Raw genomic sequence first — 42,495 nt, forward strand, 5'->3', positions numbered from 1 at the left:
AAAGGCAAGGGAATAGTCACGTTGGGTACGCTTAGTGTTTGAAGTCATTACTTTTTCCTTTTAAGGGCGGAAAAAGTGTCAACGCTATTTAGGACAGGTCAAACTCAAACTAAAAAGCCGGCATTGTGCCGGCTTTTGACCTAATAAGTTAAGCCATTATTACATCAAGTCGAAAGACTTAGTGATGCTTAGTACAAGATAATCAGCTGAATCACCACCGTCTGGATCAGAATAGATGTAATTCACACCACCATCTAGGCCTTCAGCTAATGAGAATGAGTAACCAACATCAACATAAGTCAACTCATCGTCTTTAGTATCCATATCGCCATCAAGTTGGCCTACGGTTGCAGAAAAATCTCCAAGACCAATAGAAGCGTACATATGATCATAATCTAACTTATTACCGTAGTTATCATACTCCCCACGGTCATAACCAACAGTTACAGGACCATAGCCCACAGAAAGATTTAATTCTTGATAAGTGTCATCAAATGCGTCATCAGTGTAGTAATATCCAGCAAAACCAGCTCCTACAGAAAAACCTTCGATTTCTCCACTCCATCCAGCGTAAATATCATATTCTAGCCCGTCTTCAACATCAGCAACCCAAGTACCAACATAGATGCCTGACTCATGTTCATAATCCAAGCCTGCAGATGCCGAAGCTGATTCAGTCTGTTCCACCCCACGGAAAATGTAATTCGAAACCATACCAACATTAGCGGAAACCCCAGCTTGCGTGGTTGCTGGTGCAATCGCTGCCATTGAAGAACCTGCAACAGCTAGTGAAAGTAGTAGAGGTTTAAGTTGTAGTGATTTTTTCATTATCTAATCTCCAAGACTAATTGAGTTGTTTGTTAAAAATTTAAAGCATTTAACTTTGCTGAGTTAATAGCCTGCTAAGTGCCAAAAACTGATTAAACATTTACTTTCAATAACTTACAAAAACAAACTCATTTTTACCGTTTTTTTACAATTTACTTTAGCACCAATTAAATACAAAAAATAAACCAACTTGGTGCAAAGAAAATCGCAAGGTAATTTCATCTAAGGAGTGATCTGAAAAAATAGTGAATGGAGATGAAATAATCTTGAAATAATAAACGCCCAATAAAAAATGGGCGCTTATAGACTATAGAAAAGACAATTGATAAATCGGAAGTTACATCACTTCCGGAATCGGCGGCCATGAATAATCGGTTTGGCAAACCACCAAAAAGAAAGGATTGAGCAACGTTGGTGTCTGCACATATTCCAACGGATGACCGGCAGCATTAAGCACAGCACCTCCTGCCATTTCGACAATAATCTGTGAAGCCGCAGTATCCCACAAGGAAGTCGGCCCAAATCGAGGATAGACATGCGCTGCACCTTCAGCAACAAGGCAGCTTTTCAGAGCAGAACCCATTTTTACCGTTTCATGAGCGCCCAACTCGGACATAAAGTATTGCGTTCGCCCGCCATGTCGACGACTGACTGCAACCTTAGTGATTTCCTCTTGAGCAAGATTCGCCGTACGAATTGCGCGCGCCTGCTGTAATAGTGCTTTTATATCTAACGTATCAACATCGTTAGACTGCACGCCTACATCGACCTTATAAGAAGTATTCCCTTGAATCGCATAATAAAGGTGATTCACTTCCGGCCCAAAGACCACACCAAGTACCGGTTTATGATGATGAATTAACGCGATATTGACGCTGAATTCGCCGGTTCCTTCTATAAACTCTTTGGTGCCGTCCAAAGGATCTACCAACCAATAAGTCGACCAGTGCTGACGTTCATCAAACGAAAACTTCGCCACGCTCTCCTCGGTTACTAGAGGAATATCCGGCGTCATGGATTGCAATGCTGTAAAGATTAAACCGTCTGCATAACGATCTGCCTCGGTAACCGGCGTGCCGTCTTTTTTCTTATCGACATCGATAAACTCATTCGCTTGATTTTCACGATACATGCGAGAAATACAACGCCCGGCTTGCAAGGCAATCTTACAAACCTGCGGTAGCCATTGCTGCAACTGCTGCTGGTCAATTTGTTCCATTAAATTTTTCCTAGATGTTTTAAAACCAATAACAAAGCAGCATAGGCGCGTCCTTCGCTAAAATCCTGATGATGCAGTAGCTTTTGCCAGTCGTCGATATGCCACGGCACGATTTCCAACGGCTCAGGTTCATCACCCAACGCTGTAGCCGGTTCCAAACCGGTCGCCAAGACAATATGGGTTTGATGAGTCATATACCCTGCCGCCAAAGAGACACTATCCAATAGTTCAACGGTTTGCGGCAAATGCTCAATCTCTTCCTTGCTCTCTCGCAAGGTCGCCTCCAACCAAGTTTCTCCAGGGTCAATTTTACCTTTCGGAAACCCTAACTCGTAACGGCCAACGCCGGCGCCGAACTCGCGAATTAACAACATGGTGCCATCTTCCAGCATTGGAATAATCAACACTGCACCACCTTGGCTCCCTAAAAGACGCTCGTAGTGTACTTCCACGCCATTGGTAAACTGCAAGTGTTGCGACTGTACGGTAAAAATCCGCGACTTAGCGGCGATATTTTCCGCTAAAATGGTGGGCAGTTTTTGACTCATAAAAATCTCATTTGGCAAACGATAATGACTGCCAAACATCATACGCTAAGGGAAAACACTTGCCAATGTGAGGGGCTGTTTAGGGTTCATTTGTCTATTCTGCTTTTGCAGTTTTTCTTTCATCAAGGCAGAATGAACGCGATATAGTTACTCTATATATAAGTGAGTTCTAACGTAGAAGAAAGGTAAACTGCTATAAGCCCTTTAGGGTTGTGGCTAAAACCCCATCAACTTTTGTTGCCCTTCGCTTATTTAGAATGACCGCGCTCAATGCGCCTCAGTTGATAAAATTTTAGACACAACAGAAAACACACAAATGAACCCTAAACAACTCCTAGACTGGAATCAAATCGACACCGTATTATTAGACATGGACGGAACGCTACTGGATCTGCATTTCGACCACCATTTCTGGATGCATACGGTACCGGAAGCCTACGCTTATAAAAAGCATATTTCGATTCGCTCGGCGATGGCAAAGATTCATAAAGAAATTAATTCCCATGCCGGCACCTTAAATTGGTACTGTTTGGATTTCTGGAGTGAAAAACTCGGATTGAATATTGCCGAGCTAAAACGCGGTTTCAAGGATGACATTGCGGTACATCCGGAAGTTTTGGAGTTTTTGGCAGCACTGCGTGCGCACGACAAAAAAGTGGTGATGGTGACTAACGCGCATCGCGACAGCCTTGCCCTAAAGTTAGAAATGACGGAAATCGGCCGCTATTTCCATACGATGATCTCTGCGCATGACTTAGGCATCCCAAAAGAGGACATCCGTATTTGGTCGGAAATCCAGCATATCGAGCCTTATGACCCAAGCCGAACTATGTTGATTGATGACAATCTAAAAGCTTTAACAACTGCGCAGCAATATGGCATTGCTATTCCAATGTGTGCAACCTACGTTAGCCCAAAGTTAAGCAAAATTGACCCGCAAGGCTTTCCATTTTTTGAAAATTATTTGGAAATCATGCCTCGCTAAATTCTGCCGATTATCTACGGGCGTAATAGTAATACCTTCTCTGTCACTGCATTACCTTTGCGCTCAAATCGCTCTTCATCGACCACTTCAATCGACGCAAATTCCGCAAACAGCTCACGCACTTCCGACTCCAGAACCGAGAACGGCGGGCCATTCATAGTACTTTGATCGTACTCCATAATCACCATTAAAAACGGTGTCCCCTTTGGTAAAACCTTCTGCAAGTGTCGCGCGTAGTCGTGACGCATTTTCGGTGGCAAAGCGACAATCGATGCACGGTCATATACCGCTTGTACTTGCATGCAATCTTCAGCCGTCAACTGAAAAAAATCACCGCACAATAATGTCATCTGCTCCAGTTCATAGCCACAATAATTATCATGCTGAACCGGTTCGGCGTTTAATTGATTCTCAGATAAAAACTCATCCAACGCTTTTTGCGATAGCTCAATCCCAAGCACTTCATGCCCAAGTTTACGCAACCACAGCATATCCAGAGACTTGCCGCATAGAGGTACTAAAACCCGTCCTTGCCCCTCCAGTTCCAGCTTAGGCCAGAAATCCCGTAAAAAACGATTAATCTCCTGCTGGTGAAAACCAACCACACCGCTGGCCCACATGTCATGCCAAAAGTCTGCCTGCATAAATATTTATCCTTTCAAATTGCTGTGAATCTTTGCCCAGTCAAATGGTTTATAATCTGCGCAAAATTTCTGCTTATTGTAGAGCATTCAAAAGAGAAACCGTGCGCCATGAAAGATGACCAAACCATGAAAAAGCCAGAACAGCCACCGTCAATTTGGCAAAAAAGTTGGATGAAAAACCTACTGACCGTTTTGCTTTTTGTCGCCATCTTTATGGCGCTACGCCCATTGATGCAAGGCGATGTCATTGAAGGTCAAGCCCCCAAATTACAACTGCAAAGCTTGAATGGGGAAACCTTGGATTTGCAAGCGATGAATGCACAAGGAGAGCCAGTGTTGATCCATATCTGGGCGACGTGGTGCCCAGTTTGCACCTTTAGCCGGGACGGCATCGAAAATATCGCTGCCGATCACAAGGTCATCAGTATTGCCACGCAATCCGGCGATGATCAACAGCTTCTCGATTACGCCGCAGAACACAAGATGAATACGTCATTGATCGTCAATGACTTAGACGGCGCTATCGCCAAACAGTTTGGCGCCAAAGGCGTACCAGCCGATTTTGTGATTGCCCCGAACGGCAATATCGAATTTGTCGAAGTCGGCGTCACTAGCTCGATTGGCTTGCGTCTGCGCCTGTGGTGGGCCGGTTTACAAGGAGAGGATAAATAGATGAAGTTCGGTGGCACAGTTATTCATAAAGCCCGCGACGAATACGGCATTATCGAAGTCATCGAAAACCGTACCGTGCGTAAACTGCATTTCGATTCTCCGGTCGAACAGAGTTGCATCTTCCGCAATGCGCCGATGACGCTGAATTTTGAATATCAGCAGAAAATGGTTGCCCAAGTCAATGAACACTTTCAACAAGTTAATCAACCAAAAGATTACCGTATTTTAATGCTCGGCATGGGCGGTGGCACTATGGCACACCACCTTTATCACAGTCTGCCGGACGTGCAACTCACCATTGTTGAACTGCGCCAGATCGTGATTGATGTCGCCTATCGATTTTTCCAACTGCCGGATGTACCGGAAGTAGAGAGCGTTCAAGCGGATGCCATCGCTTATATTGAAGAACTGGCAAGTTTCTGTCAAAAAGACCCGCGGCATAAATTCGACTGCATCATCGTCGATATCTTCGATGCCCATGGCATTCCAAGCGAACTGTGCGATTACGGATTCCATCAACAAATTCAGAACTGCATTAATCCACGCGGCCGCTTGATTTACAACCTCTGGAATCGCATGGCGCAAAATCGCCAAAAAGAGCCGACTGAAGAGACCGGGATTATCCTCAATATTCTAGAAGATATTAGTGAACCTGTGAAACATCGCCAAGATGCATTGATGCGTTCTACCAGCAACCTAATCGTAAGTCTGGATTTTTAGGCTCGCATACCACTTGCGCACAAAATTCCTCTTGCAAACGCTGATAGCTGAAATGCCAACCTAACATCTGGCAAATACGCTCGACAATCTCCAACCCATAGCCATAGCTGCGGTTTGCCTGTAACAGATTCTCACTGTTTGGCTGATAAGGATTGTAGATACAAAGCCCCGATTCCGTAATGGTAATGCGCACCGTACCGCTACTATAACCGCACGCGTTCCTAAGCAAATTGCGAATCAACACCAGAACAAATGCCGGCGGCGCTTGCACTAATAGCTGTGCTTCTTCATGTAGACTATAAGGTTTATTCTCACTTGGGAACAGTTCTCTAACCACATTCAGCTGCGAATTGACCACCACATTGACATTCACTTCCTCAAAACGCTCTACTTCAATTTCCTGCTTGCCAAGCAATAAGAAAGTATCCGTCAACAAGGCAATTTCATCGCAACTCTGCTCAATTCTATCGAGCGCCTTCTGAGCACGAAAATCCGGATTTTTAAAACGCTGCAAAATCTGCGACGAACCTTGCAGTACCATTAACGGCGTGCGGATTTCATGGGCGCTAAACCGACTAAATTCCTGTTCGCGGCGAATAAAATCGGCCATTTTCTGTTTACTATCCAAGAGTGCTTGCTCAATGACTCGCAGCTCTTGGTATTCAGCATCGACGTTAAAATCCGGGAAATCCGGCGGCATCTGATTAATTTTCTCGACTACATGCTGCAACGGTTTTGCCACTTTATTGAGCGCATATTTCATATACACAAACAATATCGCCAAGCCCAACAAACCAAGCAGTGAAGCAAAAAGATGTAGATTATTTTCAAAGCTATCCAGATAATCATCCGCGGTATCTTTAAAGACAATATAGAACAGACCTTGTCCGGACGGGTTCTCACGCACCAGCAGATGCTTATCTTCATTGCCAATATGGTGTTCGTAAAATCCGACCTGTTGGTAAGCGGTTAACCACTGCGGATTTTGCCCGTCACTGGAATCACTCCAATAAATGTCGAATTGATTGCTATTCGGCAAAGAAGCCAAACGCCCTTGCTTAGCAAAGTCCTGCTCATACTGCTCTGCTTCAGCAGTTAACCAATGTTGTAAACTGGCTCTTTCCGACTGGCTTTCGGTAAACTCAACCATCGCTAAAAACAACACCATAAATAAGGCAATCAAACCAAGATTGATCCAGAAAAAATGGCGCACGATTTGCGGTGCATCGCTCGTTAATAGCGGCGTTTTAGACTTATTCATGCTCAACCGTAATATCGTCTAACAAACGATAACCTTGCCCATGAATGGTTTTCAGCATCGACTGCTGACCGTTATTTAAAGCTTGCCGCAGCGCATAAATATGACTCCGTAGTGCATCACTTTGCGGTTCATCCTCACCCCAAACTTGGCGAACCAGAGTTTTCCTCGAAACCAGCTGCGGATGTTTCTGCATCAAACATTTCAGAATCGCTTGCTGTTTAGGTGCCAACTTAATGGTTTTCGCGCCCCAAACAATCTGATTGTTGGAGAGATCAAAGCGTAAAGCTCCGACCGTCAATAACGACATATCTTTACGCCCGCCGCGTTTACTTAAAGCAGTCAAACGCAGCTCCAACTCTTCCATCGAAAAGGGCTTGATCAGATAATCATCTCCACCGGCATTAAACGCCATTTTCTTATCTTCCAAAGAATCCTTAGCGGTCAAGAACAGAATCGGCGTCGACAAATGCATCTCTTGACGAAGAACTTGCACTGTCTGCAAACCGTCTAATTTCGGCATCATAATATCCATTACTATCACATCATAAGTCGACTTTTGGCATAACTCCAAAGCCGCCTGACCATCGTAAGCGCAATCCACTTCAAACCCTCCAAGCTCAAGGTAATCGAGCATGGTTTCCATGACCTGATGATTATCTTCAACGATTAAAATCTGTATCGCACCGGACATATTCTTTTCCAAGTAAAAATGATTAGAGAAATGATAATGCTTGTGCGCCATGATTGCTGCTAAAGAAGTTGAAGTAATCATGGCGTTTTAGGAAGCGCAGAACAAGTCCAAATGACTTCAGGCAAAGTAAAATTTAGGCTAAGTAAAGCGTCTGTTTGCGGTAATTTCACATTTTCTTCACGCCTACTTCACTATGATTGACTCATGAGAGTATTCTCATAGCTCAAGCATCGTACCTTGAGCGTCCATTGTTCAAAAACCAATGATTGTATTTTGCGCCGCTCATAACCCGCGGCGCTTTTTTTATCGATCACGACATCTTCGTAAACCTATCCTAAAGTTGCGATAACACAAAAAGCTTTACAAGAATATCCGCTATGCTAAGCAGAGTTATTTCTTCTTGAAGCTCAGGCCGCTACTATGTCGCTCCCAAATCTTGAAATTTTCCCGGAACCTTGTCTGATTACCGACTTAGACCACGCCATTGTCGGTATCAACAATAAGGCTGCTCGACTTATAGACGATAAAGCGACGCCAAATGAAATACTTGGGCGAAGCTGGCAAGCACTGACCAACACCGACCTTGAGCAAATTGTCTTACGACTAAACGACGAATGTTCTAATTCAGAACCGAAACTGCAATGTAGCCTAAATGAACATCGGCAATTGGAAGTCGAACTTATCGCCAAAAAAATAGACATCGATGGCCAACCTTATCTTATTTACTCAATTCGCGATTTAAGTGCGCAGATTAAATTTGAAAACGCTTTAAAGGCACAGCAAACTTTACTCAGAACGGTAATCGACGAAAGTCCTGACGTCATTATTATGAAAGATTGGGATGGCAATTTTATCCTCTGCAACCGCACCGTTGCTCATCTCTATAATTCAACACCAAATGAAATGATCGGTCATGACGACGCTCACTTTACCGGCAATGAAGAACAAAACCGCTTTTTCCGTGAAAACGTCCAGCAAATCATGCGCAATATGCAAACCGAAGTCGTTTACGAAGATTCCATGAATGCCGAAACCGGTGAAATTCGACACTTTCAATCGATTAAAAAACCGTTAATGAACGAGTATGGCGAAAAGCAAATTTTAGTAATTGCGCATGACATTACCGACGTGGTTCGCGCTCGACAAAACATTGAAGAGAGTGAAAAGCGTCTCTCCTATGTTATGGATGCCACTTTAGAAGGGATTTGGGATTGGGATATTCGCACCGGCGAACTGCGCCACAATGACCGTTGGTACAGTATTCTCGGCTTAAATGAAGGCGACAAAATCGCCACCGTCGATAATTTTATTGCGCATATTCATCCCGAATACCGTGAAACAGTCATGCAGCTTGTTCAAGATTGTTTGCAAGGCAAACGGGAATACTATTATTCGGAACACCGTATGCTTAAAAACGATGGTGTTGCTACGTGGGTGCAAGATCGCGGTAAGGTCGTCGAGCGCGACGAAAACGGCGAACCTTTAAGAATGGTCGGTTCATTTACTGAAATTAATCGTCGTAAACGAGATGAACAACATTTACAGGAGGCTAAGCGCCAAGCGGAAACCGCCAACCGTGCCAAGAGTGAATTTCTTGCCAATATGTCGCACGAAATTCGCACGCCCTTAAATGGTATTCTCGGTTTAGTGGAACAGCTTCTCGACGACAAGCTAACAGACGAAAAGCGTCAGAAATTAAGCATGGTGCATAACAGCGGAGAATTGCTGCTAAACATCCTCAATGATATTCTCGATTTTTCCAAGATCGAAGCCGGCAAGGTCGATTTGGAGCAGCACAACTTTTCAATCAACAAAATCATCGCCGATGCTATCGGACTGATGCAAGCCCCCGCTCAAGCGAAAGGTCTAAATCTGTATGCTGAACTGGATTCGCAGATTAACTGGCTGCAAGGTGACTCACATAAAATCAAACAGATTCTTATCAACCTAGTCGGCAATGCAATTAAATTCACCGAACAGGGCGAAATCAAAATTGAGCTGCAAAAACTCGGCGACCGTTACCGAATCTGGGTGAAAGATAGCGGTTGCGGCATCGCTCCGGATGAAATAGGCAAACTCTTCAATGCTTTCCAGCAACTCGATGCCTCGACCACAAGACGTTTTGGCGGAACCGGCCTTGGACTCTCTATCAGCAAAAATTTATCCGAACTGATGCACGGCAATATGGGCGTTGAATCCACACTCAATCAAGGCTCTTCTTTCTGGTTGGAATTGCCTTTAATTGCCGGACAAGCCGAAGTTGAACAAGACAAACCGAATAGCCAACCTAACCAATCTGTCTCGGAATTAGAAGGCATGAAAGTCCTTGTGGTAGAAGACAACCTAGTCAACCAAAAAGTCGCGGAGGCTTTCCTCAAAAAATTGGCAATGAAAGTTTCTCTGGCGGAAAACGGCGCCGAAGCGCTGCAAAAAATGAAGATTCAGAAGTTTGATTTAGTCTTTATGGACTGCCAAATGCCGGTCATGGACGGCTTTGTTGCCAGTGAAGCGATTCGTCAAGGCAAGGCCGGCGAGAACAATCGTCAAGTGCCGATAATCGCCCTCACGGCCAATGTGATGCAAGAAGACAAAAAACGTTGTCTTGCCGCAGGCATGAACGGATTTATCGGCAAGCCGATAAAATTGCAACAACTGACCGACGAAATTCATAAAGCCTTGAATTGAGAGAAGCCCTAGAGAGCATACAGATGCTTTGCCCAAAAAATCGTACAGGGTTTATAATCAGCGCCAATATTACATTTTCAAGGATTTCTCATGGCTCTGCTGTTTCTGCGCGACATTCAACTAAGCTTCGGCTCAGCGCCGCTACTCAATAAAATAAACCTGCAAATCGAAGCAAATGACCGCTTGTGTATCGTCGGTCGCAACGGTGAAGGCAAATCCACTTTATTGAAAGTAATCGAAGGCTTGATCACAGCGGACGACGGCAGTCGAATCGTACAAGACGGCGTGCAAATCGCCAAACTGCAACAGGAAGTCCCGCACGACACTCATGGTTCGGTATTTCATATCATCGCACAAGGCTTAGGCAATATTGCCCCGCTACTGGATCAATTCCATAAGCTGAGTGTCAAAATGCAAAATGACTATTCAGACGAAGTACTTGAACATTTCACCCAAGTTCAGCAGGAAATTGAAGCCAAAAACGGCTGGGAATTAAATCAGCGCGTCGACACGGTTATTTCCAAACTTGGGCTACCCGCTGACATCGAATTCTCAACCCTTTCCGGCGGGATGAAACGTCGCGTATTATTAGCTAAAGCTCTGGTTCAAGAGCCGGACATTCTGCTTCTTGACGAGCCGACTAACCACTTGGATATTCCGTCAATTCAGTGGATGGAAAACTTTATTGCAGGGATGCGTTGCGCACTGGTATTTATCACCCACGACCGTTCATTTCTTCAAGCCATCGCCAACCGTATCGTCGATTTAGATCGTGGTCGCCTGAGTAACTGGGAATGCGACTACCACACTTACTTACAACGGAAAGCAAATTGGCTAGAAGCCGAAGCCAAACAAAACGCCGAGTTCGATAAGAAGCTAGCACAAGAAGAAACCTGGATTCGTCAAGGCATTAAAGCGCGTCGTACCCGTAATGAAGGCCGTGTTCGTGCCTTGGAAAAACTGCGTTCCGAGCATAAGGCGCGCCGCAGCCAGCAAGGTAAAGCGAACCTCCAAACCAATAGTGCCGGCTATTCCGGTAAGCAGGTTATCGAAATCAAAGATCTAACCTTTAACTTCGACAACAAGCCCATTGTCAACGGCCTAAACAGCGTGGTCATTCGCGGCGATAAAATCGGCATTATCGGCGAAAACGGCTGTGGTAAATCGACGCTACTCAACCTATTGCTCGGCAAGCTTGAACCGCAATCAGGTTCAATTAAACTGGGCACCAATCTAAAAATCGCTTATTTTGACCAGCACCGTGCCCAGCTAAACGAGGAGCTTCCGGTAGTAGAAAGCGTTTTAGAAGAGAGTGATCACGTCGAAATCAACGGCCAGCGTAAACACGTTATGGGTTATTTAGGCGACTTCCTATTCACCCCGGATCGTGCTCGCCAACCGGTTAAAGCGCTATCTGGCGGGGAACGCAACCGCCTACTGCTAGCGCGTGTTTTCGCTAAACCGTCTAACCTATTGATTCTTGATGAACCGACTAACGATCTTGATGTCGAAACTCTCGAACTGCTTGAAGAACTGCTAATGAATTACGAAGGCACCGTACTGATTGTCAGCCACGACCGTGCTTTCTTGAATAATGTCTGTACCAGTTCATTAGTTTTCGACGCGCCGGGTGATGTTAATGAATATGTCGGTGGCTATGACGATTGGTTGCGCCAACGTCCAGCACATTATCTAGAAGAAGCCAAAGCCGAGAAAAAATCTTCCGTTAAAGAAGAAACAAAAACTGAGACCGCGCCGGAAAAACAGGTCAATAAGCCGGTACAGAAGAAAAAGCTGACCTATAAAGACCAACGCGAATACGATTTGCTGCCGGAAAAACTGGAAACATTGGAAGCGGAAATCGAAGCCATTAGCGCAGTCATGGCCGAACCGGATTTCTATTCACAAGACCAAGCAACCGTGCAAGCGAAACTCGCCGAACTGCAAACCAAAGAAGGCGAACTCGAAGCCGCTTTTGAACGTTGGGAAGAGTTAGAAGGAATGATTTCTTAATTCAAAATCATACGAACTCTATTCGTTAAAATTTTACGCCTACCTCTATTGCGTAAATTTTCAACGACCCGATTAAAAACAAAAAAGCGGAGTCTCCTCCGCTTTCCAATACAACAAAACTTTTAAACTAAGGATACACAGAATAAATCTCCATTGACTTCAAACGAAGAACTCGACGCCCGAAGGGGTAAGTCGAGACAGGGGCTTGGTAAAATTTGTCTAAGCGGTGCTGTCTGTTTTTGTCAGGTCTAGACATGACAGCAAACAGACGCCTTGCTTAGCCTAAATTTTACTTTGCCTGAAGTCATTTGGACTTGTTCTGTGTTTGCTAAGATTTCTTTTGAGCTATTTCGTCTCGGCAGGTCTTAGTAAAGAGAATAATATTATTTAATAAAGAATCAAAATCACTCAGGTGAACATCCAGCTCATCAATTGCTTGGTGCTGTTCAACTTTCTCAACTTCGTTAAGTTTATTTTTGAGCACTGAAAGCTGTGCTTCTAACTCGCCAATCTGCGTCTGCAAGTTTTCTTTTTTTTGACTAATATCCATAAAGAGATTCCTTAAAAGACCCACTCACTAAACCCGATTAAGATCAGCGGGATGATGATAAACAATAATAACATATACGCAGCAACATACAGCTTGTTGCGCTCAGCTAAACTAGCCAAGGTTACCGCAAGATTTAATGGAATTTCGCGCAGGAACGGCACACCATAAATGACGATTACACCAATCAAATTATAGAAGAAATGCACTAACGCAATTTGCAGTGCGAAGATTGCATTATCACCGGAAACCGCCGTTGCAGCTAATAATGCGGTAATCGTCGTACCAATATTCGCGCCCAAGGTGAAAGGATACACCTGACGTAGGCTAAATACTCCGCTCCCTGCCAGCGGCACAATCAAACTCGTGGTCGTTGACGATGACTGCACAAGAACGGTGATTCCTGTTCCCGAGGCAATACCTGAAACAGGACCGCGTCCGACCGCAGAATGCAGAATACGTTTAGCGCGCCCTACCATCACAAGTTTCAAAATCTTACCAATCGCAGTAATGACTACGAAAATCAACGTAATTCCAAGCAAAATCAACACGGAGCCAGATAAAACATCCGAGAATCCCCAAGAGTCGAACGTGTTTTGCAGAAATTTAACGGGAGGTTTGACGATCGGTTTTAAGAAATTAAACTCTTTTACCGACAAGGACTGTCCACCGAGCATCATATTGGCAAAGAAAGCGCCAATTTTTTCAAGAATACCGAACATGATTTCGAGCGGAAGGAAAATGACCACACTTAAAACGTTAAAAAAGTCGTGAACCGTCGCGGCCTGAAAAGCTCGCTTAAAATCTTCGCCTTTTTTAACGAAGCCCATCGAGACAATAGTATTGGTGATTGTCGTACCGATATTCGCGCCCATTACCATAGGAATTGCAACTTCGACGGGCATACCGCCGGCAACAAGACCCACAATAATAGAGGTAACCGTACTGGAGGATTGAATCAGTGCAGTAGCGATAATACCGATAACTAGTGCCGTAATCGGATTACTTGCAAATTCAAATAATTCTTTGGCTTGTCCCCCTGCTGCTTCTTTGAAGCCACTGCCAATCATTCCAACGGCAATAAGCAATAAATAAACGAGCAAAGCGATTGTCAGCCACTGTCGCCAATTCGCAGCGCTATTTAGCTCCTGCTCTTTTGGTGTTTCTAAAACGTTCTCGGTCATCTTTAATGTCTCTGTATTTATTTAGGGAAACACAGAATAAGTCCCCATTGACCTCAGCGAGGAGTTTGGACTTGTTCTGAGTTTCCTAGAGGTACTCTTTTTCAAAAGAAATCTAGCTATTTATCTGCATTAACGTGAAGACGAGCAAGATTTTAAAAAAGAGTCTAAAGATTAGCCGCACCCGCAAGGTGACAGTTTTTTTAAGAAGTATTGTAAAAAGATGAAAGAAATTTTAGGGGTTGTTAATAAGTAAAATTCGACAATCAAAGCGTTTTCTCGATATCCGCTTCATGCATTGAGCTCTTCGTTTGAGTTCAGTTTACAATACACATCCCGAAGAGCCTTAGTCATTGTTACTATTCGCACTGCAATTATGACACCGGATTGAAACTAACGACAAAATTCACTGACAGCTGTTCGTTGGCAACATCCACAATGACAGGCTCAATTGAGACGACCAATAACTGACCTCCTGCAACCTTTGCCGCCAATAGTTCTAAATTGACCACTTTGCTACTGCCCGACATTTGTAGAGTGGCCGGCACTTTAAGGCGTTGCATCGTTGGCATTTGCCATAGCTTAGCTAGATCAATCTTAGTTTTCAAAAGCGCTTGACTGGCGTCATAATCTTGTAAGCCAACAATGACATTCACATCACCCTGTTTAGAAATAGCACCGCTGATATTTTTTAAGGTTTCAGCCTTTACCGCCGATGTTTGAACGGCATTATAGCTAATCGCAGAATGTGCACTATCAATGATAAATCCCGAAGCGTTCGCCAAACCAGCCATACTGAACATCAAGGCACTCAATAAAATTTTAGCTAACATTGTCATTTTCCTCTCCTTCATCCAAACGGTAAAAATGCTTACCCAAAATACCATTTTTACGGATTACACAATCAATAACTTCGATTGATTTTTCAGCCTCTAAGAAAAAAATAATTAATGAAATAAAACGTGTTTAATTTTCAAATAACCATTTACTCATTCCTATAGATCTCCAAGTTAACATTACCCTTTTCTATAGACCCTTGAAAATATCCCTCGATTTGTTATGGTAAGCAGCAATTTTAAGCAACCCAAGACTTAAATTATCTTTTTTACTACTGCAATTACATTGCTGTCTTCTGCGTTTAGGCGCTGTTTTCTAGGCCGTGAAAACCGGTCAAGTCTAATCCCTAGGGCAAAACCCTCAGGATCAATCGTAAGGCATATGCATGCAGCTATTTCTGTGCATATTCATTTAGCACTTAGCCATGTCCAAAATGTGTCCTTAACGTCTTTTGTGTTTCTCAAATTCATTTTTGTTTCAACGCGATTGGTCAAAGATTCATCTTTAACCGAAGTACCTCATTATGGAGCCTGCTACCAATAATTCATCGATAATTTACCGACGTCCAAATTTAGAAGATGGACTCAACATTCACCAATTAATAGCCGATTCTCCTCCGTTGGATGTGAACTCAAGCTATCTATATTTTCTGCAAAGTTCGCACTTCACACAGACCTGTGTGTTGGCCGAACAAAACGGCGAGCTGCTTGGCTTTGTCTCCGGCTATTTGCGCCCAGACAAACCGACTGAACTGTTTGTCTGGCAAATGGTGGTCGCCGAAGCCGGTCGCGGCAAAGGTATCGCCAAACAACTGGTACGCCAGCAACTAAAACAAGCGTTGCAGTTGCAACCCAATCTGCAAAGTTTGAGTTGTACCATCAGCCCAAGCAATCAAGCATCGCAAGGCGTGTTTATAAGCCTAGCCAACCACTTTGGCTTACAACTCAGTAAAGAGACGTTCTTGACCGAGGCGCATTTCGCCGGCCAAGAGCATGAAGCCGAAGATTACTACTGCCTACAGCCCCCTGCCGGTCAGAGCATTCAATCGCGCCTTGAACAGCGATAACAGGCACTGAAGTAAATAAACAATTTTCAAAATTTAAATAAGAGAGACCAATTGATGTCAGCTTTAGAAATTTTTAATACTTATGAATCCGAAGTTCGCGGATACATTCGTTCTTTCCCAACCATTTTCGATACCTCTAAAGGCGCGGAAATTTGGGATACCGAAGGCAAACGTTATATCGACTTCTTCGCCGGTGCCGGTGCTTTGAACTACGGTCACAACAATCCGAAAGTGAATGCCGCGATTATTGATTACTTGCAACGCAACGGTATCGGCCACGCATTGGATATGGGGACCGTTGCAAAGAAAGAGTTTATCGAAGCTTTTGTGACCAAAATCCTGCAACCGCGTCACCTTAACTACAAGTTACAATTTGTCGGCCCGACAGGGACTAACGCCATTGAAACCGCGCTGAAAATTGCGCGTAAAGTGAAAGGCCGTAAACAGGTGATGAGTTTCACCAACGGCTTCCACGGCATGTCGATGGGGTCATTGAGTATCACCGGTAACCAGTATTACCACGACGACAGTTACGGCGTTCCGGGTTATACCTACCAAGTGCCTTTCCATAACTATCTTGGCGATAAGGTCGATACCATCGCCTATTTACGTAAGATTCTGGAAGACGCCTCTTCAGGTACCGAACTGCCGGCGGCAATCGTTTTGGAAACCATTCAGGCTGAAGGCGGCATTAACGTTGCCGGCCCGCAATGGCTAAAAGACCTGCGTAAGATCTGTGATGACTTCGATATCCTGATGATTGTTGATGACATTCAGGTCGGTAATGGCCGTACCGGCGACTTCTTCAGTTTTGAACGCGCCAATATCCAACCGGATATCGTTACCCTGTCGAAATCCATCGGTACCGGTCAACCAATGTCTTTAGTATTAATGAAGCCGGAACTGGATAAATGGTCTCCTGGCGAACACTCAGGGACTTTCCGAGGTAACAACCTGGCATTTATTGCGGCCGCTACCGCCATCAACGAATACTGGGCGGACGATACCTTCGCCAACGAGAATAAAGAAAAAGCCAAACTGATTGAAGAGCGCATGCAAGATTTAGCGCTTTCTTTCCCACACCTGACCAAAGATGTTCGCGGCCACGGCTTTATCTGGGGCATCGAATTCCGTGATGCCGATTTATGCGGCAAAGTCTGTAGTGAATGTTTCGACAAAGGTCTCGTCATTGAAACCGCCGGCTCGGAAAGTAATGTCATCAAATTTTTAGGGCCATTAGTTATCACAGAAGCGCTGATTAACGAAGGTTTCGACATTTTGAAAGACGCGATCAAAACCTGTTCAGCCGACTACTAACCAATAAACTAATAAGGCTCACGAGTGGTGAGCCAAAAACAAGGATTTTCCATGATTGTAAAAAACCTCTATGACGATGTGATCGGCACAGACGCCGATGTAGACTCTAAACAATGGACTAGTCGCCGTTTACTGCTAGCCAAAGACGGCATGGGCTTTTCGCTACACGACACTCTAATCAAAGAAGGCGAAGACCTGCATCTTTGGTATAAAAATCACTTAGAAGCAGTGTATTGCATCGAGGGCGAAGGCGAAATCTACGACAAGGCGACCGGCATTACCTATCCGATTCGCGAAGGCACCGTCTATGCACTGGATCAGCATGACCAACATATTCTTAGCGCCAATAAAGGCTCGCAGATGCGCATGGTTTGTGTATTCAATCCGCCGGTAACCGGTCGCGAAACTCACGATAAAGACGGTTCTTACAATCTGCCGGAATAATCGGTATCGGGCTGCAATAAAGGATTCATCCACACTTGTAGCGTAAAAGGTAAAATCGGGCGTAAGTAAAAATAAATAGGTATGTCCGATGTTTTCATCGCCCGCTTCCAACCTTAGTAAAAGCTTACAAGTGCTATGGCATTTTTTCTGGCTTGGCTGTGTCAGTTTTGGCGGGCCGGCTGCGCATCTCGGTTATTTCCGGCAGCATTTTGTCGAGCGCATGAAATGGCTGAATGACAATGACTACGGCCAATTAATTGCACTTAGCCAGTTCTTACCGGGCCCCGGTTCCAGTCAGGTCGGATTTGCCATCGGCTATCGATATGCCGGATTACTCGGCGCTTGGGCGGCCTTTATCGGTTTTACCCTGCCATCGTTTTTATTATTGCTATGGGTCGCACTCTATCAGCCGCCAAGCGACCAGCCGATTTATGCACTAGTCATTAGCGGTTTAAAACTACTGGCAGTAGTGGTAGTCGCCGATGCGGTACTGAAAATGTTTCGGCAGTTCTGCCAACGGATCGAGACACGTGTCGTCGCAGTCGTTAGTGCGTTATTACTTTTAGGCTTTGCTGGCAATTTAATGCAAATCGCGGTTTTGGTATTGGCCTTCGCAATTGGCTGGCGCTTTTTTGCTTGCAAGCAAATCGTAAATTCGACGACACCGCCAAACATAAATAAACCTTTGTTAAGCTGGCTGTTTCTTGGTTTTATCGGTGCGCTGATTGCCGTTTACCTGTTATTGCCAAATCAGTTCATATCGCAATACCTTTGGCTAAACCTGTTTGCGCCGTTTGCACAAGCCGGCAGTTTGGTCTTCGGCGGCGGACATGTCGTATTACCGCTACTGCAAAATTCGATTGGCGAGCAGGTTAGTAGCGAACAATTTTTGACCGGCTATGCATTAGCGCAAGCAGTGCCGGGTCCTATGTTTACCATTGCCGCGTATTTAGGAGCCATTCTAATGCCACAGACTCCGATTATCGGAGCGGTTATCGCCACGCTTGGCGTCTTTTTACCAGGGCTATTACTGATTTTAGCACTGCTGAATTCATGGCAAAAATGGGCGCACCACCCTCAATTACAAGGCGGCATTAAATTGCTCAATGCGGCAGTAGTCGGATTGTTATTGGCGAGCTTAATCAATCCAATCGCAAGCAGTGCAATTGTTGATCTGGCAAGTGCCCTAGCCGCTTTATTCGGCTTTATTTTGCTACGACGTTACCAGCTGAAAATCGGCTGGCTTTTGCTGATTTACGCGCTGATCTGGCCGTGCATTCTTTGGATTTGGGGATAAGGCGATTTAGCTCGCAATTTTCCATTCACAAAACGGCAATACGACTGTAAAATAGCGCGCATTTTTTCGGGAACTGTAAAACCCAGAACCCTAGGGGTTGTTGACAATTCATAATCCTTATTAAACAACGACTTAAGAGACGTAAAATTCCATGTCTAACTCAGAAAACTTGTCTGCATCACGTTCGTTAAGTGTAGAAAAAATTGGCGGTACTTCAATGAGCGCCTACGAAGCGGTACGCGACAATATCATTCTGTACCCAGAAAACCGTTATAACCGTGTTTTTGTCGTCTCCGCATATGGCGGCATCACCAACTATCTGCTTGAGCACAAAAAAACCGGCGAACCTGGTGTTTACGGCCTGTTTGCGCGCGGCGATGATATGCACGCTTGGCAGGAATCTTTAGAAACGCTACGTGCCGAATTGCTGAAAATCAACGCCGAATTATTCTCCGACGGCGAACAGCTAAAACACGCGAATGCCTTTATCGACGAACGTATTACCGACACTCGAGAAGTTTTGATCAATCTGCACGAAATCTGTAGCCACGGTCACTTTGAACTGCGTGAACACCTACTGACCGTTCGTGAACTTTTGGCTTCCATCGGTGAAGCCCACTCGGCTTACAATCTGGCCGAGTTGCTGAAAAACCATGGTGTAAACAGTGTCTTGGTTGACCTATCCGGTTGGGACGTCAAAGAAAAAATGCCGCTGGACGAGCACATCACCACAGCGTTTGCTGACATTGATTTCACCACCACTTTACCGATTGTCACCGGGTACGCGCACTGCTCGGAAAACCTGATCAGCACTTTCGACCGTGGTTACTCTGAAATGACTTTCAGTCGTATCGCGGTAATGTTAAAAGCAACTGAAGCCGTTATTCATAAAGAATTCCACTTATCTTCTGCTGACCCGCGTCTGGTCGGAGAAGACAATGCCGTGCCAATCGGGAAAACCAGTTACGACATCGCTGACCAGTTGGCAAACCTAGGCATGGAAGCAATTCATCCGCGAGCAGGAAAAGGTCTACGTCAGGCAGAAATCCCATTGCGAATTATGAATACGTTCGAGCCGGATCATCACGGCACCTTGATTACCGCCGATTACAAAGCGGCAGAACCACGCGTTGAAATCATCGCCGGTATGGAAAGCCTATTAGCGGTAGAAATCTTTGACCAAGAAATGATGAATCAGCAAGCGGACTACGAAACGCAAATTCTGAAAATCACTAAGCGCCTAAATTGCCAAGTGGTCAGTAAAGATTTCAATGCCAACACCATCACCCTATATATCGACGGTTCTTTAAAGAAAATCTCTAGAGCGACTGTGCAGTTTGAAGAGTTGTTCCCGTCGGCGCAAATCACCACCAGCAAACTTTGCATGGTCTCGGCGATGGGTTCCAATATGCGTGTTAAAGGCCTATTGGCAAAAGCAATTCAAAGTCTTGCTGACCAAGACATCAATATCGAAGCGATGCACCAAAACACTCGTCAGGTTGAGATGCAGATTTTCGTTGATGCCGAGCACTACCCAACGGCGGTAAAAGCCCTGCACCAAAAACTGATTGAAGTGCATAACCACGGCAATGCGATTGCCAAGCACTAACGGTCTAGGGAAGCGATGCTGGAATTTTCCTGCATCGCTTTTTTTGTATCAAAATTTTCACTTCTCCTCCTAATCTCGTGTGCTTTACAGCGAAAATTTAGTCTATGGCAATCGCCAAGTGGCTCTGTTCTGGCATAATGCAAAGAAACCTTTACGCTTTCTCGATACCTTTATATGCCCTATTCCAACAACTTAAAAAGCCTAAAAATCAGCTACGGCCTAATTGATTACATCAAAAAAGAGGGCTATAACCGCCAAGCGTTCGGCAAAGATTTATTAGCCGGTTTTACCGTCGGTATTCTTGCTATTCCAATTTCAATGGTATTGGCGACCGGTATCGGGATTTCGCCCATCTACGGGCTTTATACTGCGATTGTCGCCGGATTTTTTACTGCCCTATTCGGCGGTTCACGCTTTAGTATCGCCGGGCCAACCGCTTCTTTCGTTATCCTGCTGATTCCGGTAGCAGAAAGTTATGGTCTATTGGGCGTAGTGCTCGTCTCTTTAATGGCCGGTTTATTATTACTGGTAATGGCTTACTTAAGGCTCGGACGCTGGATTGAATATATTCCCGAATCGATCACCCTCGGTTTTACCACCGGCATCGCGACGCTGATAATCTTATTGCAGATGAAAGATGTCTTCGGATTGCCATTACAAGAACTGCCGAGCGACTTTATCGAACGACTGTGGTTAATGACCCAAAATCTACCGCAAATTCATTGGCAATCAGCAGTCGTCGGTATCAGCACCATGCTGTTTATGATTCTCTGGGCGCGTTTCAAATTCCGCCTGCCCGGTCACCTGCCAGGAATCATTATCGCCAGTTTCGTCACTTATTATTGGAATCTGCAAGGCGCGGAAATCAAAACCGTCGGCGAACTGTTTGCTGAAATCCCACATTTCTTGCCCACTTTTCAAGGTGACTGGATGCTGGAAATGCTGTCGTTAATGAACAGCACGGAAATCTGGGAAATGCTGAAATTCCTACTTCCGATCGCCTTTACTCTAGCAGTACTTGGTGCAATGGAATCCATGTTCTGTGCGGTGGTGCTCGACAACACTGCCGGCACCCGCCATTCACCGAATAGCGAGTTACTCGGACAAGGCTTAGGCAATGTTTTATCATCGCTATTTGGCGGCTTTGCTTCCAGTGGCGGTATGGCACGTTCAATGACTAACTTGCGGGCGGGCGCACTGTCACCGGTAGCCGGAATGGTACACGCAGTGGTGGTTCTATTTGCCATTTTCTTTTTAGCCAAACTATTGGTGCACCTACCAATACCAGCTATGTCGGCACTGCTGATTCTAGTCGCTTGGCGGATGAGTAATTTCCCGCGCGCGCTGGAACTCGTCAAACGTAACCCAGATAGCGATACTTGGGTTTATCTCAGCTGTTTTGTGATGATTCTATTGTTTGATGTTTCCGTCGCAGTAACCGCGGGGATGTTCCTCGCGTCGATATTGTTTGTTAAAGAGATTGCCGAAATGACACGCTTGCAGGATATCCGCAATGTGGAGCGTTATCACACCGAAAACCTGCCTGAAGAATGGAATATCTACCGTATTCAAGGGCCGCTGTTCTTCGCCGCAGCCGATCGGATTTTCGCGGAAATCGCCGAAACACTGCCGGAAAAAGACGGGATTGTGTTACAGATGGATGCGGTCACCATTCTCGACTCCGGTGGGCTGGCCGCGCTACGTCGTTTTGTCACCTTAGCGGAAAATCAACATGTTGAAGTCTATCTCAGCGAGCTGCAATTCCAACCATTAAAGGCCTTAGCACGTTACGGTTTGGCAAAATTTGGCGAGCATTTTCAATTGTTCTCAAATCTGGATGAAGCACAGTTGGCAATTCATGAAAAACTGAGCGAAAAACCAGAAAGCTCAGCCGTCACAAACAGTAGCCTCTCCATTAAGGATAACGCAGAATAAGTTTAAATGGCCTCAGGCAGAGCAAGAATTGAGCTTCGATCCTACCCTGCATTGAAATAGCAACTTTGTTAAATAACATTCGTTCGCATTTAGAATTTAGAGTAGAATAACTGACCAATTTCCTACGACAGCCAATACACGAGGAAATCCATAGATATAAAGGACGAACGGATATGAGTTGCCAAGAAAAAAATACTTACTCAACTTTTTGCCAAGGTGCAAACAACGCGATGAACGAGCCGATGTTTTTCGGTCAAAACGTCAATGTTGCACGTTATGATCAGCAAAAATATCCGTTCTTCGAAAAACTGATCGAGAAGCAACTTTCTTTCTTCTGGCGTCCCGAAGAAGTCGATATCTCGACCGACCGCGGTCAGTACCAAACGCTTCCTGAAAACGAACAACACGTTTTTGTTTCTAACCTGAAATACCAAACGCTATTGGATTCGGTACAAGGTCGTTCACCAAACGTTGCCTTACTGCCGCTGGTTTCAATTCCAGAACTGGAAACGTGGATTGAAACGTGGGCTTTCTCGGAAACCATCCACAGTCGTTCTTATACGCATATTATCCGTAATATCTTCACTAACCCGTCGGAAGTGTTTGACGATATCGTCGATAACAAAGAAATCACCAAACGTGCTTTGGCGGTTACTTCGCACTACGACGAGTTGATTGCGCTGACCAATAAGATGTATGCAGAAGAAATCGACATTGAAAAAGACGATGAGTTCCGTAAGAAAATCAAAACTCAGCTGTATCTAACTTTGGTTTCGGTTAACGTTCTAGAAGCGATTCGTTTCTATGTTTCTTTCGCTTGTTCATTCAGCTTTGCCGAACGTTCATTAATGGAGGGTAACGCTAAAGTAATCAAGCTGATTGCCCGCGACGAAGCACTGCACCTATCCGGCACGCAAAATATGTTGAGCCTAATGGCGAGCGGTAAAGACGACCCTGAAATGGCGGTTATTGCTAAAGAGCAGAAAGAAGCGGCAATTGAAATTTTTGCCTCTGCAGCGCAACAGGAAAAAGAATGGGCTGACTATCTATTTAAAGACGGTTCGATGATCGGTCTAAACGCCAGCATCCTTAAAGAGTATGTTGAGTACATCACTAATGTCCGTCTTAAAGCGCTCGGCTTTGACCCAATCTTCGAAAACCGTAGCAACCCGCTACCGTGGATGAATAACTGGTTGGTTTCTGACAACGTTCAAGTTGCTCCGCAAGAATCAGAAATCAGTTCCTACCTAGTCGGTCAGGTTGACTCGAAAGTCGATACCTCCGACTTTAGCGGTTTCGATCTTTAACCCTTGCAAATTTCAAGAGGACTTTGTGCCTATAAAGGCACAAAGTCCCTTGTCACAAATCTTTCAAGGAGCTGTTATCTAAGCGTCATTCTGCATTTCTAAACTGACGCCATGAAACGATGTTATTTAGCCTTTTTGCGCCATGCTCACTATCACCAAGCTGAGCAAGTACCGAGCGCACACCAACCATACGGCCTGACCGATCAAGGAATTGAAGAATGTCAGACAGCCGCCGATACCCTTCAAAAACTGCTTGAGCACCAAAACTGGGAACTGCACCCCAATTTGTACAGTGCCAATCTATTGCGCTCTTGGCAAACCGCTAATGAAATCAAACGGCACCTACCTTGGCCAAGCCAAATTAGTAGCACTGCGGCATTAAACGAACGCTCAGTCGGTTCCTTAGCGAATCTAACGCTTGAACAAATCGAAGCCGTCATTGAACAAGACCCGCGTTTTTCTGAACTGCCTCCACACTGGAAGAGCAATTCCGATTTCTGCCTACCGGTAGATGGTGCCGAATCATTAATGCAAGCCGGCACCCGCGTAAGTCAGTTTATTCAACAAACGCTTAATCAAGTCTTAGCTCAAGGTTCGCACAGCGGCAAGCCACAACTGGTCGTTATGGTTGGGCATGGTGCATCTTTCCGCCACGCAGCCTATAAATTGGGCATTTTGGATAAAGCCGAAATCGGCCGTCATTCCATGCATTACGCACAACCGATGGTATTTGAATGTCGTCAAGAACAACACGCGATGGCAATTGACCATCTGGCGGGCAAATGGAAAGTCCGTCAAGAAGTTGAACGACCGGATTAGAGGAAAAGCCATGTCGACATTACTATTCAATGCATCTGCTTCATCGAATAATCTTCCGCCGCACAACTGGATAGCGCCGCAGAAAACCGTCCACTTTATTTGCGATTTGCATGCCGACGCAGATGCCTTGTTGGCTTCTCTGAAACTTGGTGGTTTATTGGCAGCTGAATCCACATTAGAAAATCCGCTATTGACCGAAAAAGCCTCGGATGCCAGCGTAATTATCGGCGGCGACTGCTTTGACAAAGGCCCAAGTAATCTAGCACTTTTCCGTCTGCTAAAACGCCTAGTCGAATCCAATTTGGATTTACAAATCCTTGCCGGCAATCATGACTTACGCGTCTATGCCGGTCTATTGGCGACCGACTTTCAGGACGATCTCCGCCAAGCACATTTTTTTGTACGTATGGGACGCAAAGCAGCTTCGCTGTTTGCCGAGGTCTATCAGCAATATTGTGCCGAGATGCCGTTACCGAAAACCCCGTCGAGCTGGATTGAAAATTCGCTAATGCCGGATGAAGAGTGGTTTGAACTCTTTCCAAAGTACGCTTGCAACTTCATGACAGCGAAACAGATTAAAAAAGAGCTCAAACAGATTCGCAAGAAACGCATCGACTTTATCAAGGCATGGCGCGAATACGGCTACGATTGGCAACATCTGGCGCTGGCGGTAGAAAAAGCCAAACAGCTCTTTATCGAGCCGGACGGCGAGTTTTACTGGTTCTTCCAAAATTTGGAACTGATGCAACGCCATGGTAGCTACCTGTTCTGCCACGCCGGTGTTGATGACCGTATCGTACATCGCATTTTGGATGAAGGCTTCGAGCAGATTAATCTAGAATTCAACGACAAGCTGCGACAAGGTAAGATTTTCGAAATCTACTACAGCGAACTGGGCAATGTCGTGCGTACCAAATATCGTGACAAAGACAATCCACTCAGTGAACTCGGCGTGCAATCTCTTAAGAACCAGGGAATTTTCGCTCTGGTTAACGGCCACCGTTCTCATGTCAATGGTCAACAATTGGTGTTGCGTAACAAACTATTGCACATTGAATGTGACGCCGAACTTAACGCCAACTGTCGCGCCAAGAGCCATCTAGCGCCTGGAGCGGCTGCCGTGACAATATTCAACACTTATGGTACGGTCAACGCTTTGAGCACTAACCGTTTTTCACTCGGTGTTTTACAACGTAACTTTGAGCCAGGTCATCAAACTTGGCAAGAAAGTTTGCTAGTCTAACTGACTGCATTCTAGGGTCTAAAAGGAGAGAGACATGGCCAAGAAAACAGACTACTTTGAACATGAATCTCTGCAGGATCGCGATGCAGTGGTCGACTATTTACAAGCCTTGGCAAAAGCGATTCAAAAAGGTGAAATTCTGCTTTCCGACGGTGATGAAAAACTGCTCTTACAGCCAAACGATCTAACATTGATGAGCCTTAAAGCCAGTACTACCAAAAAGAGCCAAAGCTTACGTATCAAGCTCACCTGGAATCAGAAAAATGATGATGAGCCGGACAAAGAGCCGTTATTCATTAAGGCTAAAAAGCCTAAAAAATCCTCTTAATATAAGCACGCTAGCAGAATGAACAAATTGTTTCCAGAAATCTATGAGAGCCTGCGCTTTCTCCTTATCGATTTGCAAAAACAGCTACTGGCACTTATCGAGGGGATTCGCGATGCCGATCCGGACAGCTTTAAGAAAAGCCTGAGTCGCACCGCTTATATCGAAAACGCACACCTTAGCCTACTGAATCGCGCTTACCGGACCATTCAAAACAGCAGCGGGGATTATCGTGCGGAAATTCAAGGTTACGAGCATGTCTCTTACAGCTTAATCAGTCTGTCACGCCAATTAGAAACGGTAAGCTATCAATTACAGCGTAACGACCCTTTAAAAAACTTGCAAAAGCGCCGTGTTTTAGCGGCTCTTCAAGATCTCTATAATGGTTTGGAATTGATTGAACCTGCCATCGAAAGCGACGATCTGACTCTATCGATTGACATTTGCCAATTACAAGCACGTATCGAAAAAGCCTGTAGCCAACAGCTGAAACGTTATCAGCAAAAGCTACAGGAAAAATACGAAGACGATCTGATACAAAGCAGCTTTGTCGTCAAAGATATTCAGTACATGGCCAAGACGCTGCTAAAAGTCGGCGAAGGCGTGATTTCCGGTAAACTGGGTCAATTCATCGAAATCGACAGTTATCAAAAACTGGAAGCCACTTTATCGGAAATGGATTTCGATCTTGCCGAACAGCAGATTCATATTCACCCGATGGGCGAAACCAAATCCGGTTGCACTATTTCTGGTGTGGCCTCTGCCAGCGAAGCACAAGACGAAGTATTGGCAATTTTCAAAGAAGGCCAGAAAAAGAAACTGCTGGAAGAGAAAATCGGCATCGAAACTTGGCATGAAAAATTCCCTGGTATCGCTCCGGAAGTGTATTCCTACCAAAAACAAGGTGATAAAGCCGCCCTATTGTTTGAGTATCTAACAGGCCAGACTTTCGACAAATTACTCCTAGATAATCGCAAAGTCTTACAAGACGGGCTGAACTGTCTGTTCTCGACCTTAACCGAGATTTGGCAGGCGACCGAACAAGAAAAACGTATGCCGACTAGCTTTATGTCGCAATTACAGAAACGTCTCAGTAGCATCTATGCGGTACACCCGGAATTCAATTTAAAAGGTCTACAGATTGGTGATGCCAAACAGCCCTCGCTGGAAAAACTGATTAAACAAGCCGCCAAGCTAGAAGAAAAGCTACAACCGGCCAAAGCGGTTTATATTCACGGCGATTTCAATGTCGATAATATTCTCTTCGATGTTATTAAGTGCGAGATTAATTTCATCGATCTGCATCGCTCCGAATATCAGGATTACAGTCAGGATTTATCGGTATTAATGGTCTCTTTCTACCGATTAAAACAATATGACCCAAAAATCCGCCAACGCATTCGCTTGAGTATGCAAGCAATTTACGACTTCGGTGCGGATTACGCCGAACAAAATAACGATAATGACTATGCTTTGCGCATGGCTTTAGGTTTAGCGCGTTCTTTTATCAGCTCAACCCGTTTTGTTCTCGATAAAGAACACGCTCGATCTATGCTCTATAAAGGGCGCTTCTTACTGGAACATCTTAGCCAAATCGATAAACAAGAATATAAAAACTACCAGTTACCTAAGGAGCTATTCCGTGATTAAAGCTGTTGAGCAACTCAAAATCGGCGTGGTCGGCATTCCCGGCAAATGGTCGACCGAAGTGCTTGCTGATGAGATAGAAGCCAAAACCGGCTTCCGTTGCGTCATCGATATCGAGAAAGTCGTAGCGGATTTATCCATGCCGACCGTCACCTACAACGGAACTTGTCTCTGTGAACTTGATGCAATAATCATCAAAAAAATCTCGCAGACCTATAGCCCGATGGTACTTGACCGCTTGGAAATTCTCCGCTTTGTTGAATCGTGCGGCGTCAAGGTGTATTCAAAGCCGTGTGAAATCATTCGTCTGGTTGATCGCATGAGCTGTACAGTATCACTGGCAAGAGCGAAAATTCCAATGCCGAAAACCGTGATTACCGAAGATATCAATGCGGCATTAAATGCCGTCAAAGATTTTGGCGAAGTGGTTCTAAAGCCCTTGTTTTCAACCAAAGCACGCGGCATGCAGGTCATCAGTTCAGAGCAAAGCGATAAGAAAATCCTTAATGAATTACAAGAATTTTACGATGTACACAAATTCTTCTATATTCAACAAAAACTCAATTTGCCCGGTCATGATATGGGGTTGATTTTTTTAGGTGGCGAATACCAAGGCGCTTATGCCCGTGTCGGTAATGGCGAGAGTTGGAACACCACGATTCATTCCGGCGGAAAATATGCAGAAGTCTGTCCGAATCAAGAAATTATCGACATGGCTCGTAAGGCTCAAGCGCAATTTGATTTAGCCTACACAACGGTCGATATTGCCGAAACCGATAATGGTCCGGTCTGCTTCGAAGTTTCTGCATTCGGTGGTTTTAAAGGCGCACAAGAAGGCTTGGGATTGAATATGGCCGGCGCTTATGTAGACTATGTGATTGCCGACTTGCGAGCCGAACAGCAATCCAACGCGATCAATCCTGCCGACTAAACCGGAAACGATTCTGAATTTATGAGTAACCCGACAGCCTTGTACCAACAATTAATCAGTCATAAACCGCAAGCACTTGCCCAGAACCTTTGGCTGATTCTGCCGCAAGCGAGCTATCGTCTTTTCAGTAATTCGCAGAATCTACTGAATGAATTGCACGACTACTTTGTTGGACAGGCTACTTGGCAAGCGCCAAACGATAACCACCCCCTCGTCACAGAGATTTACCTTTGGCAAAGCACTGATGCAGCGACTCTGATTGCCGCCACGCCTTGGGAAGATTGGTTGCGAGAAGCCGGTAAAAGTGGCCGCAAAGACGCAGTATACGATCTGCATTTTACCCATGGCGATATTCGTCTGTTACATAAAGTTAAAACCGGCATGCTGTTTGTGCAACCGAGCACCAATAATTCACACGATGCGCTAATGGCTTTCGGGCCGGCAGAACAGCACCCAAATCAAATGATTAATTTCATTCTGACCCAATACCTTAATCAACACTTGCGAGAAGATTGGCTACTTGGACATGCGGCAGGCCTGCAAATTAAAGGAAAAGGCTTGGCGATTGCCGGTCTATCCGGCGGTGGAAAATCAACCTTGATGTTGCAGTTATTGGAAGATGGCGAACACTTTATCAGCAACGATCGTCTGCTGTTTGATCACCTTACCGATACAGGGTTAAGCATGCGCGGCATTCCAAAACAACCGCGAATCAATCCCGGCACGATCGTGCATAATTCTCGCCTGCATCCACTTATGAACGAGCAACAGCGCGCCGATTTTTTGGCAATGCCACAAGAAGAACTACGCGCCTTAGAGCTCAAATATGACGCACCGGTTGATAAGATTTTCTGGCCGAATTGTTATCAAGGCGAAGCTAAACTGGATTATCTAGTCATCCTGAATTGGCAGGTTAATAGCGACCAAACCACTTCGATTAAACAGACAACCTTAGAAGCATCGCCAGAATTGATTCCGGCCTTAATGAAAAGTCCGGGTCCATTCTATTGCTCAGCTGAGGGCGAATTTTTAAAAAACGGGATTACGCCTGATGCCGAAACTTATCGGCAACGCCTTGGCGAAGTACCGGTTTTAGAATTGAATGGTAAAGTCGATTTTACAGTCGCCAAACAACTGATTTTAGATACCTTAAGCCCTACTGAGAGCTTTGCACGAGATAGTTTCACAAATAAAAATGGTTAAAATTTCGGCAAAAGCATTGTCTTACCGTCCGACTGCTCGACGATTTGCAACTGCATCTGCAAACCGTTTTCTAAGGTCGTTTTCTGTAAAACCGTCTGCGAATCGCCTTCGGCAAAGACTTGGCCGTCTTTTAACAATAACACTCGATCGGCCAATTGTTGCGCCAACGGTAGATCATGCACCACCATAATCACTCCCAAGCCTTGCGCGCACCAAGTTTTCAGCAAACTCGCGAAACACTGTTGATGGCGCATATCCAAAGCGGCATTCCATTCGTCCAACAAGAGCCATTTACCGGAAAAATCAGGTTGCTCTTGCGCTGTTTGTTGAAGCGGCCAGATTTGCGCCAAAGCCCGCGCCAGATGAGCACGTTTGAATTCACCGCCAGATAAATTAAGAACCGAGCGTTCAGCCAAATCGCCTAAATCGCAAATTTGCAAAATCCGGTTTAACACTACATCAAAATCAGCAACATGCTGATAGGCTTTCACCAATTCACTGCCAAGCTGAATCTCCAACCCCAGACTAACCAACTGACGGACACTAAAATCAAATTGCATGGTTTGCTGCTGCTCGACTACCGCTCTTTGCAAAGCCAGTTCTGGTAATGGCAGTGTCTGCAAATCTTGCTCACGCCAATCGATAACCCCAGAGGACGGTTGCTGACTTTTTGCCAAAAGTTTTAACAGCGTTGATTTACCGGCTCCGTTTTGGCCGAGAATCAAATTCACCTTTCCGGCAATAAAACTCGCATTAACTCGGCTTAACAAGCATTTCTCGCCCTGCTGAAAACTGAGGTTATGGCATTTAATCGCGTCCATTACTGCCATCCTTGGCGGCGCTTAAGCAGCATCATTAAAAAGAACGGCGCGCCCAATAACGCCATCAATAAACCAATCGGCAGTTCCAGAGGATACAATAAAATTCGAGCTAACCAATCCGCCAAGACCAGTAACAAAGCGCCGCCTAAAGCACTGAGCGGCAACACTAATCGATGGTCTGCACCAACCCAAAGACGAATCATATGCGGTACCACCAAACCGACAAAACCGATTACGCCCACCAGTGCCACTGCGGTACTGACCATCAAGGCGCTAAAGAAAATCACCTGCCATTTAAAACGGTCATTATCAAAACCGAGATAGGTCGCGCTATGCTCACCGAGCACAAACGCATTCATCGAACGCACCAAGCGCCATAACATCATGGTCGATAACAGCACGATGACACTCACCAACAACACCGATGACCACGGCAGATTAACCAAAGATCCCATTAACCAGAAAGTCACTGAACGCAGTTCAACAAGGTCGGCAATACTCAGCAGCATCTGCGTACCTGCGCCCATTAAGGCATTAACCGCAACACCAGCTAACAACATCAAAGCGACATCGGTTTGTCCTTTATTGGTTGCTAGACGATAGATAAGCCAAGTCGCCAATAAGCCGACAACAAAAGCCGATACACCGACCTGCCACAAAGCGACCTGCTGCCAAATAACCCCGCCGAGTACCATAATAAATACCGCGCCAAAAGCCGAACTGCTGGCGACACCAATCAAGCCGGGCTCTGCCAAAGGATTACGAAACAGCGCTTGTAGGGCAACGCCTGCCACCGCCAAACCAGCACCAACCACCATTGCCATGACCACTCGCGGCAAACGCAATTCCTGCAAAATAAACCATTGTTGCGGATTTAATCCGCCGCTGAGGCTCTGCCAATTCAAGCCGTTATAACCGACAAAAAGATGCGCAAAAACTGCCGGCAACAACAAGGCCAGCAATAGTAGGCTTTTAGAAATAGGAAACGTTTTAGCCATGCTCGGAATACGTCAGCAATTATCTGTTTACAGCGTTTTGAACGCTATTTTCATCACGCCAACCACGATACTGTTCGCTTAAAGTAGCGACAACGGCACCATTCCAAATGACAATAAACCACGTCAAATATAGCCACAATAGAAACAGCGGCACTGCGGCAAAGGCTCCGTAAATCAAATCATAGGTTGGAAACAGCTTCACATAAGCGGCAAAACCGACCTTTAATAGCTCCATCTGCGCCATAGCCAAGAAGCCGCCAATCGCTGCCGCACGCATCGAAACATAGCAGGCAGGAACAAACTTAAACAACAGAGTAAAGCCTAGCCAAGACAGCATCACCGGAATGATTTTCAAACCAAACAAGAGCTTCTCAATAAACGGCGTGGTATCACTTATCAGAGGCAAGGTCAGAATCGTTGTACTAATAACCAAGCTTAAACCCAACAAAATCGGGCCGAACAGGCTGATACCGAGATAATGCAATAAACTGACCCACCAGCGGCGCTTACGCACTTCCGGCCAAAGCTCGTTGAGTTTTTGGTCAACTTTCCATAGCAACATTAAAGTGGTAATCAACATCACCACTAGCCCCGGCCATTTCAAACTGGTGGCTTTTTCCGAAAAGATAAATAGATAATCTTGAATCACCGGTTGCGAACTCGGCATTAAGTTAGCGATCACCTGTTCCATCACCAACTGCTCAAACTCTTCAAAGTAGCTAGAAACTGAAAACAACGCCAACATAAAACCAAGCATCGGCACAATACCGACCAGCGAAGTATAGGCCAAAATCGCCACCGCATCAGTGCCTTTCTGCTGTTGAAAGCGCACTGCTGAACGTAACCAAAAGCGCCAATGGCTAATGGTTTTTAACATCGAAAATTTCGTTTGCGTTAAAGACTTCGGCATGGAATCTCATTCTTTAGAAAATATGCCTATGATACCTGCCTGCTGCAAATTTTTCCTGTCCTTGGCAGTCAAACCCCTTCAGCTTTTGCTCACTTGACTCAATCCGTATAATAAGCGCCAATTTTGATGGCAAGTCGGGCAAATGGATGAACAGTAAACAGTGGCAATTTTGGATAGACCGTGGCGGCACTTTCACCGACATTGTTGCAATGCAACCGGATGGAAATCTACAAACCCATAAATTATTGTCGGAAAATCCAGAACAGTATTCCGATGCCGCAATTGCCGGCATCCGCCATTTTCTGCAAACACCGGCCGAACAAGCGATTGACGTGTCGCAAATCAGCTGTGTCAAAATGGGCACCACGGTCGCCACCAATGCTCTTTTGGAGCGAAAAGGCGAAGCCGTTGCGTTAATTACCAATCAGGGTTTTGCCGATGCCTTGAAAATCGGTTACCAAAACCGCCCGGATATTTTTGCCCTCGAAGTGCGCACGCCAAAACCACTTTATCAAACGGCTATCGAAGTCAGCGGACGTCTAGATGCACAAGGTACTGAAATCGAAGCCTTGGATGAAGCGACCACCAAACAGGCGCTCGCCGAACTAAAAGCACAAGGTTTCCAAGCCTTGGCAATCGTCATGCTACACAGCTATTTAAATCCGGCGCATGAATTGCAAATCGCTGCATGGGCAAAGGAGCTGGACTTTGCACAAATATCTACCTCAGCTCAGACCTCAGCCCTGATTAAATATGTTTCCCGCGGTCGCACCACCGTGGTTGATGCTTATCTCAGCCCAATTCTGCATCGCTATGTACAACAAGTAGCGAGCCAGTTGCCGGGAGTCGATTTACAGTTTATGCAATCACATGGCGGCTTATGTCAGGCACAACATTTTCAAGGTAAGGATGCGATTCTTTCCGGCCCGGCCGGTGGAATTGTCGGCGCAGTCAAAACCGCTGAACTGGCCGGTGAACAACAAATCATCGGTTTCGATATGGGCGGAACCTCAACCGATGTTTCGCATTACGCCGGTGAACTGCAACGCAATTTCGAAACCAACGTCGCTGGCGTGCAAATGCGCGTACCGATGCTGGATATTCATACTGTGGCAGCCGGTGGCGGTTCCATTATTCATAGCCATCATGGCGAAGTCCGCGTCGGACCTGAATCAGCCGGAGCCAATCCCGGCCCTTGCGCGTATCGTCGTGGCGGCCCGCTGACAGTGACCGATGCGAATGTTCTTCTAGGCAGAATCCAGAGCCAGCATTTTCCGGCGGTGTTCGGCGAAAATGCTGACCAGCCATTGGATAGCACGGCGGTACGAACAAAATTCTCGGCGATGGCTGCTGAGCTCAATATGCAGGCCGAACAACTTGCTGAGGGTGCACTAAATATCGCCGTGGAAACCATGGCCGATGCAGTGCAGAAAATTTCTACCCAGCGCGGTTATGATTTGCAAAATTACACTTTGGTCAGTTTTGGCGGCGCCGGCGGTCAACATGCTTGTGCGGTTGCTGAGAAACTCGGCATGCAAAAGGTATTGCTACACCCTTATTCCGGCGTGCTGTCCGCTTATGGAATGGGCTTGGCGCAAAGTTCGGTATTAAACACCCGCTCCTATCAAAACCCGCTTAGTGATTTGGCAAACCTTAGCGCAGACATTGCCTCGCAAAAAAAAGCCGCCATTGACGAACTTGAAGCTCAGAACGCACCGTTCTCAGAAGCGAAAATCACGCTACACTTGCACTACAAAGGCAGCGATACCACACTAGATATCGCTATGCAGAACGATGCCGATTTCAACCAATACCAACGGCAGTTTACCGACAGCCATCAACGCCAGTTCGGATTTAGCCTAGATGCCGACATTTTGATTCACAGCATCACGGTAGAAGCCATGAGCGAAGTACATCAGGCGCAACCGCAAAGCCATTTTTCCGATAATCCTGCTGAACCGATTGAACAGGTACAAACTTTCAGTAATGGCGCTTGGCACAAGACTAATGTCTATCAACGTCACGAACTAGCACAGGCACAAGAAATTTGCGGACCGGCATTAATTTTAGAATCAACCGGCACCATTTATTTACCCGCGAACTGGCACGGACAACTGCTTGCCGACGGCCAATTCAGCTTGCAGATAAATAAATCGGCAAGCACCACTGAGGACAAACAAGTGGATAGCGACAGAGTTGATCCGATTAAACTCGGGCTGTTTAACCACCGTTTTATGGCAATCGCCGAGCAGATGGGCGCAGTCTTGGCCAAAACCGCGCACTCGGTCAATATCAAAGAACGCCTTGATTTCAGCTGTGCACTGTTTGATGCGCAAGGCCAGTTAATCGCCAATGCGCCGCATGTTCCGGTACATCTTGGTTCAATGGGCGAATCGGTGAAAACCTTAATTGAACGACATGGTAATACACTAAAGGCAGGCGATGCCTATGCACTGAACAACCCTTACGCTGGCGGCACCCATCTGCCGGACATTACCTTGATTTCGCCGGTTTTCGTCGATGGAAGGTGCCAATACTATGTGGCATCACGCGGTCATCATGCTGATGTTGGCGGTTTGACACCGGGCTCAATGCCGGCCGACAGCGAACATATTGAACAGGAAGGCGTATTATTGGACTGTGTGCCGGTTTTGCTTGGTGGTACTTTGCAGCAGCAGAGTTTACAAGATGCCTTTACCGGAGCTAAATATCCGGTGCGAAACCTAACGCAGAACATGCATGATTTACAGGCGCAGATAGCCGCCAATCAAGCTGGGATTAGCGGCTTGCAACAGCTTTGCCAACAGGTCGGCAATACCGAAGTGAATCGCTATATGCGCTTTGTCTTGGCGCATTCCGAAAACGCAGTAAAAGCCCTGTTACCGACTTTAGACGACGGTGAATTCTGCTATCAAACCGACCAAGGTGCGCAAATCTGCGTTAGTATCCGCATTGATCAACAACAAGGTCGTGCCTGCATCGATTTCAGCGGCAGTAGCCCACAACAGAACAATAATTTCAATGCGCCTTATGCGATTACGCGTGCGGCAACCTTGTATGTCCTGCGCACCCTGATCGACCAGCCGATTGCTTTGAATGACGGTTTTTTACGTCCGATTGATTTAATTGTGCCGAAACGCTCAATCCTCAATCCACAATATCCGGCAGCCGTTGTAGCCGGCAATGTCGAGACCTCGCAGGTAGTCACTGACACTCTGTATGCCGCACTGCAAATCCAAGCCGCCTCACAAGGTACTATGAACAACCTGACTTTCGGCGATAACACTTGGCAGTACTACGAAACGCTATGCGGCGGAACCGGAGCTGGTAAAAACTATCATGGTGAAGACGCGGTACATAGCCATATGACTAACTCACGCCTGACCGATCCGGAAATATTCGAGCTACGGTACCCGGTTCGTTTACGCCGCTTTGCGGTTCGTAAAAATAGCGGCGGTCGCGGCGCATTCAATGGCGGCCATGGTTGTGAACGACATATTGAATTCTTGAAACCGATGACCGTTTCAGTCTTGAGCAATCACCGCCAAATAGCGCCATATGGCATGGCTGGCGGCGAGAATGGACAAACTGGGCAACACGGTCTGCAAAAAGCGGGAATGCAGCAGGTAACGTGGCTAAATAGCACCTTCAGCGAAGTTTTTGCCTCCGGCGATATGTTATTAATGCATACGCCGGGCGGCGGTGCTTATGGAAAGAAAGCGGAATAAAATTTAAGGACGCACCAGAGCCGCTTCAACTTGGGCTCTGATTTCTTGACCTTGTAATATTTCGACCAAGTGCAAAGCAAAATCCATCGCCGTTCCCGGACCACGCGAAGTGATGATCTGCCCGTCTTGAACCACTGGCGTCTCAAGATATTGCATATCTGCTGCCGGAGCTTTATTGATTACACCCGGGTAGCTTGTGGCTTGTTTACCATCCAATAAACCGGCACTGACCAAGACCTGCGGTGCCGCACAAATCGCAGCCGCAAGACCGCCTTGTTTGACCGTATCTTGCAATAGCTGGCGCAGTCGCAAATCGGCTTGCAGATAGTCCGCGCCCGGTAAACCGCCCGGGAGTGCGATTAAATCAAACTTCTCAACTAGCACTTCATCTAAGGTTTTCTGCGCCACTAGCTGCATACCGCGACTGGCAGTAATAATGCGGTTGTCATCTAAACTTGCAGTAACCACTTCAACACCACCTCGCACGAGAATATCGGTGATGGTGACCGCTTCCAACTCTTCGCAATCCTGTGCCAGAGGCACTAACACTCGGCTCATAACGTTCTCCCGTTCCAAGTTGATAAACATTGTTCTTAGCGACATACAAAAAAGCCACCGTATCAAACTCAATACGGTGGCTTTCTAGAGATTCAATAATCGAATCTTATTTAAGCTGTTGCGCCAAAATCATCGTTTTAACCAAACGCATCGCTTCACTTAATTCAAAGTCTTTCTCAAGAATTTCAGCCGTTTCTTCGGTAATGCCGTCTTCATTTTCTGAAGGCTTTTCACCGTTCGCGACTTTCTTCTCTTCGTCACCTTCTAGGTGACCGGAAAGATCTTTTTCTTTAACACGTTCAATTTTTGCTTCGACTTTCTCGACTTTCAGACGGTCGATTTCAACATCTGGAACAATCCCTTCTGCCTGAATCGAACGACCCGAAGGAGTAAAGTATCGCGCAGTAGTCATTTTCATTGCTGCGCCGTTATTCAACTGCATTAGCGTTTGCACCGAGCCTTTACCGAAGGTATCGCGACCGGCAATAATCGCTCGTTTCTGATCTTGCAACGCACCGGAAACGATTTCCGAAGCTGAAGCAGAGCCCTCATTAACCAATACCACTACCGGCTTGCCGTTCATAATATCGCCATCTTCAGCAGAGAAACGCATTTGCGAGTTACGAATACGCCCCTCGGTATAAACAATCAAACCTTCATTCAAGAATGCATCGGAAACTTCTACCGCCGCAGTTAAAACGCCACCTGGATTATTTCGTAAATCTAAAACCAGACCGGCAAGCGGTTTGCCATTTTCTTGCTCCAACTTATCTACCGCTTTCAGCAAATCTTGGCCAGTGCGAACTTGGAACTGACTGATTCGAACATAGCCTATCTCGTCCTTAAGCATACGCTGCTTAATACTTTTTACTTTAATAACGGCACGCGTCAATTCAACTTTTAACGGAGCATCTTCGCCCTTGCGCACCACCGTAAGCTCAAGCTTCGTACCTGGCTTACCGCGCATGATCTTAACCGCTTCGCTCAGCGTTTTTCCCTTGACCGGTTCAGAACCCAATTTAATAATCAAATCGCCAGCTTGCATTCCCGCTTCTTGAGCCGGGGTATCATCAATTGGCGAAATCACTTTAACGAAGCCATCTTCCATACCGACTTCCATACCAAGACCACCGAATTCACCACGAGTATGCTCTTCCATCTCTTTGGCATCAACTGGCGGAAGGTAAGCAGAATGCGGATCAAGGCTGGACAACATGCCGCTAATTGCCCCTTCTAGAAGTTGTTTATCATCAACCTGATCAACATAGTCGGTAGAAATTCTTTCGTAGACTTCGACAAAAGCGCGTAACTCCTGAAGCGGAATTGAGTTACTGGCTTGTTGTACCGATTCGGTTTCTTTATCTGCCCAAACATTGGTTCCGACTGCTATTAAAGCGCCAAGAACCACACCGGAACTGACCCACATGACTTGTTTTAGTTTTGAAATCGCCACAGGTTCTCCATTTAGTAAATTACTGCGTAATCTTGCCTTTATAATGTTTTCGCAGAGAGTATTCAAGTTAGATTCAGTTTTTTGCCCAAAAATTTTTAGCGTTGCATAAAAATTCCTAGAGGTGACACTAAGTCCACTTTTCATTAGAATTATCTGCGATAAATTACAGAATATCGTTATAAAGTTAAAAAGTGGTGAGTAAATATGGATGAAATCCCATTTGCAATGAAAGAAGAAAACATACAAAAAGCTTCAAAAGCGCTAAAAGCCATGGGCCATCCATTACGACTGAAAATTCTTTGCGTGATCGGCGAAGAAGAACTACCAGTCATGGAAATCGTCAAACAAGTAGGTACCACGCAAAGTAATATCTCTCAGCATATTGATATTCTTCGTGAAAAAGAAATCATAACTTCACGCCGCGAAGGCAGCAAAATTCTATGCAAGGTTCGCGATCGCGATATCTTAACCTTAATGGAAACCATGCAAAATACCTTCTGCCCAGCCAAACACTAATGTAAAGTGTTTTAAATACCGGAATCTTGTGAAGAAAGCATTCCGGTATATCATCCCGAAAAAGCTTCTTTACATAAGCTTTGAAGTCTAGAATCTTTTGAAAATTCATATTTGATTTTGATTCTCTTGTTACTTAACAACTCGACAATCAAGTTACTATCTCGAACGCCCCTCTGGGTGTCGAACTCTTCGTTTGAGCTAAATTTATAAAGCATATCCTCGAGAGCATGATTTGAGGCTTGCGTTCAAAAACGTTCAAGACATTTTTGTGGTATTCCAAATGGATGAAGAGTCGCGCCAAGTGTCGGGTTGTTAAACACAACCTTAAGCGCAATTAAATGGCTTTTTAAGCGAAGACGTTGCTAAGAGTTAAGCGCGTTTCAAACTGGCTTCTTTCCATTGCAAGCTGCTGTAAGCCGGGATTTTGCTTTATCAAATCCGATTGCAAGGGCTCAATTTGATTGGCTGGTGATTCAACTTGATTATCTATTTGGTTAGCTGCGACCGTTGAACCACTATTTTCTTGTGTTTCCGATTCCTCAAGCGACGAAGTGGAATCCATCTCAACCTGCTGTTGTTCAAGAATTTCGGCACGAGCTTCGTTCATCATTTGCGAGGCAGCACTGGCAACACGCAAATCTTGTGTGGAAGGTTGTGCCGGAGCTAGTGCCGCTTGCTGCACAATCATTGCTTTTTGTAGGGTCGCTTCTGGATCGTTTGCAATCGGTGAAGTATCAATCCCGACTTCACCACCTATTGCATAGCGCTTGCCGTCCGGGCCCGTTTGATAACTGTAACTGGCTCCACTGGTCGCATAACTTCCGGCAGCAGATAAATGAGCCTGTTCATGCGCACGTACTTCACGATCACGTGCTTTTAATTGACTGATTACGCTATCGATTTGTTGTTGTGCAGAGCGCTCTTCTTGGGTCTGCTGAGCTGGGTCCGTGCTTGAAGAAGTATTCTCTTGGGAAACCGAACTAGTAGACGGGATTCTGCGGCTTGGAATGGAATTTAAGGCTTCGCTATTTTGCTCGGCGATTCGGTTATCGGTGGCACTTTTTGGCGAATTTTCGGCAATACGATTAGCATCAGTTACCTGTGCCTGCGGAATCATCGCCGCAGGTTGTGAAGCCATAATGGAAGCATTGATAGACATCGCCATAGCGCACCAATAACCTTGCTTTACAGTTCAAAAAACGAAAAGTCCAGCTGACCTTATTTCACAGTCGCCTCATATTCATTATATTGACAATCACAATGGCAAACAAAACTTTTTAAAATCAAATGGTTAACAGTTTATAGAATTTGATAATTGACCACTACTGATAACGAGGTGGGGAATGCTTGCACTGGAATACCAAGGTTTCAAACGGCACATAGCAAAACAATGCGCCGAAAAACAACAGGAGAAGATCTTAAAGATTATTCTACAGTCACCGATTTGGCGAGATTTCGAGGTTGATCAACATCGGTGCCTTTTATCAAGGCGACGTGATAACTTAATAATTGAAGAGGGATATTGAAAGTAATTGGTGCGGTGATACGACCCACATTGGTAGTCGCCTTAATAACATTCAGATCATCTCCATCGGTATTGACATTAGAATCCTCGTCTTCAAAGACAATCATCTGCCCACCGCGAGCTTTAACTTCTTGCAAATTTGATTTTAGTTTTTCCAATAGCTCATCTTTTGGCGCAATCGCAATCACCGGAATAGTGTCATCGATCAAAGCTAGAGGACCATGTTTCAGCTCCCCTGCCGGATAGGCTTCAGCATGAATATAACTAATTTCTTTTAGCTTAAGCGCACCTTCCATCGCTATCGGATACATGGTGCCACGCCCCAAGAATAGCGCACTGCCTTTATCGGCAAATTGCTGTGCAATGTCTTTAATCACTGCTTCATGTTGTAAAGCGCTTTGAATCAAGCTCGGCAACTTCTGTAACCCGGCAACAATCGCTTTTTCTCGCCCCGTACTTAAACGGTTTTGCACTCTACCCATTGCGGTCAGGAATAGAGCAAGTGCGACTAGCTGAGTAGTAAATGCTTTGGTCGAGGCAACACCGATTTCTGGGCCTGCGTGGGTCAAAAAGACCAAATCCGATTCACGCGTCAGGCTCGATTCCGGTACATTGCAAATAGTGAGTGATGCCAAATCTGCCTGAGTCGCTTTAGCAGAACGTAATGCCGCCAAGGTATCAGCAGTTTCTCCAGACTGGCTAATGGTTAGCAATAAAGTATTCGGACGAATCACAGGGTTACGATAACGGTATTCACTAGCCACTTCCACCAAACACGGCATACCGATAATATCCTCAAACCAATATTTCGCCACCAAACCTGCGTGGTAACTGGTTCCGCAGGCAATAATCTGCACTTGCTCAATCTTAGAAAAAATCTCTTCAGCCTGATGACCAAAAGCCGAAACCAAAACAGAATCGCCACTGATTCTACCTTGTAGCGTATCGATGACCGATTGCGGCTGCTCGAAAATCTCTTTGTGCATATAGTGACGATGTTCGCCTAACTCGACCGACTGGCTACTCAAATTTGATATCGTTTCCTCGCGTTCCACAACATTGCCATTAGCGTCCAGAATAGTTAGCTGATCACGTTTAATTTCGGCAATATCACCTTCTTCTAAAAAGATAAATTTTTGCGTCACCGGCAAAAGAGCCGCTACATCAGAAGCGATAAAATATTCGCCGATACCGACACCGATCACCAAAGGACTGCCGCAACGAGTGGCAATCAGCAAATCATGATCTTTAGCAATCACCCCCAAAGCATAAGCACCGTCAAGCTGTTTAACCGTTTCTTGTACCGCCTTCAACAGACTATCGTTATCCTTGCCAAGATGCTGGTCAATCGCATGAGCAATTACTTCGGTATCGGTTTGCGAAGTAAAACGATAACCAGCAGCTAATTGTTCGGTTTTTAGCTGAACATGATTTTCGATAATACCGTTATGAACCACTGCAACACGATTGTTGCAAATATGCGGATGCGCATTTTCTTCGGCAGGAATACCATGCGTTGCCCATCTTGTGTGCGCAATTCCAATAGAACCGATAAATGCTTCACTTTGCGCTTCAATTTTTTCTTGTAGCTGAGCAATTTTACCGATTGAACGGACGCGTTTTAATTCATTATTTGCTAGTAACGCGACTCCAGAAGAGTCATAACCTCGATACTCAAGACGACGCAAACCTTCCACTAAAATCGGGGTTAAATTTCGCTCGGCAATCCCGCCAACAATTCCGCACATAACTAACTCTTTCAGCCCAAATTAAGAAATTTTAAAATCCGCTTATAGTACCAGTTTAAGAGAACATTCCCCAAGAAAATTCCCCTCTTCAACACTACTTAATAGCACTATTTTTGCTACATCCAACAACAAAAACGGGCACTTAAAAAATTAAGTGCCCGCTAATTAGGGAAGCGCAGAACAAGTCCAAATGGCTTCAGGCAAAGTAAAATTTAGGCTAAGCAAGGCGTCTGTTTGCCGTCATGTCTAGACCTGACAAAAAGA

General features: G+C 45.5%; 36 protein-coding genes. 20 read left to right on the forward strand and 16 right to left on the reverse strand.

The window, feature by feature from the left end; translation table 11 throughout:
* Window positions 1-159 precede the first annotated feature (159 nt).
* From J3998_RS10085 to nudE, 3 genes are all read right to left on the reverse strand, one after another.
* The gene (locus J3998_RS10085) at window positions 160-828 is read right to left on the reverse strand and encodes a TorF family putative porin (RefSeq protein WP_208150540.1); all 669 of its coding nucleotides are present in this window, start codon (window positions 826-828) and stop codon (window positions 160-162) included.
* Window positions 829-1,165: 337 nt separating this feature from the next.
* Entirely contained in the window at window positions 1,166-2,047 is an 882-nt protein-coding gene (gene cysQ, locus J3998_RS10090) for a 3'(2'),5'-bisphosphate nucleotidase CysQ (RefSeq protein WP_208150541.1), read from the reverse strand.
* The gene (nudE, locus tag J3998_RS10095) at window positions 2,047-2,595 is read right to left on the reverse strand and encodes an ADP compounds hydrolase NudE (RefSeq protein WP_208150542.1); all 549 of its coding nucleotides are present in this window, start codon (window positions 2,593-2,595) and stop codon (window positions 2,047-2,049) included. Before nudE ends, cysQ begins: the two co-directional genes overlap by 1 nt.
* 316 nt (window positions 2,596-2,911) lie before the next feature.
* On the opposite strand from nudE, the gene yrfG reads away from it, so the two are divergent.
* Window positions 2,912-3,580, forward strand: a complete 669-nt coding sequence (gene yrfG / locus J3998_RS10100) for a GMP/IMP nucleotidase (protein ID WP_208150543.1) — start codon at window positions 2,912-2,914, stop codon at window positions 3,578-3,580.
* A 14-nt stretch (window positions 3,581-3,594) separates the two neighbouring features.
* On the opposite strand, the gene J3998_RS10105 is transcribed toward yrfG, so the two are convergent.
* Complete coding sequence (locus tag J3998_RS10105) at window positions 3,595-4,224, reverse strand: thiopurine S-methyltransferase (protein ID WP_208150544.1); 630 nt, start codon at window positions 4,222-4,224, stop codon at window positions 3,595-3,597.
* A gap of 108 nt (window positions 4,225-4,332) precedes the next feature.
* Between J3998_RS10105 and J3998_RS10110 the strand changes: the two genes are divergently transcribed.
* On the forward strand, window positions 4,333-4,896 hold the full coding sequence (locus tag J3998_RS10110) for a protein disulfide oxidoreductase (protein ID WP_243750704.1): 564 nt from the start codon (window positions 4,333-4,335) through the stop codon (window positions 4,894-4,896).
* Window positions 4,897-5,616: a spermidine synthase gene (locus J3998_RS10115; protein WP_208150545.1), complete on the forward strand. Its 720-nt coding sequence runs from the start codon at window positions 4,897-4,899 to the stop codon at window positions 5,614-5,616.
* Here the strand turns inward: J3998_RS10115 and J3998_RS10120 are convergent.
* Both J3998_RS10120 and J3998_RS10125 read right to left on the reverse strand, forming a co-directional pair.
* Entirely contained in the window at window positions 5,582-6,877 is a 1,296-nt protein-coding gene (locus J3998_RS10120; protein ID WP_208150546.1) for a sensor histidine kinase, read from the reverse strand. The two genes, J3998_RS10115 and J3998_RS10120, sit on opposite strands and share 35 nt — an antisense overlap.
* Window positions 6,870-7,619: a response regulator transcription factor gene (locus J3998_RS10125; RefSeq protein ID WP_208150547.1), complete on the reverse strand. Its 750-nt coding sequence runs from the start codon at window positions 7,617-7,619 to the stop codon at window positions 6,870-6,872. The genes J3998_RS10120 and J3998_RS10125 overlap by 8 nt, the downstream gene beginning before the upstream one ends.
* A 369-nt stretch (window positions 7,620-7,988) precedes the next feature.
* On the opposite strand from J3998_RS10125, the gene J3998_RS10130 reads away from it, so the two are divergent.
* The gene (locus J3998_RS10130) at window positions 7,989-10,253 is read left to right on the forward strand and encodes a hybrid sensor histidine kinase/response regulator (protein WP_208150548.1); all 2,265 of its coding nucleotides are present in this window, start codon (window positions 7,989-7,991) and stop codon (window positions 10,251-10,253) included.
* Window positions 10,254-10,343: 90 nt separating this feature from the next.
* Window positions 10,344-12,266 (forward strand): ATP-binding cassette domain-containing protein, encoded by a 1,923-nt coding sequence (locus J3998_RS10135; RefSeq protein ID WP_208150549.1) that lies wholly within the window; start codon window positions 10,344-10,346, stop codon window positions 12,264-12,266.
* Window positions 12,267-12,594: 328 nt separating this feature from the next.
* Here the strand turns inward: J3998_RS10135 and J3998_RS10140 are convergent, their stop codons facing one another.
* From J3998_RS10140 to J3998_RS10150, 3 genes are all read right to left on the reverse strand, one after another.
* Window positions 12,595-12,816 carry a hypothetical protein gene (locus J3998_RS10140; protein WP_208150550.1) on the reverse strand — a complete coding sequence of 74 codons (222 nt, stop codon included), beginning with the start codon at window positions 12,814-12,816 and terminating at the stop codon, window positions 12,595-12,597.
* 11 nt (window positions 12,817-12,827) lie between these two features.
* Window positions 12,828-13,997, reverse strand: coding sequence for a Na/Pi symporter (locus J3998_RS10145; RefSeq protein WP_208150551.1), 1,170 nt, complete (start codon window positions 13,995-13,997; stop codon window positions 12,828-12,830).
* A 371-nt stretch (window positions 13,998-14,368) separates the two neighbouring features.
* A complete protein-coding gene (locus J3998_RS10150; RefSeq protein ID WP_208150552.1) occupies window positions 14,369-14,833 on the reverse strand; it encodes a hypothetical protein in 465 nt (154 codons plus the stop codon).
* A 521-nt stretch (window positions 14,834-15,354) separates the two neighbouring features.
* Between J3998_RS10150 and ectA the strand changes: the two genes are divergently transcribed.
* From ectA to J3998_RS10215, 13 genes are all read left to right on the forward strand, one after another.
* Window positions 15,355-15,897, forward strand: coding sequence for a diaminobutyrate acetyltransferase (gene ectA / locus J3998_RS10155; protein ID WP_208150553.1), 543 nt, complete (start codon window positions 15,355-15,357; stop codon window positions 15,895-15,897).
* Window positions 15,898-15,951: 54 nt separating this feature from the next.
* Window positions 15,952-17,214: a diaminobutyrate--2-oxoglutarate transaminase gene (gene ectB, locus J3998_RS10160; RefSeq protein WP_208150554.1), complete on the forward strand. Its 1,263-nt coding sequence runs from the start codon at window positions 15,952-15,954 to the stop codon at window positions 17,212-17,214.
* A 51-nt stretch (window positions 17,215-17,265) separates the two neighbouring features.
* Window positions 17,266-17,658, forward strand: a complete 393-nt coding sequence (locus J3998_RS10165) for an ectoine synthase (protein ID WP_208150555.1) — start codon at window positions 17,266-17,268, stop codon at window positions 17,656-17,658.
* 88 nt (window positions 17,659-17,746) lie between these two features.
* Window positions 17,747-18,955, forward strand: coding sequence for a chromate efflux transporter (gene chrA, locus J3998_RS10170; RefSeq protein WP_208150556.1), 1,209 nt, complete (start codon window positions 17,747-17,749; stop codon window positions 18,953-18,955).
* A gap of 151 nt (window positions 18,956-19,106) precedes the next feature.
* On the forward strand, window positions 19,107-20,564 hold the full coding sequence (locus tag J3998_RS10175; protein WP_208150557.1) for an aspartate kinase: 1,458 nt from the start codon (window positions 19,107-19,109) through the stop codon (window positions 20,562-20,564).
* Window positions 20,565-20,738: 174 nt separating this feature from the next.
* Window positions 20,739-22,499 carry a C4-dicarboxylic acid transporter DauA gene (gene dauA / locus J3998_RS10180; RefSeq protein ID WP_208150558.1) on the forward strand — a complete coding sequence of 587 codons (1,761 nt, stop codon included), beginning with the start codon at window positions 20,739-20,741 and terminating at the stop codon, window positions 22,497-22,499.
* 173 nt (window positions 22,500-22,672) lie between these two features.
* Window positions 22,673-23,806 carry a class Ia ribonucleoside-diphosphate reductase subunit beta gene (gene nrdB, locus J3998_RS10185; protein ID WP_208150559.1) on the forward strand — a complete coding sequence of 378 codons (1,134 nt, stop codon included), beginning with the start codon at window positions 22,673-22,675 and terminating at the stop codon, window positions 23,804-23,806.
* A gap of 111 nt (window positions 23,807-23,917) precedes the next feature.
* Window positions 23,918-24,625 carry a histidine phosphatase family protein gene (locus tag J3998_RS10190; RefSeq protein WP_208150560.1) on the forward strand — a complete coding sequence of 236 codons (708 nt, stop codon included), beginning with the start codon at window positions 23,918-23,920 and terminating at the stop codon, window positions 24,623-24,625.
* A gap of 10 nt (window positions 24,626-24,635) precedes the next feature.
* A complete protein-coding gene (locus tag J3998_RS10195; protein WP_208150561.1) occupies window positions 24,636-25,868 on the forward strand; it encodes a metallophosphoesterase in 1,233 nt (410 codons plus the stop codon).
* Window positions 25,869-25,902: 34 nt separating this feature from the next.
* A complete protein-coding gene (locus J3998_RS10200) occupies window positions 25,903-26,196 on the forward strand; it encodes an amphi-Trp domain-containing protein (RefSeq protein ID WP_208150562.1) in 294 nt (97 codons plus the stop codon).
* 18 nt (window positions 26,197-26,214) lie between these two features.
* Window positions 26,215-27,843 (forward strand): phosphotransferase, encoded by a 1,629-nt coding sequence (locus tag J3998_RS10205; protein ID WP_208150563.1) that lies wholly within the window; start codon window positions 26,215-26,217, stop codon window positions 27,841-27,843.
* Window positions 27,836-28,771 carry a GAK system ATP-grasp enzyme gene (locus J3998_RS10210; protein WP_208150564.1) on the forward strand — a complete coding sequence of 312 codons (936 nt, stop codon included), beginning with the start codon at window positions 27,836-27,838 and terminating at the stop codon, window positions 28,769-28,771. The genes J3998_RS10205 and J3998_RS10210 overlap by 8 nt, the downstream gene beginning before the upstream one ends.
* Window positions 28,772-28,792: 21 nt before the next feature.
* The gene (locus tag J3998_RS10215) at window positions 28,793-29,974 is read left to right on the forward strand and encodes an HprK-related kinase B (protein WP_208150565.1); all 1,182 of its coding nucleotides are present in this window, start codon (window positions 28,793-28,795) and stop codon (window positions 29,972-29,974) included.
* On the opposite strand, the gene J3998_RS10220 is transcribed toward J3998_RS10215, so the two are convergent.
* Genes J3998_RS10220 through J3998_RS10230 form a run of 3 tightly spaced genes read right to left on the reverse strand, consistent with a single transcriptional unit; the run spans window position 29,971 to window position 32,703 of the window.
* The gene (locus J3998_RS10220) at window positions 29,971-30,795 is read right to left on the reverse strand and encodes an ATP-binding cassette domain-containing protein (RefSeq protein WP_208150566.1); all 825 of its coding nucleotides are present in this window, start codon (window positions 30,793-30,795) and stop codon (window positions 29,971-29,973) included. The two genes, J3998_RS10215 and J3998_RS10220, sit on opposite strands and share 4 nt — an antisense overlap.
* Window positions 30,795-31,793 carry a FecCD family ABC transporter permease gene (locus tag J3998_RS10225; RefSeq protein ID WP_208150567.1) on the reverse strand — a complete coding sequence of 333 codons (999 nt, stop codon included), beginning with the start codon at window positions 31,791-31,793 and terminating at the stop codon, window positions 30,795-30,797. The genes J3998_RS10220 and J3998_RS10225 overlap by 1 nt, the downstream gene beginning before the upstream one ends.
* 19 nt (window positions 31,794-31,812) lie before the next feature.
* Window positions 31,813-32,703 (reverse strand): YihY family inner membrane protein, encoded by an 891-nt coding sequence (locus J3998_RS10230; RefSeq protein WP_208150568.1) that lies wholly within the window; start codon window positions 32,701-32,703, stop codon window positions 31,813-31,815.
* A 146-nt stretch (window positions 32,704-32,849) separates the two neighbouring features.
* Between J3998_RS10230 and J3998_RS10235 the strand changes: the two genes are divergently transcribed.
* Window positions 32,850-36,431 carry a hydantoinase B/oxoprolinase family protein gene (locus J3998_RS10235; RefSeq protein WP_208150569.1) on the forward strand — a complete coding sequence of 1,194 codons (3,582 nt, stop codon included), beginning with the start codon at window positions 32,850-32,852 and terminating at the stop codon, window positions 36,429-36,431.
* Window positions 36,432-36,434: 3 nt separating this feature from the next.
* On the opposite strand, the gene J3998_RS10240 is transcribed toward J3998_RS10235, so the two are convergent.
* Both J3998_RS10240 and J3998_RS10245 read right to left on the reverse strand, forming a co-directional pair.
* Window positions 36,435-36,989, reverse strand: coding sequence for a DJ-1 family glyoxalase III (locus tag J3998_RS10240; protein ID WP_208150570.1), 555 nt, complete (start codon window positions 36,987-36,989; stop codon window positions 36,435-36,437).
* A gap of 106 nt (window positions 36,990-37,095) precedes the next feature.
* Complete coding sequence (locus tag J3998_RS10245; RefSeq protein ID WP_208150575.1) at window positions 37,096-38,415, reverse strand: S41 family peptidase; 1,320 nt, start codon at window positions 38,413-38,415, stop codon at window positions 37,096-37,098.
* 231 nt (window positions 38,416-38,646) lie between these two features.
* Between J3998_RS10245 and J3998_RS10250 the strand changes: the two genes are divergently transcribed.
* Complete coding sequence (locus J3998_RS10250; RefSeq protein WP_208150571.1) at window positions 38,647-38,958, forward strand: ArsR/SmtB family transcription factor; 312 nt, start codon at window positions 38,647-38,649, stop codon at window positions 38,956-38,958.
* 346 nt (window positions 38,959-39,304) lie between these two features.
* On the opposite strand, the gene J3998_RS10255 is transcribed toward J3998_RS10250, so the two are convergent.
* Together J3998_RS10255 and glmS are read right to left on the reverse strand one after the other, a co-directional pair.
* Window positions 39,305-40,123 (reverse strand): putative metalloprotease CJM1_0395 family protein, encoded by an 819-nt coding sequence (locus tag J3998_RS10255; protein WP_208150572.1) that lies wholly within the window; start codon window positions 40,121-40,123, stop codon window positions 39,305-39,307.
* Window positions 40,124-40,383: 260 nt separating this feature from the next.
* Window positions 40,384-42,231: a glutamine--fructose-6-phosphate transaminase (isomerizing) gene (glmS, locus tag J3998_RS10260; protein WP_208150573.1), complete on the reverse strand. Its 1,848-nt coding sequence runs from the start codon at window positions 42,229-42,231 to the stop codon at window positions 40,384-40,386.
* Window positions 42,232-42,495: the final 264 nt, after the last annotated feature.

Source organism: Thiomicrorhabdus marina (genome assembly GCF_017571465.1).
GTDB classification, from domain to species: Bacteria; Pseudomonadota; Gammaproteobacteria; order Thiomicrospirales; family Thiomicrospiraceae; genus Thiomicrorhabdus; species Thiomicrorhabdus marina.

Coding starts and splice junctions, on each gene's coding strand:
- J3998_RS10085 (WP_208150540.1), bottom strand. CDS start 828: ATGAAAAAATCACTACAACTTAAACCTCTACTACTTTCACTAGCTGTT.
- cysQ (WP_208150541.1), bottom strand. CDS start 2,047: ATGGAACAAATTGACCAGCAGCAGTTGCAGCAATGGCTACCGCAGGTT.
- nudE (WP_208150542.1), bottom strand. CDS start 2,595: ATGAGTCAAAAACTGCCCACCATTTTAGCGGAAAATATCGCCGCTAAG.
- yrfG (WP_208150543.1), top strand. CDS start 2,912: ATGAACCCTAAACAACTCCTAGACTGGAATCAAATCGACACCGTATTA.
- J3998_RS10105 (WP_208150544.1), bottom strand. CDS start 4,224: ATGCAGGCAGACTTTTGGCATGACATGTGGGCCAGCGGTGTGGTTGGT.
- J3998_RS10110 (WP_243750704.1), top strand. CDS start 4,333: ATGAAAGATGACCAAACCATGAAAAAGCCAGAACAGCCACCGTCAATT.
- J3998_RS10115 (WP_208150545.1), top strand. CDS start 4,897: ATGAAGTTCGGTGGCACAGTTATTCATAAAGCCCGCGACGAATACGGC.
- J3998_RS10120 (WP_208150546.1), bottom strand. CDS start 6,877: ATGAATAAGTCTAAAACGCCGCTATTAACGAGCGATGCACCGCAAATC.
- J3998_RS10125 (WP_208150547.1), bottom strand. CDS start 7,619: ATGGCGCACAAGCATTATCATTTCTCTAATCATTTTTACTTGGAAAAG.
- J3998_RS10130 (WP_208150548.1), top strand. CDS start 7,989: ATGTCGCTCCCAAATCTTGAAATTTTCCCGGAACCTTGTCTGATTACC.
- J3998_RS10135 (WP_208150549.1), top strand. CDS start 10,344: ATGGCTCTGCTGTTTCTGCGCGACATTCAACTAAGCTTCGGCTCAGCG.
- J3998_RS10140 (WP_208150550.1), bottom strand. CDS start 12,816: ATGGATATTAGTCAAAAAAAAGAAAACTTGCAGACGCAGATTGGCGAG.
- J3998_RS10145 (WP_208150551.1), bottom strand. CDS start 13,997: ATGACCGAGAACGTTTTAGAAACACCAAAAGAGCAGGAGCTAAATAGC.
- J3998_RS10150 (WP_208150552.1), bottom strand. CDS start 14,833: ATGACAATGTTAGCTAAAATTTTATTGAGTGCCTTGATGTTCAGTATG.
- ectA (WP_208150553.1), top strand. CDS start 15,355: ATGGAGCCTGCTACCAATAATTCATCGATAATTTACCGACGTCCAAAT.
- ectB (WP_208150554.1), top strand. CDS start 15,952: ATGTCAGCTTTAGAAATTTTTAATACTTATGAATCCGAAGTTCGCGGA.
- J3998_RS10165 (WP_208150555.1), top strand. CDS start 17,266: ATGATTGTAAAAAACCTCTATGACGATGTGATCGGCACAGACGCCGAT.
- chrA (WP_208150556.1), top strand. CDS start 17,747: ATGTTTTCATCGCCCGCTTCCAACCTTAGTAAAAGCTTACAAGTGCTA.
- J3998_RS10175 (WP_208150557.1), top strand. CDS start 19,107: ATGTCTAACTCAGAAAACTTGTCTGCATCACGTTCGTTAAGTGTAGAA.
- dauA (WP_208150558.1), top strand. CDS start 20,739: ATGCCCTATTCCAACAACTTAAAAAGCCTAAAAATCAGCTACGGCCTA.
- nrdB (WP_208150559.1), top strand. CDS start 22,673: ATGAGTTGCCAAGAAAAAAATACTTACTCAACTTTTTGCCAAGGTGCA.
- J3998_RS10190 (WP_208150560.1), top strand. CDS start 23,918: ATGAAACGATGTTATTTAGCCTTTTTGCGCCATGCTCACTATCACCAA.
- J3998_RS10195 (WP_208150561.1), top strand. CDS start 24,636: ATGTCGACATTACTATTCAATGCATCTGCTTCATCGAATAATCTTCCG.
- J3998_RS10200 (WP_208150562.1), top strand. CDS start 25,903: ATGGCCAAGAAAACAGACTACTTTGAACATGAATCTCTGCAGGATCGC.
- J3998_RS10205 (WP_208150563.1), top strand. CDS start 26,215: ATGAACAAATTGTTTCCAGAAATCTATGAGAGCCTGCGCTTTCTCCTT.
- J3998_RS10215 (WP_208150565.1), top strand. CDS start 28,793: ATGAGTAACCCGACAGCCTTGTACCAACAATTAATCAGTCATAAACCG.
- J3998_RS10220 (WP_208150566.1), bottom strand. CDS start 30,795: ATGGACGCGATTAAATGCCATAACCTCAGTTTTCAGCAGGGCGAGAAA.
- J3998_RS10225 (WP_208150567.1), bottom strand. CDS start 31,793: ATGGCTAAAACGTTTCCTATTTCTAAAAGCCTACTATTGCTGGCCTTG.
- J3998_RS10230 (WP_208150568.1), bottom strand. CDS start 32,703: ATGCCGAAGTCTTTAACGCAAACGAAATTTTCGATGTTAAAAACCATT.
- J3998_RS10235 (WP_208150569.1), top strand. CDS start 32,850: ATGAACAGTAAACAGTGGCAATTTTGGATAGACCGTGGCGGCACTTTC.
- J3998_RS10240 (WP_208150570.1), bottom strand. CDS start 36,989: ATGAGCCGAGTGTTAGTGCCTCTGGCACAGGATTGCGAAGAGTTGGAA.
- J3998_RS10245 (WP_208150575.1), bottom strand. CDS start 38,415: ATGTGGGTCAGTTCCGGTGTGGTTCTTGGCGCTTTAATAGCAGTCGGA.
- J3998_RS10250 (WP_208150571.1), top strand. CDS start 38,647: ATGGATGAAATCCCATTTGCAATGAAAGAAGAAAACATACAAAAAGCT.
- J3998_RS10255 (WP_208150572.1), bottom strand. CDS start 40,123: ATGGCGATGTCTATCAATGCTTCCATTATGGCTTCACAACCTGCGGCG.
- glmS (WP_208150573.1), bottom strand. CDS start 42,231: ATGTGCGGAATTGTTGGCGGGATTGCCGAGCGAAATTTAACCCCGATT.